Consider the following 57,671-nt stretch of genomic DNA (forward strand, 5'->3'; position numbering starts at 1 on the left):
GCTTGCGGTGCGGATGACCTTCTCCAAGGAAGGCCGCAAGGCGGGCCATACTTTCCATCGCATCATGATGAAGAGTGCTGCCAAGCTGTCCTACCAACAGGCGCAGGCTGCGATCGACGGTAAGCCCGACGACAAGACCGGGACGCTGCTGGAGCCGATCCTGAAGCCATTGTGGCACGCATACGAAGTAATGAAGCGTGGCCGCGACCGCCGCCAGCCGCTGGAACTTGACATGCCCGAGCGCAAGATTCAGCTCAGGCCCGACGGCACGGTGGACAAGGTTGTCATTCCCGAACGTCTCGATGCGCACAAGCTGATCGAGGAAATGATGATCCAGGCGAATGTCGCCGCCGCCGAGACGCTGGAAAAGAAAAAGCAGCCGCTGGTCTATCGCGTACACGACGCACCGACGCTCTCCAAGCAGGAGGTGCTGCGCGAATTCCTCGGCACCATCGGCATTTCCATGGCCAAGGGCGTGGCCATGCGCGCCAATTCCTTCAATGGCATTCTGGCGCGCGCCCTCGATACGCCGCATCAGATCATGGTCAATGAAATGGTGCTGCGAAGCCAGAGCCAGGCGATCTACAGCCCCGAGAATATCGGCCATTTCGGCCTCAACCTGATGAAATACGCGCATTTCACCTCGCCGATCCGCCGTTATGCCGACCTGATCGTCCATCGGGCGCTGGTGGGGTCGCTGGGGCTCGGCGAAGGCGGCATCACCCCACAGGAAGAGGCGACGCTCGACGATATCGCCGCCGAAATCTCGACCTTCGAGCGGCGTGCCATGGCGGCCGAGCGCGACACCATCAACCGGCTGATCGCACATCATTTGTCCGAACGGGTGGGTGAAGAATTCGACGGCCGCGTCTCCGGTGTCACCAAGGCGGGACTATTTGTCGCGCTGCCGCAGTTTGGCGCTGATGGCTTTGTTCCTATATCTACACTCGGAACAGACTATTTCCTCTATGATGAAGCCCATCAGGCTCTGACGGGGGAAAAGACCGGTCTCGGTTACCAACTTGGCGACACGGTTCAGGTACGGCTTGCGGAAGCAGTGCCTCTGGCGGGCGCGCTGCGTTTCGAAATGCTGAGCCCCGGGCGCAAGATGCCGGTCGGCTCGCGGTCGTTCCACAAGGCGGGCCGGCGGACATCGCGTCCCGGCACCAGGCCGGGAACGAGGCCGCCCAGAGGACGACGTTAACAACACCGCGGCAGGCGGTTGAAAGAACGGAAGAAGGACTTAAGGATGAGTGCACATCAGGGCTCGGAAACGGTCACCTTCGGAGACAATAGCGCGGAGCGGCCGCTTGGCCGTTCGATCATGCGCGGCATGGCGAACCGCTGCCCGGCCTGCGGCGGTGGCCGCCTGTTTCGTGCCTTTCTGAAGCCGGTGGACAATTGCGCCGCCTGCGGCGCGGAAATGCACCACCATCGGTCCGACGACCTGCCGCCTTATATTTCCATCGTCATTATCGGCCATATCGCCGTTGGCGGCTTCATGATGACGGATATGGTGTTCCCTGTTCCCATGTGGGTGCATTTCGCCATCTGGGTGCCGATTACCATTCTGGCTGCGCTCCTGACGCTGCAACCGATCAAGGGCGGCGTCATCGGCCTGCAATGGGCTCTGCGCATGCATGGCTTTGACGGAAAGCAGCCGACAGTGCAGATAGACGGCTCCTCCCACTGACGACAGGCGGCAACGTGCGCGTGACCGAACCCCGCAAGAGTGCCGAGGTTGCGAGCCCGCCCCTGCGGCCGCGGGATGCCGCCTCCATCATTCTGCTCGACCGTTCCGGCCCGGCAATCCGCGTATTGATGGGCCAGCGCAGCCATGCCCATGTCTTCATGCCCGGCGCTTACGTATTTCCCGGCGGCAAACGTGATCCACGCGACCACGCGCTTCCCTTTTCCGGCGACCTGCACCCCGCAGTCCTCGACCGCCTCACCGCCTCGGCCTCGCGCCGCCTGAGCGTTGCAGGCGCGAGGGCGCTGGCGCTTGCCGCTGCGCGCGAGCTTGTCGAGGAAACCGGCGTGGATATGGGGCTGGATGCTGATGGTCCGGACCTTTCCTGTTTCCGCTATGTGGCACGCGCCATCACCCCGCCCGGCAATATCAGGCGCTACGACACGCGATTCTTTTGCTGTTATGCCGACGAATTGCGGCTGGATACCCGGCTAATCCGGGATTCCGAAGAATTGCACGATGTGCAATGGCTTGACATGACAGGCCTTTCCGGTCTGAACATGCCGAAAATCACGCGCACGGTTCTCGAAGATGTCACAAAATTCATGATAGGTGATCCGTCATTGCCCTTTGAAAGCCCCGCGCGGCTCTATGTCACGCGCCACGGCCGCTTCATTCGAGAGTTTGTATAAAGGCCGTCATGTCACAAATGAAATGCGAAGCGGACGCCATTCACTGGCCCTCACTGATCGCTGCGATTTCCGCCATCAGTGCGGTCGGTGTCGCCATCGGTCTTGGCCTGCCGCTCCTGTCGATCATCCTTGAGAAGCGTGGCATCTCCTCCACCATGATCGGGGTGAATTCGGCGATGGCCGGCGTCGCGGCGATGATGGCCGCCCCCCTGACCTCCAAGATCGCCCATGATTTCGGCGTGGCGCGAACCATGCTGTTTGCGGTGGTTATTTCAGCGGTGAGCGCGTTCGGCTTTTATTTCGCCGACGCCTTCTGGATGTGGTTTCCACTGCGAATCGTTTTCCACGGCGCCACCACGACGCTGTTCATCCTGTCCGAATACTGGATCAACATGACCGCACCGCCGAAAAAACGCGGCATGGTGCTCGGCATCTACGCCACCGGCCTTGCGGTCGGTTTTGCGGTCGGCCCGTTGCTGTTTTCCGTGGTTGGCAGCGAGGGCATCCTGCCGTTTATCGTCGGAGCGGCGATCATCCTTCTGGCCGCGATCCCGATCTTCATGGCGCGCGGTGAAAGTCCGGAGCTGGACGAGCGGCCCAACCACCATTTCGCCCGTTATGTCTGGCTGGTGCCCATGGCGTCGGCGGCGGCTTTCGTGTTCGGTTCGGTGCAGGCCGGTGGCCTGTCGCTCTTTCCCATCTATGCCACGCGTGAAGGCTTCAACGAATCGCAGGCCGCACTGCTGCTGACCGTGATGGGCATTGGCAACATGGTCTTCCAGATACCGATCGGCCTGTTGTCGGACCGCATGAAGGATCGGCGCACCATGCTGGCGCTGATGGCCTTTGCGGGCGTTTGCGGCACGCTGGCGCTGCCCCTGCTGGTGGACAGCTGGATCCTCGTGGCGGCCCTCCTGCTGTTCTGGGGGGGCCTCGTCTCCGGCATGTATACCGTCGGCCTCACTCACCTTGGATCACGGCTAAAGGGCGCGGATCTGGTCTCCGCCAATGCCGCCTTTATCTTCTGTTACGCCATGGGTACGATTGCGGGACCGCAGGCCGTCGGCATTTCCATGGATGTCGCGGGCACTGACGGTTTCGCCTGGGCGCTTGCCGTATTTTTCGGGCTTTACGTGGTGCTTTATGGGTTCCGTTTTGTTTTCCGGGCAAAACAGACTTGACTTTTCAGGCGCGATACGTAGTTTCGCGCCAGATTTAGCCGAGGTGAGAAGCGCCTGCGGCTTCTCTTTTGTTTAAAGGCAGGACGACCATGGCGAAAGCTACAACAATCAAGATCAAGCTGCTGTCGACAGCCGACACCGGTACCTTCTACGTCACCACCAAGAACAGCCGTACGTTCACGGACAAGATGACGAAGACGAAGTACGACCCGGTTGTACGCAAGCACGTTGAATTCAAGGAAACCAAGATCAAGTAATTTTCTTGATCGGGTTCTCCGGCAAAAGCGCGCCCAATGGGCGCGTTTTTTGTTTGTATGGACGGGTCTTTGTTCGTGTGGACGACAAAGACATTCCCCGCGAAATGCGTGACGCTTTGGCGTCGGGAAAATGCGTAATTTGGGAATATGGAAGGCAGCCGGGAGGCTCCTCAAATCCGGCAAAGCTTCTTGCGCCGCGATCCTGCGCTTCACCCCTCCTCCGCCATAGATGCGTGGCCGTTAACGGCGTGGAGCCACAACACAGGGCCGCTGGGTAAACCTGTTTCTCAGTCAGACAAGCTTTTCGGGATAAGGCGGTCGGCCAACGATGTGATTACGGCACGAGGAACCGATTCGGACATCGTCAGCCGACCGACCCCACGATTCAGGAGATGCGGCGGACCTGAGCATCATGGGGCATTCGAAATACGCAATACCAGCCCCTGACGAGCGAAACCGCAGCGGCATGAGCCGCCATCATTCCATCATCACAAGACGGAAAAACCGCCGGAAGAACTGTTATTCTCGATAATGAGTGTGCGCAGAAGTAAAATAAAAATCAACAAATTCTTAAGCCAGCGATACATAACCCGGAAAACATGGTTAAATATACAACGCTGGCACACTATAGTTTCCTGCGAGATTGAATTCAATATATTTTTCAACTTGAACTGTATTAAAGCCGCAGAATTTCGCCTATTCATTGCAATAAGATAAAATACAGGCGAGGTCAGGGGCTTGAGCCTCCCGAGGTGGCTTTTCAGCTCCTCGAACGACGATAAACCCGAAAAGACGACATGGTTTTCAGCGTCAGACGCATGCGGACCGCTTTCAGGCGGCGGCAGCCACCACCCGGTTGCGCCCGGCGTGTTTCGCCTCATAGAGCGCCCGGTCGGCCTGTTTCAACAGCTCATCCGGCATCCCGAAAGCGCCGCTGCTGGTGGCGATGCCAAGCGAGGCGGTGATGCTCAGTTCACGGTCGATGGAGCGGACGTAGAAAGGCTTGTCTTCGACGATCGCCCGCAGACGCTCGGCGACGCTCGTGGCAAGCTCCATCGGCGTATCGGGCATGACCACGACGAATTCTTCGCCACCGTAACGGCAGGCAAGATCAGCGCCGCGCACCGTGCTGCGGATGCGCGCTGCAAATTCGCGCAGCACTTCATCGCCCACATCGTGGCCATAGGTATCATTGACCAGCTTGAACCGGTCTATGTCGGTCATGCAGATGGAAATCGGACGGCCCCGCACGGCGGCACGGTCAAAGAGTATCTTGAGATGATTGTCGAGATAACGGCGATTGTTGAGGCCGGTCAGCGCGTCGACAATGGCAAGTTCCATCGTGTGCTGCAGGTTGAGCCGCAGGTGTTCGTTGTAACGCTTGCGCCTTATCTGTGTCAGTGAGCGGGCCACAAGTTCGTTGGGATCGATCGGGCGCAGAATATAGTCATTGACGCCGAGATCGAGCGCACGCGCCACCATATCGTCCGCCCCCTGCTCCGCCACCAGAAGCAGCGGCAGGAAACGGGTGCGCTCCAGCGAGCGAAGCTGTGAACACAATCGCAGCGGATCGTAATCCTCGAAATTGGAATTGACGATGACAAGCTCGAAAGAGCTGCTCGCCGCTTTCAGCAGCGCCGCCTGCGGATCGGTGACGGCATCGACCTCGGCGATCGGCTTCAGCGCCCTGACGATCCGTTCCTGCGAACTGGCGCGGCCATCCGCGACCAGCACGCGGCCGGGCGTCTGCATCAGGCCGTCGGCACGCAGCATCTCTTCGATGCCGATCTGCCTTGCGGTTTCAGCGCGCAGCCGCAATTCGTCACTGACAGCCTTCAGACGCACGAGGCTTTTGACACGGGCAATCAGCTGAAGGTCGTTGACCGGCTTGGTCAGAAAATCATCGGCGCCGGCCTTCAGGCCGCGCACCCGGTCGGAAGGCTGATCGAGCGCAGTGACCATGACGACGGGAATATGCGCCGTCTTCGGGTTGGCCTTCAGCCTTTCGCAGACCTCGAAACCATCCATGCCCGGCATCATGATGTCGAGCAGGATAATATCGACCTGCTCCTCGTCGCAGATCGCCAGCGCCTTAAAACCATCCTCGGCGGTGACGACATCGAAATATTCCGCCACAAGCCGCGCTTCGAGAAGCTTCACATTGGCAGGAATGTCGTCAACAACCAGAACTCTCGCCGTCATAACCGTTCCCCAGCCGCCTTAGGCGTCGCCCAGATAAGTCTTGATGATTTCGATGAATTTCGGGACGGAAATCGGCTTTGATACGTAGGCTTCACATCCGCCCTGACGAATCCGTTCCTCATCGCCCTTCATGGCAAAGGCCGTGACGGCGATGACCGGGATGACGTGCAGCTCGTCATCTTCCTTCAGCCATTTCGTCACCTCCAGCCCCGACACTTCCGGCAGCTGAATATCCATGAGGATGAGGTCCGGCCGGTGCTTGCGGGCAAGGTCCAGCGCTTCCATGCCGTTGCGCGTCTGGATCGTCGTATAACCAGACGCCTCGATCAGGTCGCGAAAGAGCTTCATGTTCAGCTCGTTGTCTTCGACTATCATGACCTGTTTGGGCATGGTGGGCAGTCCCCGTTTCGCTTTGAAACCTTCATCCAGACATATAAGTTGCCAGAGAACCGATTCCATCGTCCATTTGTTGCGCAAGGCTAGAGGGATTTGGTTTCAAAATAGGTAACTTCGGGGAAGAAATGCTGCGCGATACGAAAAACAAAGGCAATGCCGGCAAAGATCCGCAAGAAACGGCGGCCGCCATACTTGGCTGGCTGGCAAACGAACCGGACATGCTGGCGCGTTTCCTGGCGCTGAGCGGCTTGCAGGCCAATATGCTGCGCCAAGCCGTCAACGATCCCGGCTTTCTGGCGGGCCTCACCGATTTTCTGATGAGCCACGAGCCGGACCTCATGGCGTTTTGTGCGGCAACCGACACCTCACCCGAAACGGTGGCCGCCGCCTGGCATCATTTTTCCGGCCCGGGGCTGGATTCGGGGGAGTATTGACGGTCACCCCTTGAGCCGCGGCCACCGCCGGAGTAAGGTCGGCGACGTTCTGGTTTTGTTTTCGCCCCATGTCCACGTCGCACCGCTATGATCCCGGTTTCTGCCGCGACTGCCTGGCTGGCCAGCCAGCGGGTTTGAGGCGTTGCCGCGCCTGCGGCAGCCCGCGTCTCGTCTATCATGACGAGCTTTACGATCTCAGCATCGCCCATATCGATTGTGACGCCTTCTATGCATCCGTTGAAAAGCGCGACAATCCGGAGCTTGCCGACAAGCCGGTCATCGTCGGCGGTGGCAAGCGGGGCGTGGTTTCGACCGCCTGCTATATTGCCCGCATTCAGGGCGTGCGTTCCGCCATGCCGATGTTCAAGGCGCTGGAAGCCTGCCCGGATGCGGTGGTCATCAAGCCCGACATGGAGAAATATGCCCGTGTCGGGCGCGAAATCCGCGCGATGATGCAGGAATTGACGCCGCTTGTGCAGCCGCTTTCCATTGATGAAGCTTTTCTTGATCTCGCCGGCACAGAGAGGCTGCATCATGACCCGCCAGCGCGCGTGCTGGCGAAATTTGCAAAGCGCGTGGAAAAGGAAGTCGGCGTAACCGTCTCGGCCGGGCTTTCCTACTGCAAGTTTCTGGCCAAGGTTGCATCCGACCTCAACAAGCCGCGCGGTTTTTCGGTGATTGGCGAGGCAGAAGCGCTTGCCTTTCTGGCCACGCGGCCCGTAACCACAATCTGGGGCGTCGGCAGAGCCTTTGCTGCGACGCTGGAGGCGGACGGCATCCGCATGATCGCACAGCTGCAGGAAATGGAAGAAGGCGATCTGATGCGCCGTTACGGCGTGATGGGGCAACGGCTCTTCAGGCTTTCGCGCGGCATTGACGAGCGGCATGTGCACAACAACGATCCGGTCAAAAGCGTGTCTTCCGAGACGACCTTCTTCAACGACATTTCCCGCCATGAGGATCTGGTGCCGATCCTGCGCTCGCTTTCCGAAAAGGTCGCATGGCGGTTGAAGAAGAACGGCATTGCCGGCCAGACTGTGGTGCTGAAGATGAAGACGGCCGACTTTAAAATCCGTACCCGCAACCGCAAGCTTGATGACCCCACCCAGCTTGCCGACCGGATTTTCCGCACCGGTCTCTCGATGTTGGAGAAGGAAACCGACGGCACGAAATTCCGCCTGCTCGGCATTGGCGTCAGCGATCTGCGCGATGCGGACCTTGCCGATCCTCCCGATCTCGTCGACAGGCAGGCCGGGCGGCGGGCGGCGGCGGAAGCGGCGATGGACAAGCTGCGCGACAAGTTCGGCAAAGGCAGCGTCGAGACCGGCTACACGTTTGGCACACGCAAATAGCGGTTTGATCGTGGGCCTTGGGAACCGCGCATCGGCCGTTCCACCACTTGATGCCAATGTATTTTAGATTTTACACAAATTAGTGATGTTGCAGCCGCACCGTCCTTAAGCTTCATTAAACTTCGCGTGGTTGAGTGGAGCCAGTTTTGTGCATGTGGTGTATTGCGTCATGTCCCTCCGCCTCCGTCTTCTGACCGGCATGCTGTCGGCCAGCATTCTTGCCTTCCCGGCGCTTGCCGCCGATAGCAGGTCGCTGCAGATCCTCGTTTCGAAAAGCGACCAGTCGCTTTCGCTTTACGAAAACGGCGAAATCATAGCCACCTCGAAAGTCTCCACCGGCAAGGCCGGGCACGAGACGCCGAGCGGCATATTCTCCATTCTGGAAAAACGTAAATACCACGAGTCGAATATCTATTCGGCCGCACCCATGCCCTTCATGCAGCGGCTGACTTGGTCCGGCATTGCTCTGCACGAAGGCAAGGTTCCGAACTATGCGGCTTCGCATGGCTGCGTGCGCCTGCCTTCGAAATTCGCCAAGTCACTTTTTGGCGACACCCAGGCCGGCGTGCATGTCATCATCACCGACCGCCCGGTTTCACTGCGTTTCGTGCAGCATCCGGCGTTGTTTGAACCACGCGACGATGCTGATGACGGCAAGCTGCTTTTATCGGATGTGGAACTGCGCCCCGCGACCTTCGATGCGGCTTTGGGCACCGTCGAAGTTGCCATCAATGAAAAGACGCAGGCGCTTAAACCGGCGGTGAAGGCCAAGGCCGCCTCGCCCCTGCGCATACTCATCACCCGGCGTGGCGAGCGGGAAAGGGTGATGGATATTCAGGCCGTCTTGACCCGTCTTGGCTTCGACGCCGGCTCAGCGGATGGTTATGCCGGGGAGATGACGGTAAGCGCCGTGAACGGTTTCAAGCGCTGGAAGGGGTTAAAAACCACCGGGCCGCTTCTGACCGACGCCTTCGTGACGGCGCTTTACGAATCCGCCGGTGAAAACCACCCACCGAATGGCCAGATCATGGTGCGGCAGGATTTCAAACCGCTATTTGAGGCGCCCATCGACATCAGGGATCCCGAAGTTGCGCTCGGAACCCATTTCTTCGAGGCTGTTACCGTGGATCGCGCAGCCGGAACCGCCGAGTGGAACGGCGTGACGCTCGAAAACCATCTGCCCAACGCAGCCCGAAAGCGACTTGGCATTACCATTGCCGAAGCGCCGGGCGGCTTCGATCAATTGAGTGCCGTGCTTGGCCGTCTCGACATACCGACAGACATTCGCTCCCGCATTGAACAGGAGCTTTCAACCGGCAGCTCGATCACCGTTTCCGACCTCAGTCACCAGATGGAGACAGGAGCCGGAACGGATTTCATTACCGTGACGAAAGAAGGGCCGGTTTGAGGAACGCGTGAGCGTCTGAACTCTTAAACCAGTTCCACATCGACGACGCCGGGAGCGGCACGCAGGGCTGCGGCGATTTCCGGGGAAATGCGGTATTTCTCCGTCAGTTCCACCTCAATCTCGCGGCTGCCTTCATCTTTGATGACGATGAAATAGACCGACCCGTCACCCTTGGTGTTGAGGTGGCGGGCGACGGTTTTTAGTGGGCCGGAATCGCGCACATAGACGCGCAGAGCCTTCTGCATCTGCACCGACTTCTCCTCCAGCGACTGAGCCGTCTGGATGCGCAGACCGATGCCTTCCGGGCGTTCTTCCGCCTGCACGGTGATGACAAGCGATTTGCCGACCTCGAGCAGATCACGGAACTGAGCGAGCCCTTCGGAAAACAGCACCGCCTCATATTGCCCTGACGCATCCGAGAAGGTGACGATACCCATCTTGTTGCCGGTGCGGGTCTTGCGCTCCTGCTTGCCGGTGACGGTGCCAGCCAGACGCCCGGCGGTCGCACCCTGCTTCACCGCCGCCGAAAAATCCGCGAAATTCTGCACGCGCAACTTTTCCAGCACGGGGCGATAGGTATCGAGCGGATGGGCTGTGAGGTAGAACCCGAGCACCTGATATTCACGCAACAGCTTTTCCGAGGCGAGCCAGGGCTGGAAAGCCGGCAGCACCAGTTTTTCCGGGCCGTTTCCACCACCGGAACCGAACATGTCCGACTGGCCGATGGTGCGGTTGTTCTGCGCCATCTGCGCATAACCGATGATGCGGTCGAGCCCGCCAATCAGTTCGGCGCGATCGCGGCCGAAACAGTCGAAGCCGCCGGCATTGATAAGACTTTCCAGAACACGCCGGTTGATCTGTTTGGGATCGATACGCAGGCAGAAATCCTCAAGGCTCGTGAACGGCTTGTCGCCGCGCACTTCGACGATATGTTCGACCGCGCCCTCGCCGACGCCCTTGATGGCGGCCAGCGAATAATAGATGCGGTTTTCACCGGTCTCGAACTGGCGGAAAGACGTCTGTACCGAAGGCGCGACGACCTCGATGCCGAGGCGGCCGGCATCCTGCCGAAAATCGTTGAGCTTTTCCGTGTTCGCCATATCGAGCGTCATGGACGCCGCCAGGAACTCCACCGGATAATGCGCCTTCATATAGGCGGTCTGGTAGGACACGATGGCGTAGGCGGCGGCGTGGCTCTTGTTGAAGCCGTAATTGGCGAACTTCGCCAGAAGGTCGAAGATGGTGTTGGCCTGCGGTTTCGACACGCCGTTCCTGATGGCGCCATCGACAAAACGCTCGCGCTGCTGGTCCATCTCCTCCTTGATCTTCTTGCCCATGGCGCGGCGCAGAAGATCGGCTTCGCCAAGCGAATAACCTGACAGGACCTGGGCGATCTGCATCACCTGTTCCTGATAGACGATAACACCCTGCGTTTCCTTCAGCAGATGGTCGATGGTCGGATGGATGGACTCCAGCTCCTCCTCGCCATGTTTGCGGGCATTATAGACCGGGATGTTTTCCATCGGGCCCGGACGATAAAGCGCCACCAGCGCGATGATATCCTCGATGCAGTCCGGGCGCATGCCGATCAGCGCCTTGCGCATGCCCGCACTTTCCACCTGGAACACGCCGATGGTCTCGCCGCGCGACAACATCTCGTAGGTTTTCGTGTCCTCCAGCGGAATGGCGGCAAGATCGACCTTGATGCCGCGCTTGGCGACGAAATCCACGGCGACCTTCAATACCGTCAGCGTCTTCAGGCCGAGGAAGTCGAATTTGACGAGACCGGCGCTTTCCACCCATTTCATGTTGAACTGGGTAACCGGCATATCGGACCGCGGATCGCGATACATCGGCACCAGCTTCGACAGCGGCCGGTCGCCGATGACGATACCAGCGGCGTGGGTGGAAGCATGGCGATAAAGCCCCTCGATCTTCTGGGCGATATCCAGGAGGCGAGCGACGACGGGTTCCTTGTCTGCCTCTTCCTGCAGGCGCGGCTCTTCCTCGATGGCCTTTGACAGCGGTGTCGGATTGGCCGGGTTGTTGGGCACCAGCTTGCAGATCTTGTCCACCTGCCCATAGGGCATTTCCAGCACGCGGCCGACATCGCGCAACGCCGCGCGCGCCTGCAGCGAACCGAAGGTGATGATCTGCGCCACCTGTTCGCGGCCATATTTGCGCTGCACGTAGCGGATCACCTCTTCGCGCCGGTCCTGGCAGAAGTCGATATCGAAGTCAGGCATCGATACACGTTCGGGATTGAGGAATCGCTCGAACAGCAATGAGAAACGCAACGGATCGACATCGGTAATGGTCAGTGCATAAGCCACAAGCGAGCCGGCGCCCGAACCACGGCCAGGGCCGACCGGAATATCCTGCTGCTTGGCCCATTTGATGAAGTCGGCAACGATCAGGAAGTAACCGGGGAACTTCATGCGCGAGATGACGCCGAGTTCGAAATCCAGTCTCTCGCGATAATCCTGTTCCGTATAGCCGGGCGACATGCCGAGCGCGGCAAGCCGCTGATCCAGCCCCTCCACCGCCTGGCGGCGAAGCTCCTCGGTTTCGGCATGTTCCGCCGCTTCCGGGTCTTCGCTGGCGCCGGTGAAACGCGGCAGGATGGGTCCGCGCTTCTTCAGCACATAAGAGCAGCGGAGCGCAATCTCGATAGTGTTTTCCAGCGCCTCGGGAATGTCGGCAAACAGCGCCGTCATCTCCTGCCGGCTTTTCAGATAATGATCGGGCGTCAGGCGGAAGCGGCTGTCATCGGAAACGATGGCATTATGCGCCACCGCCATCAGTGCGTCATGCGCCTCATAATCGGCCTTGGAAGGGAAAAAAGCCTCGTTGGTAGCGACCAGCGGAATATCATTGTCATAAGCAAGGCCGATCATGCGTCGCTCATGGGAACGGTCATAACCGGACTGACGCTGCAATTCGACATAGAGCCTGTCACCGAAGAGCGACTTCAGCGCCAGCAGGCGCTCTTTGGCCTGCGCGGCATGGCCTTCCTTCAGCGCCATATCGACAGGACCGCCAGTAGCGCCCGTCAGCGCGATGAGCCCGGCATTGGAGGCTTCTTCCAGCCACGCGCGGGTAATATGCACGGAATGTCCGCCGCTACCCTCGCCTTCCAGATAGGCGCGGCTGATCAGATCCACCAGCCGCTCGTAACCTTCGGCATTGGCGGCCAGAAGCACGATGGCGGGGAGTTTTGCAAGATGACTATTATGATTGCGGCGGTCCTCCGCCGCATCCTGCATGTCGATCGACACCTGACAACCGATGATCGGCTGCAAACCTTCGTCGCGCGCTTTTTCGGAAAACTCCAGCGCAACGAAAAGATTGTTGGTATCGGTGATGGCAATTGCCGGCTGGCCGTCCGCGACGGCCTTGGACATGATTTTCTTGAGGGGTAACGCCCCCTCAAGCAGGGAGTAAGCGGAATGAACCCGCAGATGGACGAAACCAGGCGTTTTCAGCGTTTCGTCAGAGTTTTCTCCACGCACAACCGTATCGCCCATATCGTCGTCCTGTCATTCTGAATCGAGGGGGCGATTTTCCGATTTCCGGCGCTTAAAGTCTACAGCCTTGCGGCCTCCATACAGGCTTCTGCGCCGGCGTTTCCTTCACAGGGCAGTGAGGATCACCGAAAAGCTGGCAACAAAGACAGCGATGGAGGCGAAAGCGGCAACGTCACGGATGAAATCAGTCATTGGTCTCTCCTTACTCGTTATGTTCCAACTTTGTTCTCATTTTGTTCGATTGTCAACAGGGTTTTGCTGGTATTCCTCTTGTTAACGCCGCAGAATCAGCTGCGGTTCCGCTCGCATGATCGGCAAGCCCCTGACTCCAAAGCAAAAAAAACCGAAGGCAAAAACACCTCCGGGTTCTCAAAAATTCAATTGTGGAAGGACGAGCGGGTCTTCCCGAAGACGCAAGGGCGAAGAGACTCACCGCTTCGGAGCAGATCGCATAAGGCTTCGCGACGGTCGCCTTATGCCGTCACGATCAGAAGTCGACGATCTTGCCGTCTGCAAGCGTTACCCGTCGGTCCATGCGGGCAGCGAGGTCGTGGTTATGGGTGGCGATCATCGCCGCAAGGCCGGACTGGCGCACCAGGGCCTCCAGCGCATCGAAAACATAATGCGCGGTCTCGGGATCGAGGTTGCCGGTCGGCTCATCCGCAAGCAGCAGAAGCGGCGCATTGGCAACCGCGCGCGCAATCGCCACGCGCTGCTGCTCGCCGCCGGAAAGTTCGGCCGGGCGATGTTCGCCGCGATGGCCGACGCGCATGTAATCCAGCAGGGCGCTCGCGCGCTTGCGCGCCTCAGCCTGCGTCAGACCGGCGATGAGCTGCGGCATCATTACATTTTCCACCGCCGAAAACTCCGGCAGGAGGTGATGGAACTGATAGACGAAGCCGATATCGCTGCGACGGATCGCCGTGCGGGTTTCATCCGGAAGCCCGTTGCATGGCGCGCCGTTGATGAAAACCTCACCCGCGTCAGGATGTTCCAGAAGCCCCGCCAGATGAAGCAGTGTGGATTTTCCGGTACCGGAGGGGGCGACGAGCGCCACCATCTCACCGCTTCTCAATTCAAAATCGGCCTTGCGCAGAATGGAAAGCGACGTTTCACCCTGACCATAGGTCCGTTCCACGCCGGTAAGCCGCAGCACTGTTTTTTTTGCCATATTGCGAAGCGGTCCTTATTCGTAACGCAGGGCCTGCACCGGATCGAGCTTGGAGGCCCGCCATGCTGGGAAGATCGTTGCCAGGAAAGAAAGCGTCAGCGCCATGATGACGACGGTGATGGTCTCGCTCAAATCCATTTCGGCCGGCAACTGGCTGAGGAAATAAAGCTGCGGGTCAAACAGAACCGTGCCGGATATCCAGGAAAAGAACTGCCGGATGGATTCCACATTGAGGCAGACGATGACGCCCAGCGCCACCCCGGCAAAGGTGCCGACCGTGCCGATGGCCGCCCCGGTCATGAAGAAGATTCGCATGACCGCGCCGGAACTGGCCCCCATGGTGCGCAGAATGGCGATATCGCTGCCCTTGTCCTTCACCAGCATGATGAGGCCGGAAATGATGTTCAGCGCCGCCACCAGAACGATGAGCGTCAGGATCATGAACATCACGTTTCGTTCCACCTGCAGGGCGGAAAAGAAGGTCTGGTTCCGCTGTCGCCAGTCGGTGATATAAATCTGCCGTTCTGCCGCCTGCTCCACCAGCGGCCGGATGCCGTCAACGTCATCAGGGCGGCTGACATAAAGCTCGATGGATTGCACGATGCCGTCGGCATTGAAATAAAGCTGGGCTTCGGACAGCGGCATATAGATCATCGACGCATCATATTCCGACATGCCGATCTCGAAGACGCCTGAGATCTTGTAGGACTTGACGCGCGGATTGACGCCCATCGGCGTCACGTCGCCTTCCGGCGAAATGAGGGTGATGTCATCTCCCGCCGTCACGCCAAGCTGCGCGGCAAGCCTGGAGCCGACCAGAACGCCATCGCCTGCCATGAAGCCGACGAGATCGCCGGTCTTGATGTTGCTGGCGACTTCCTTGATCTTGTCGATATCCTCCTGGCGCACACCGCGCACCAGCGCGCCGGAGCCTGCGCCGCCACGGCCGGAGGCCAATGTCTGGCCTTCCACCAGCGGCAGGGCCATGGTGACGCCCGGCACGGCGGAAAACCTCTTCGCCAGCTCATCATAATTATTGAAGGGCTGATCGATCGGCTGGACGATCATATGGCCATTAATGCCGAGAATGCGCGAAATCAGCTCGGTACGGAAACCATTCATGACAGCCATGACGATGATGAGCGTTGCAACGCCCAGCATGATGCCGACAAAAGAAAAACCGGCGATGACGGAAATGAACGCTTCCTTGCGCCGCGACCGCAGATAGCGCCATGCCACCATGCGTTCAAAAGCGGAAAAAGGCCGGGCGGTCTTTTCCCGGGCGGAAGGAGCCGCACCCTTGTCAGCATCGGCTTTTGCCATGTCGTCTCCCTGATCTCAATTTGCAAGATCGGTCTTTTCCAAAGATCGGTCCCAATCGTAGCGGCGCCTGCGCCATAAAACCGGAGCGGTCTTCGCATGAAGGCCGCTCCCATCTTTCCGTTCGCGCTTAGCCAAGCGCCTTGTTCATTGCCGCCTCGATTGTGACGGTTTCACGTTCGCCGGTCTTGCGGTCCTTCACTTCGACTTCGCCGTTCGCAACAGAACGCGGGCCGACGATGATCTGCATCGGCACACCGATCAGATCGGCGGTGGCGAATTTCTGGCCCGCGCGGTCGTCGGTATCGTCGTAAAGAACATCCTTGCCGGCGTTGGAGAGCTGATAATACAGCTTTTCGCAAGCCGCATCACAGGCCGCATCGCCAGCCTTCATGTTGATAATGACAACATCAAAAGGCGCGACCGAGGCCGGCCAGATGATTCCGTTCTCATCATGCGATGCTTCAATGATGGCGGGAACAAGGCGTGTCGGGCCAATGCCATAGGAACCCATGTGGACAGGGTGTTCCTTGCCGTCCTTGCCCTGCACTTTCGCGCCCATCGGCTCGGAATATTTGGTGCCGAAATAGAAGATGTGACCAACTTCGATACCGCGTGCCGAAAGACGCTCACCATCGGGAATGGCATCATAGGCTGCTTCGTCATGCATTTCGGAGGTGGCGGCATAATCGGCAGTCCACTCGTCGAATACACCCTGAAGGGCTGCGACATCGTCGAAGTCGGTATTTTCAGCCGGGATGGCACGGTCGAGGAAGCTCTTGTGGCAGAAGACCTCGGATTCACCGGTATCGGCCAGAATGATAAATTCGTGGCTGTGGTTGCCGCCGATGGGGCCGGTATCGGCACGCATGGGAATGGCGCGCAGGCCAAGGCGCTCGAAAGTGCGCAGGTAAGCCACGAACATCTTGTTGTAGGAGTGGATCGCGTCTTCCTTGGTCAGGTCGAAGGAATAGGCGTCCTTCATCAGGAACTCACGTGAACGCATGGTGCCGAAACGCGGACGCACCTCGTCGCGGAACTTCAGCTGGATATGATAAAGGTTCAGCGGCAGGTTCTTGTAGGACTTCACATAGGAACGGAAGATGTCGGTGATCATCTCCTCATTGGTGGGGCCATACAGCATCTGGCGGTCCTGGCGGTCCTTGATGCGCAGCATTTCCTTGCCGTAATCGTCATAACGGCCGCTTTCCTGCCAGAGTTCGGCGGTCTGCAGGGTCGGCATTAAAAGCTCGATGGCGCCGGAACGGTCCTGCTCCTGGCGGATGATCCTGTTGACCTTGTCCAGCACGCGCTTGCCGAGCGGCAGCCAGGAATAAATGCCAGCCGATTGCTGCCGGATCATGCCCGCACGCAACATCAGGCGGTGGGAGACGATCTCCGCTTCCTTGGGATTTTCCTTCAGGATGGGCATGAAATAACGGCTGAGACGCATGACGGATTCCATTGATGTGGACGACAGCGCGCAAAGGCGCGGGAATCGCCCCGAATAAAGGGATATTGGCGCCGGATATAGCCGTTTCCCGCCAAGAAGAAAACCCGCCATGAAAAGAGGGTTGAAGGCGATTTCGTGGCATTTTCGAGATAGCTAATTCGCGTCAAAACGCTTTGACCGGAATATTATTCTTGATCCGGTGCGACAAATTGCACCACAGAGAATTTTTTGCCGACTGTAACAAATATGCAAAAAATGAGATGACAAGCATGGGTGATTGAGCTAGCTTTAGCTTACAAAAGAGGCAAGAAGTTTAAATTCTTGTCATTTTCGCGGTCAGTCTTGGGAGGATCAGATCTTAGGCGCGCTAGTCGCTGCCCCGGCAACGGTTACAGATCACGCGAAACCTGAAAAACAAGGCTGAAAGGCCTTGTTTTTTTTTGATCTCAGCACACGACAATGCCCCGGCGGGCTATTCCGGTAAAATTGTGACGGTGAATCAGCCGCCCAATACGCTTATGCTGTGTGCACGACAGAGATGACATCCATATGACACCCTCAGATACGCCTTGCGGCGACACGGACAGAGCTGCCGTATTTTCAGTCATCCCGGTTTTGAGGTGGAATGCACTCGATACGTTGTAAACGTAACGGAGTGACGTTTTCCAGGTCACGAACTCAGTGGAATGAAGCTTCGAGACTTCAGTCGTAAACGGGGACAATTCTCGGGAGATCGTCGAGGCTGAAGCCGAACCACCAGGATCCGCCGTACCACACACCACAGATCAGGGCAGATATCAGTGTTGTCCACAGAACGATGCGGCCGCCTCGGAAGCGGGATGGCGCGCTGGCGATGGTGCCAAGCGCCACGTCGCCGTCTTCCGCCTGGGTGCGAAGTCCAATCGGCAACACAACAAAAAGCACCGTCCACCAGACGATGAAATAAACGGCGAAGACCGAAAGAAGCGGCATGTGATCCTCCTGCACAATTGGCTTCTTGTAACGCATTCATCCGTAAAGCGGAATCACTTCTCCGCAAAAAGCCTTGGAAGGAAGAACAGAACCGTACTTTGAGCAGGCGCTTTCAGATCGCGGACCAAGGCGCACGACCTCTCCTCCGTCATGCCGGAGTTGATCCGGCATCCAGCCAAGCCGCGTCTGCGCCATGAGACGAGTCTTCAAGCGATCGAGGGCTCCCGTTGGACCCCGGATCTAGTCCGGGATTACAGGGTGCGGATGATACGGTCACCCGAAAGCTCTTGCCTCCCCGCTCAAACCTTTGTGACGAAAACCGTTACGATCGGCTTCTTGCCCCAGGTCTGGTTGGCGGCGGCGCGAACGGCGCGGCGCACCGCTTCGCGCAGCAGTTCCAGATCCTTGCGGCGGGCGCGGGGAATGCTCTCCACAGCGCCGAGAACGGCGTCATAAAGCGTGTCCTCCATGTCCTCGCCCTCGTCATCGAATTCCGGCAGGCCGAAAGGCACGACATCGGGATCACCGAGGAAGTCGTAACGGCTATCCAGCACGACATTGACGGAGACGTGACCGGCGAAGGAGAGTTTGCGGCGATTGCTGATGCCCATCTCGTCCATGTCGCCAATGAGATTGCCGTCCTTGAAGACGCGGCCATGCGGCGCATCATCGATGACTTCCGCAGGACCGGGGGCCAGACGCAGAACATTGCCGTTGCGCACCTTCGGCACCTGCGAAATGCCGGCCTGTTCGGCAAGTTCCTTCTGCGCCACCAGATGCGCCGCCTCGCCATGGACGGGCACAACGATCTGCGGCTTCGTCCATTCATACATCTTCAGAAGTTCGTTGCGGCGCGGATGGCCGGAAACATGGACCAGCGCTTCGTTGTCGGTGATGATATGGACACCCTGCTCGATCAGGCCGTTCTTGATGTCGATGATGGCCTTTTCATTGCCGGGAATGGCGCGGGACGAAAACACCACCGTGTCACCGGAAGCGAGCGCCACATTGCGCATCTCGTCACGCGAGAGTTTGGCAAGGGCGGCACGCGGTTCACCCTGCGAACCGGTCAGGATCAGCACCACCTTGTCGCGCGGAATATAGCCATATTCATCTTCGGCGAGGAATGGCTTGATGCCTTCCATGATGCCGAGGTCCTGCGAGACGTTGACGACGCGCTTCAGCGACGAGCCAAGCAGCAGCACCTCACGCCCCGCGGCCTCTGCGGCCTGCGCAATCGAGCGGATACGCCCGACATTGGAGGAGAAGGTGGTAACGGCCACTCGGCCTTCAGCATTCTCAATGATCTGCCGCAGGCCTTCGGAAACCTCGTGTTCGGAGGGCGAAACGCCATCGCGGACAGAGTTGGTACTGTCGCACATCAGTGCCAGCACGCCCTCTTCGCCGATGGCGCGGAAGCGGGCTTCATCCGTCAACGGACCGAGCGACGGCGCTTCATCGATTTTCCAGTCGCCGGTATGGATGACGTTGCCGAGCGGTGTGCGGATGACCAGCGACATCGGCTCTGGGATGGAGTGGTTGACGCCGACAGCTTCGATTTCGAACGGACCGACATTGATGCGGTCGCCAGCCTTAAAGGGAGTGATCGGAATTTCGGCGCGGCTGCCCTCATAGGCGCGCTTGGCTTCCAGCATGCCGGCGGTGAAACCCGAGGCATAGACCGGCACGTTGAGGCCCGGCCACAGATCGTTCAGCGCGCCGTAATGGTCCTCATGGGCGTGGGTGATGATGATGCCTTTGAGGTTTTTCTTCTGTTCGGCGATATAGGTGATGTCGGGCAGCACCAGATCAACGCCCGGCAGATCGAGACCGGCAAAGGTCACGCCGCAATCCACCATGATCCATTCACGCTTGCTTGCCGGACCGTAGCCGTAAAGCGCCAGATTCATGCCGATTTCACCGACGCCGCCAAGCGGCAGGAAGACCAGTTCGTCCTGTTTAGCCATTGTTTTTCTTATCCATTCGCGTGCGCGCATGGACGACGGCACTTTGCCGCGCCCCGCGCATGTTTGCAGCATCGGGCCTGTTAAACCATCTGATCGACCGGGCCGATGCGGAGCCGGTCTGCCATCCTGCTTTTTTGAGCTGCAGGAAAACTCCAACCTGTGGGATCCGGTTCGGCGCGGGTCCTTGGTCCGCACCGTTCACCTCGAGCATTTTCGCTTTTCTCCGAAACGCGAAAATGCCTACCTTTTTGTTTTTACGCATTTTCCTGACGTAAAACCGCTACGCACTTTTACTGGAAATGCTCTCATCCGAAAAACACATCGCCGGCGGCAATGGAACGCCTTGCGCCCTCATCCTCATCCAGCAGCAAATAACCATTATCATCAATTCCGACGAAACGCCCGCCGATCGAGCGATCGGGGAAGTTGACGGTGATATGTTCGCCGATGCCGCAGGCCGCCGCCCGCCAGCCGGCCATGACACCGGCCACACCCCTGCCCTCATCCCAGTCTCGCAGCACATCCGCCGTCTCGCGGAACAGATGGGCGAAAAGTTCGTCGGGAGAGCAGGAAGAGCCGTGTTCGGACAGCATGGTGACGGGATAAAGCGGATTGTCCGGCTTATGGGCGATATTGATACCGATGCCGATGACGATTGCCCGCCGCCCATCCGGCAGGAGTTCCGCTTCCATCAAAATGCCGCAAGTCTTCTGACGGCCAATCAGCACGTCGTTCGGCCATTTGATCTCAAGCGGCGCGCCGCCTGTCGGCAGGACCGCCCGGATGGCGCGATAGACAGCCAGCGCAAAGGCAAGCGGCAAAGAGCCGATACGGTCCATCGGCGCAGGATCGATGAGAAGAAGAGACGCATAGAGATTACCGGGTTCGGAAACCCAGGGCCGACCGCGACGCCCGCGCCCACCCGTCTGGCGGATGGCGGTAATCCACAGATTACCGCCATCACCCGCCCTTGCACGGGCGAAACATTCTATGTTGGTCGATGGCGTTTCCACCATCGCCTCGTGCCGGAAGTCATCGATGGACATCCGGCCCGTATGCTGCGGCGTGTCGATCAAAAGAACGTCTTTGCTGCAACCGTGACCGCGTTGCCAAGCGCACCGCCGAAGACGACGAAAGCGACAACAAACAGACCCGAAAGCGCATAAACCACCTTCAGCTCGCCCGCCGGACGCTCGAAGCTGCCCTTGGCTTCATCGAACCACATGACCTTGACGATGCGGATATAATAATAAGCGCCGACAACAGAGCCGATCACGCCGATGACGGCGAGCGGATAGAGCTTGGCTTCGATGGCGGCAAGGAAGACATAATACTTGCCGAAGAAGCCGGCGAGCGGAGGAATGCCGGCAAGCGAGAACATCAGGATCGTCAGAACCACCGCCATGAACGGGTTGGTGGACGAAAGCCCGGCCAGGTCCTCAACATTTTCGACATTGCCGATTTCCTTGCGGCGCATGGAGAGAATGCAGGCGAAGGTGCCGAGCGTCATGACCATGTAGATGGTCATGTAGAGGATGACGCCCGAAATGCCTGCCTGCGTGCCGGCGGCAAGACCGACCAGCGCATAACCCATGTGGCCGATGGAGGAATAGGCCATCAGGCGTTTGATGTTCTTCTGGCCGATCGCGGCAAACGAGCCGAGCAGCATCGAAGCGATGGAGATGAAGACGACGATCTGCTGCCAGTCGGCAAAGACCGGCTGGAAAGCTTCAACGACGATGCGCACGAAGATCGCCATGGCGCCGATCTTGGGTGCCGCCGAAAGAAAGGCGGTGACCGGGGTCGGCGCGCCTTCATAGACATCAGGCGTCCACATGTGGAACGGCACGGCCGAAATCTTGAATGCGAGGCCGGCGAGAACAAAGACCAGACCAAAAACCAGACCGAGCGAACGGGTTTCCGACGCCAGAACCTGGGCGATTTCGGTAAAGCCGGTATTGCCGGTGAACCCATAAACCAGCGACATGCCGTAAAGCAGCATGCCGGAGGAGAGCGCACCGAGAACGAAGTACTTCAGGCCGGCTTCCGTGGAGCGCAGGCTCTCGCGGTTGATGGCGCAGACGACGTAAAGCGCCAGCGACTGCAGTTCCAGCGCCATGTAGAGCGAGATCAGGTTGTTGGCCGAGATCATCAGCAGGATGCCCAGCGTCGCGAGAACCAGCAGCACCGGATATTCGAAACGGCCGATCGGCTCGAAGCGGCCCTGGCCGACAGCGAGGATCATGGCGGTGATGGAACCGATCAGCGCCAGCACCTTCATGAAGTTGCCGAAGGAATCGGCGATGTACACACCGCCGAAGGCAACGCCCGACGCCGGGGCGAAAATGATCCAGAGACCGACGACGAGCAGGAGGGCAACGGCAAGGCCGGTGACCGTCGTTGTCGACTTGTCGCCCGAGAAGACGCCAATCATGAGCAGCGCCAGCGCGCCGACCGCAAGGATCAGCTCGGGCGTCGCGATGTGCAGACTGGCAAAAAGGATTTCAGCGGTCATGTCCAACGGGTCCTGTCGTCAATTCATAGTGAGCGCAACATTTTGCGCCGCCTGCAATGCAGCCGAATAGTTGTTTACCAGAAGATCGACCGATGCGGCTGTCGCATCGAACACCGGTGCCGGATAAACACCGAAGAAGATCGTCAGCGCAACCAGCGGATAAAGGATGACCTTTTCGCGGGTCGACAGATCGAGCATCGCCTTCAGGCTTTCCTTCTCCAGCGCACCGAAGATCACGCGGCGGTAAAGCCACAGCGCATAGGCGGCCGAGAGGATGACGCCGGTTGCCGCAAACAGTGCGACCAGCGTGTTGGCGCGGAAGACGCCGACCAGCGTCAGGAATTCACCAACGAAGCCGGAGGTGCCGGGCAAACCGACATTGGCCATGGTGAAAATCATGAAGGCGACCGCATATTTCGGCATGTTGTTGACGAGACCACCATAGGCGGAAATCTCGCGGGTATGCAGCCGGTCATAGACAACGCCGACGCAGAGGAAGAGTGCGCCAGACACGATACCGTGCGACAGCATCTGGAAGATCGCGCCCTGCACGCCCTGCACGTTGGCGGCGAAGATGCCCATGGTCACGTAACCCATGTGGGCGACCGAGGAATAGGCGATCAGCTTCTTGATGTCGTCCTGCATCATCGCCACCAGCGAGGTGTAGATGATGGCGAGAACCGACAGCGTGAAGACGAAGGGTGCGAAATAATCCGAGGCCAAGGGGAACATCGACAGCGAGAAGCGGATGAAACCGTAACCGCCAAGCTTCAGCATGACGCCGGCAAGAATGACGGAACCAGCGGTCGGCGCCTGAACGTGGGCGTCGGGCAACCAGGTATGCACCGGCCACATCGGCATCTTGACCGAGAAGGCCGCAAAGCAGGCAAGCCAGAGCCAGGTCTGCATGCCGGCCGGGAAGCCGTATTTCAAGAGTTCGGTCATGTCCGTCGTACCGGCCTGCCAGTACATGGCCATGATGGCGAGCATGGTCAGAACCGAACCGAGCAGCGTGTAGAGGAAGAACTTGTAGGAGGCGTAAACGCGATCCTTGCCGCCCCAGACGCCGATGATGATGAACATCGGGATCAGCGTCGCTTCGAAGAAGACGTAGAAAAGAACCGTATCCAGCGCCACGAAGACGCCGATCATGACGACTTCCAGAAGCAGGAAGGCGATCATGTATTCCTTGACGCGCTTCTCGATCGATTCCCAGCTTGCCAGCACGCAAAACGGCATGAGGAAGGTGGTGAGGATGACGAACAGCATGGAGATGCCGTCGACGCCGAGATGGTAAGCGGCGATGTTGCCGAACCAGGCGTGTTTTTCGACCATCTGGAAACCGGGATTCGAATTGTCGAAACCGATCCAGATGAACAGCGACACCAGGAAGGTGAAAACGGTCGTCAGCAGCGAGACATTGAGAATGTTGCGGCGACCATAGGGGCCGTTCTCATTGGTCAAGAGCAGGAGCACCACGCCGACGAGCGGCAGAAAGGTGACCGTTGAAAGAATGGGCCAATCGGTCATCAGAGGGCACTCCCGAGCATCATCCAGGTGACAAGCGCCGCGATGCCGATCAGCATCGCAAAGGCATAATGATAGAGGTAACCGGATTGCAGGCGGACCATGCGGTTGGTCACGTCAACCACACGCGCTGCAATGCCGTTCGGTCCATAGTGGTCGATGACGGCAACGTCGCCCTTCTTCCACAGGAAGCGGCCAAGCGCCTTTGCGGAACGAACGAAGAGGAAGTCGTAGAGCTCGTCGAAGTACCACTTGTTGAGAAGGAACTGGTAGAGGCCACGATGGGTCTCGGCCAGACGCTTCGGCGTCTCGGGCGACTTGATATACATGTACCAGGCGGTCACGAAACCAAGGGCCATGGCGAAGAACGGGCTCCACTTGACCCACAGCGGAACGTGGTGGAATTCCTCGAGGATTTCGTTTTCCGGAAGCGTAAAGAGCGCGCCCTTCCAGAATTCGGCATATTCATGGCCGAAGAAATAACCTTCGAAGGCCACACCGGCAAAGATCGCGCCGATGGTGAGGATGAAGAGCGGGATCAGCATGACCATCGGCGATTCATGCACATGGTGCATGACGTCGGCCGAAGCGCGCGGCTTGCCGAAGAAAGTCATGAAGGCCAGACGCCAGGAATAGAAGCTGGTGAACAGCGCGGCGATGACCAGAAGCGTGAAGGCGAAACCTGATAGCACCGAATGGGACGCGTAAGCGGATTCGATGATGACGTCCTTCGAGAAGAAGCCGGCAAAGCCGATCATCGTGCCCGGAATACCGACGCCGGTCAGCGCAAGCGTGCCGACGGTCATGGTCCAGAAGGTGATGGGGATGTGCTTGCGCAGGCCACCCATGTAACGCATGTCCTGCTCGCCATCGACGGCATGGATGACCGAGCCGGCGCACAAGAACAACAGGGCCTTGAAGAAGGCGTGCGTGAAGAGGTGGAACACGGCAGCGCCATAAGCGCCGACGCCGAGCGCCACGAACATGTAACCGAGCTGCGAGCAGGTCGAATAGGCGATAACGCGCTTGATATCGTTCTGCACAAGACCGACGGTTGCCGCGAAGAAAGCGGTGATCGCGCCGATCAGCGTCACGACGGTCAGCGCATCCGGCGACAATTCAAACAGCGGCGACATGCGGGCGACGAGGAAGACGCCGGCGGTGACCATGGTTGCGGCGTGAATAAGGGCCGACACCGGGGTCGGGCCTTCCATCGCGTCCGGCAGCCAGGTGTGCAGCAGGAACTGCGCCGATTTACCCATGGCGCCCATGAACAGCAGCAGGCAGACGCCGGTGATGGCGTTGGCCTTGTCGAGCTGCATGCCGAAGAGGTTGATCACGGTGTCCGTTGAGGCGGCACCTTCTGCCGGCAGATAGGTGCTGGCGGCGGCGAAGACGGTTTCGAGATTGATCGAGCCGAACAGCACGAAGACGCCTGATATGCCGAGGATGAAGCCGAAGTCACCGACGCGGTTGACGATGAAGGCCTTCATGGCGGCAGCAGAGGCCGACGGTTTCTTGAACCAGAAACCGATCAGCAGATAGGACGCCAGACCCACGCCTTCCCAGCCGAAGAACATCTGCAGCAGGTTATCGGAGGTCACCAGCATCAGCATCGCGAAGGTGAAGAGCGACAGATAGGCGAAGAAACGCGGACGATGCGGATCGTGGTGCATGTATCCGATCGAATAGAGGTGCACCAGCGTCGAGACCGTGTTGACGACGACGAACATGACGGCCGTCAGCGTATCGATGCGGAACGCCCATTCGACGTCGATGCCGCCGGACTGGATCCAGCGCAAGACAGTAACCTTGATCACCTCGCCCGGCTCACCATGGGCAAGCGCGACGGTGAAGAAGACGATCCACGACAGGATGGCGACCACGATCATCAGACCGGTGGTGACATATTCCGACGCCTTGGCGCCGATCGAGCGGCCGAACAGGCCGGCGATCAGGAAGCCGATCAGTGGAAGAAAGACGATAGCCTTGTAGATCATAGCCTTATCAGCCCTTCATCATATTGACGTCTTCAACGGCGATCGATCCGCGGTTGCGGTAGAAGACAACGAGTATTGCAAGACCGATGGCCGCTTCTGCAGCTGCGACGGTCAGAATGAACAAAGCGAAGACCTGGCCGACGATATCGTTCAGGAAGGCCGAGAAGGCCACCATGTTGATGTTGACCGCCAGAAGGATAAGCTCGATCGACATGAGGATGACGATGACGTTCTTCCGATTGAGGAAGATGCCGAAGACGCCAATCGTGAAGAGGATGGCGCTGACCGTCAGGTAGTGGGAAAGACCGATTTCCATATTCTGTTTCCTTGGATCCGTTCGCCTTCAGATGCCCTGGCCCGGCTTGACCTTGACCGTGGTGACGGCGGTCTTCGGGTCGCGGCCGACCTGCGTGGAGATATCCTGCCGCTTGATGTCGGTGCGATGACGCAGGGTCAGCACGATGGCGCCGATCATGGCCACCAGCAGCACGAGACCGGCGAGCTGGAAGAAGTAGACGTAATTGGTATAGAGCACATCGCCGAGTGCAGCCGTATTGGTGCGCTCCGCCGCCGGTGGGATCGGCATGGTGATCGATTTTGCCGCGACCGGGTTCAGCACGCTGCCGCCGACCACGACGATCAGCTCAGCCGCCAGAATGACACCGATGAGCGCGCCGACCGGGGCATATTGCAGCACACCGGAGCGCAGCTCGGCAAAATCCACATCCAGCATCATGACGACGAAGAGGAAGAGCACCGCGACCGCGCCGACATAGACCACCAGCAGGATCATGGCGAGGAATTCGGCCCCCGTCAGCAGGAACAGCGCGGCTGCGTTGAAGAAGGTCAAAATCAGGAAGAGCACCGAATGAACAGGGTTCTTCGATGCGATGACCATGAACGCAGACGCCACGGCGACGAAAGCGAATATATAAAAGAATACAGCGTGCAGACCCATCTTGGTGCCTTCTTGTCCTCATCGGGAGAAGATGGCTTCAAGCCCCCTCACCCGTTTCGTCCCCGCCGGCGAAAACCGCGCAGGCATTTTACTTTTCATCGCTTTCCGGGGTCTCCCCCGGAAAGACGGTTGCACCTTAACGGTAAGGTGCATCCAGTGCGAGGTTACGCGCGATTTCACGCTCCCAGCGGTCGCCATTGTCGAGAAGCCTCTGCTTGTCGAAATAAAGCTCCTCGCGGGTTTCCGTCGCGAATTCGAAGTTCGGACCCTCGACGATGGCGTCAACCGGGCAGGCTTCCTGGCAGAAGCCGCAATAAATGCACTTCACCATGTCGATATCGTAACGCACCGTGCGGCGGGTGCCGTCATTGCGGCGCGGGCCGGCTTCGATGGTGATCGCCTGAGCAGGACAGATCGCTTCACACAGCTTGCAGGCGATGCAGCGTTCTTCACCGTTCGGATAACGGCGCAGAGCGTGCTCACCACGGAAGCGCGGAGAGACCGGACCCTTTTCGAAAGGATAGTTCACCGTCGCCTTCTGCTTGAAGAAGTGGCGCATCGTCAGGAAGATCGCACCGACGAACTCCTTGAGGAACAGTGAATTGACGGCTTGGGAAAGGCTTGCCATCTCAAACTCCAGATTTCTGAGCGAGGAGTACGGACATCAACCGGCCCACCCCGTCAGCTTCAATACGAATGCAACAATAACGACCATGGCGAGCGACAGCGGCAGGAACACTTTCCAGCCGAGACGCATGAGCTGGTCATAACGGTAACGCGGAACGAAGGCCTTGGTGAGCGCGATCATGAAGAAGACCATGCAGCCCTTCAATGCGAACCAGACAATGCCCGGAACCCAGTTGAGGAACCACACATCCACGATCGGCAGCCAGCCGCCCATGAACAGGATCGTCGTCAGGCAGCAGATCAAAACGATCGCAGCATATTCGCCGAGCATGAACATCATGTAAGGCGTGGAGCCATATTCGACCATGTGACCGGCAACCAGTTCCGATTCCGCTTCCGGAAGGTCGAAGGGCGGACGGTTGGTTTCGGCAAGGCCCGAAATGAAGAACACGATGAACATCGGGAACAGCGACAGCCAGTGCCAGTCAAGGAACGAAGCAGGCAGGCCGAGCATGGTGCCGAGGCCGGTCTTCTGGGCAAGCACGATGTCCGTCAGGTTCAGCGAGCCAACGCAAAGCAGAACGGTGACGATGACGAGACCGATCGACACTTCATAGGACACCATCTGTGCCGCGGAGCGAAGCGCGCCGAGGAAGGGATACTTCGAGTTCGAAGCCCAGCCGCCCATGATGATGCCGTACACTTCAAGCGAGGAAATCGCGAAGATATAGAGAATACCGACATTGATATTGGCGACGACCCAGCCATCCGCAAACGGGATGACCGCGTAGGTGGCGAGCGCCAGCGTCACGGCAACCAGCGGTGCCAGAAGGAAGACCGCCTTGTTGGCGCCAGCCGGAATGACCGGTTCCTTGAGGATGAACTTCAAAAGGTCGGCGAAGGACTGGAAGAGACCGAAGGGACCAACGACGTTTGGACCACGGCGCAGCTGCACGGCCGCCCAGACCTTGCGGTCGGCGAGCAGCAGGAAGGCGATGGCCACCAGAAGGCAAACGAGAAGCAGCAGGGACTGGCCGACCATGATCAGCGCGGGCCAGACGTAGCTCCAGAAAAACTGTTCCATAAATCCCCTACCCTTACTCTGCCGCAGCCTGGAAATTGTTGCGGGCCAATGCGGAGCACTCGGCCATGACGGCGGATGCGCGCGCAATCGGGTTCGTCAAATAAAAGTCTTTTACCGGCGAAGCAAACGCCGACTTGTTGAGCGAGCCGGTCTTGCCGGCCAAAGCCTCGATATCCTTACCGTTGCCGGCTGCGATCTCGTCGGTTTCCGCCAGATGCGGATGCGCGACATAAAGCTGACCGCGCAGCGCCGACAGCGAATCGAACGGCAGCTTCTTGCCGAGAACGTCGGAAAGCGCACGCAGGATCGCCCAGTCTTCACGGGCTTCGCCCGGTGCGAAACCGGCGCGGTTGCCCAGCTGCACGCGGCCTTCGGTGTTGACCCAGATACCGGACTTTTCGGTATAGGCCGCACCCGGAAGGATAACGTCGGCGTTCATCGCGCCCAGATCGCCATGGCTGCCGATATAGACGGTGAACTTGGCACCCTTGTTCGAGAGGTCGAGTTCATCGGCGCCGAGCAGGAACAGAACATCCATGGACGCGACCATTTCAGCGGCGGCAACACCGCCCTCGCCCGGCACGAAGCCGATATCGAGACCGCCGACGCGGGCAGCTGCGGTGTGCAGAACCGAGAAACCGTTCCACTCTTCGGTGACAGCACCAACCGACACGGCAAGCTTTGCAGCAGCAGCGAGCACGGCTGCACCATCGGCGCGCGCAAGAGCGCCCTGGCCGATGATGATCAGCGGGTTCTTGGCGGATTTCAGCTTGTCAACGAAGCTGTGCGAGCCATTGGCCAGATCGGAGAGCGTTTCAGCACCCGAGCCGAGATATTCGTAATTGTAGCGCAATTCGCCGGCTTCGCCGATCACGCCGATCGGGAAACCGCCACGACGCCAGCGCTTGCGGATGCGGGCGTTGAGGACAGCCGCTTCGAAACGCGGGTTCGCGCCAACGATCAGCAGTGCGTCCGCCTGCTCAATGCCTTCAATGGTGGAATTGAAGATGTAGCTGGCGCGACCCAAAGACGGATCGAGCGCTGCGCCATCCTGACGGCAATCGACATTGGCCGAACCGAGCGAGGCGAGAAGCGACTTCAGCGCGAACATTTCTTCGACGGAAGCCAAGTCACCGGCGATCGCACCGATCTTGTTGCCCGACGTTGCGGCAACAGCCTGCTTGATCGCGCCGAAGGCTTCGCCCCAGCTTGCCGGCTGCAGACGGCCATCCTTGCGGACGTAAGGCCGGTCGAGGCGCTGCGTCTTCAGGCCGTCCCAGATGAAACGGCTCTTGTCGGAAATCCACTCTTCATTGATCGCTTCGTTGACGCGCGGCATGACGCGCATGACTTCGCGGCCACGGGTATCGACGCGGATGGCCGAACCGAGCGCGTCCATCACGTCGATGGTTTCGGTCTTGTTCAGTTCCCACGGACGGGCGGTGAAGGCGAAAGGCTTGGAGGTGAGCGCGCCGACCGGGCAGAGGTCAACAACGTTGCCCTGAAGCTCCGAGGTCATGGCCTGCTCGAGATAGGTGGTGATTTCGGCATCTTCGCCGCGGCCGATGAGGCCGAGTTCGGCAATGCCGGCAACTTCCGTGGTGAAACGGACGCAGCGCGTGCAGTGGATGCAGCGGTTCATCACCGTCTTGACGAGCGGCCCGATATATTTGTCTTCAACCGCGCGCTTGTTTTCCGCGTAACGCGAACCGGCGATACCGAAGGCCATGGCCTGGTCCTGCAGGTCGCATTCGCCGCCCTGGTCGCAGATCGGGCAATCCAGCGGGTGGTTGATGAGCAGGAATTCCATCACGCCTTCGCGGGCCTTCTTGACCATCGGCGTGTTGGTGAAAACCTCAGGCAATTCGCCGTTCGGGCCGCCGCGAACGTCGCGCACGCCCATGGCGCAGGAGGCGGCAGGCTTGGGCGGTCCGCCCTTTACCTCGATGAGACACATGCGGCAGTTACCCGCGACCGACAAGCGCTCATGAAAACAAAAGCGCGGAACTTCGGCACCAGCCTCCTCGCACGCCTGCAACAGCGTGAAATGATCCGGAACCTCGATCTCTTTACCGTCAACCTTGAGCTTTGCCATGGTTCTACTTACGTCCTGTTGCCTGTTCGTCCCATGTCTCACACGGTCCGCAACAAATCCTTAATCGCGCCCGGCATCCAGAAGGTTTGCCAGACGTTTCATGGTGTTGCGGGGCCGGAAATTTCCGGCTCCGCTCGAAGCCTTTGATCCTTATTCAGCGGCTTCCAGAACAGCGCCATCATCCATGGCCCTGTAGGTATATTGGTCGATGCGCTTTTCGATTTCCGGACGGAAATTGCGGATCAGCGCCTGTACCGGCCATGCGGCGGCGTCGCCGAGCGCACAGATGGTGTGGCCTTCGATCTGCTTCGTCACTTCGAACAGCATGTCGATTTCGCGCTTTTGGGCGTTGCCCTTGACCATGCGTTCCAGCACGCGCCACATCCAGCCGGTGCCTTCACGGCACGGCGTGCACTGGCCGCAGCTTTCATGCTTGAAGAAGGCCGCGATGCGAGCAATCGCCTTGATGACGTCGGTGGACTTGTCCATGACGATCATGCCGCCGGTGCCGAAGGAAGACTTCACTTCGCGCATGCCGTCGAAGTCCATGATGGCGTCCTTCATGTCCTCACCGCGAACGATGGGGCAGGATGCGCCGCCGGGGATGACGCCGAGCAGATTGTCCCAGCCGCCGCGAATGCCGCCGCAATGGGTTTCGATCAGCTCGCGGAAGGACAGGCCCAGCGCGTCTTCGAAGGTGCAGGGACGCTCGACATGGCCGGAGACCATGAACAGCTTGGTGCCGACATTGTTCGGACGGCCGATGGACGAGAACCATGCAGCACCTCGGCGCAGGATGGTCGGCGCAACGGCGATCGATTCAACGTTGTTGACGGTCGTCGGGCAGCCATAGAGGCCCATATTGGCCGGGAACGGGGGCTTGAGGCGCGGCTGGCCCTTCTTGCCTTCAAGGCTTTCAAGCAGAGCCGTCTCTTCGCCGCAGATATAGGCACCCGCGCCGTGATGGACGTAGATGTCGAAATCCCAGCCGTTCTTGTTGTTCTTGCCGAGCAGGCCGGCATCGTAACATTCGTCGATGGCCGCCTGCAGCGCCTCACGCTCGCGCATATATTCGCCGCGAACATAGATATAGGCGGTATGTGCGCCCATGGCGAAACCGGCGATCACGCAGCCTTCGATCAGCGTATGCGGATCGTTGCGCAGGATTTCGCGGTCCTTGCAGGTACCGGGCTCGGATTCGTCGGCGTTGACGACGAGATAATGCGGACGGCCGTCATTTTCCTTCGGCATGAAGGACCACTTGAGACCGGTCGGGAAGCCTGCGCCGCCGCGACCGCGAAGGCCTGATGCCTTCATCTCGTTGATGATCCAGTCACGGCCCTTTTCGATGATCTGCTTGGTGCCGTCCCAATGGCCGCGCGCTCTCACGCCCTTCAGGGATTTATCCTTGAGGCCGTAGAGATTGGTAAAGATGCGATCCTGATCTTTTAACATGCTTCACCTCTTACCGCGGCTTCTTGCCGAAGACCCTGATATACTCGGCTTCGCCACCCTTGGCGAGCGCCTCAGCCTGCTTGATCCACTCGTCGCGTTCGATGCGGCCCTTGAAATTCAGATAACCATCGACCCAGTCGCATTCGGCCTTTTTCCAGCCGGCGACCTGCGCGAAGGTGAAGATGCCGAGCTCGTGCAGCGTGCCTTCGATCTTCGGACCGACGCCGGAAATGAGCTTCAGGTCATCAGGCGTTGCGGGCTTTTCGATGCCGGCCGGGCGATCCTTGGAATCGAGCGACGGCTTCGCAGATCCCGAAGCTTCCTTTTCGGCGGCCTTCACATTGGCTTCAGCAGCCTTCGGCTCATTTGCCGGTGTCTTCAGCTTCGGATCGGTTTCCGGCGCATCGGTCTTCGGCTTTGCGGCGTTGGCCGGCGGAACCGGTGCCGCATCCGCCGCCACTTCGGCCGGCTTGTCGAGATTGGAGCGATCCGGCTTGATCTCTTCCGTCAGCGTCGTCAATCCACCGACCGGAACCGACTCGTGTCGGTCGATCTGCGGACCGGTCTTGACGGTGTCGCCCTTGCCCGCCTCGAACGTGTCGATGATCTCTTCCAGGCGCTCGGGCGTCAGGTCCTCATAGGCATCCTTGAAGATGATGACCATCGGCGCGTTGACGCAGGCGCCCTGACATTCCACTTCTTCCCAGGACAGCGTGCCGCTCTCATTGGTGTGCAGCGGATCGTGATGGATCTTCTTGCGGCAGACATCCATCAGCGCTTCGGAGCCACGCAGCATGCAGGGCGTGGTGCCGCAAACCTGAACATGGGCGCGTGTGCCGACCGGCTTAAGCTGGAACTGCGTATAGAAGGTCGCCACTTCCATGACGCGGATATAGGCCATATCCAGCATGTCGGCGATCTTTTCGATGGCGGCGCGGGTAACCCAGCCGTCCTGCTCCTGCGCACGCATGAGCAGCGGGATAACCGCCGATTGCTGGCGCCCCTCAGGATATTTCAGAATCGTCTTTTCCGCCCATGCGGTATTTTCCGCATTGAAGGCAAACGCCACGGGCTGGAACTGATCTTCGGCTAGTCGACGAACGGACATACTTCCTCACGCCTTTTCAGTTTAACGTCTCACAACGCGATCTCGCCACCGTGACGAATTCGCAGGCGTAAGCCGCCTTGTCTTTTTGCATGAACACAATGAACTTGCTGCCGTTCGGAACCGAGGCCTTGATCTCGTATCCAGACGACAGAAGCTGCTTGATGGTAGAACCGCCGCCGCTTGACAGCGACACGCCACCCTCGCCCGTCGCCGTCTGGGCGAGAACGGGGGCAGACATCGCAGCAAGAAAAGCCAATATGGCCAGCGGCAGACGCATCAGCGGTCGACCTCCCCGAACACGATGTCGAGGGAGCCGAGAACGGCTGTAACGTCAGCAAGCTGATGGCCCTTGCACAGGAAATCCATGGCCTGCAGGTGTGCGTAACCCGGAGCGCGGATCTTGCAGCGGTAGGGCTTGTTGGAACCGTCTGCGACCACATAGACGCCGAACTCGCCCTTCGGCGCTTCGACGGCGGCGTAAACTTCGCCGGCGGGAACGTGGTAACCTTCGGTGTAAAGCTTGAAGTGGTGGATCAGCGCTTCCATCGAGCGCTTCATCTCACCGCGTTTGGGCGGAACCACCTTGCCGTCAAGCGAGGAAACCGGGCCGATGCGATGCTTGCCGGACAGAAGATCGACGCACTGCTTCATGATCTTTACCGATTCGCGCATTTCCTGCATGCGGATCAGGTAACGGTCATAGCAGTCGCCGTTCTTGCCGACGGGGATGTCGAATTCCAGATCGGAATAGCACTCGTAAGGCTGCGAACGACGCAAATCCCAGGCAGCGCCTGAACCGCGCACCATCACGCCCGTAAAGCCCCAGGCAAAGGCATCTTCGAGCGAGACGACGCCAATATCGACGTTACGCTGCTTGTAGATGCGGTTGTCGGTCAGCAGGCCCTCGATATTGTCGAGAACGGTGAGGAACGGATCGCACCATTTGCCGATATCGTCGACCAGCTCCGGCGGCAGGTCCTGATGCACGCCGCCCGGACGAACGTAAGCAGAGTGCATGCGGGCGCCGCAGGCACGCTCATAGAACACCATCAGTTTTTCGCGCTCTTCGAAACCCCAGACCGGCGGCGTCATCGCGCCGACGTCCATGGCCTGCGTCGTAACGTTCATGATGTGCGACAGGATGCGGCCGATTTCCGAATAGAGCACGCGGATCAGCTGGCCGCGCATCGGGATTTCAAGGCCCAGCAGCTTTTCGACGGCGAGCGCGAAAGCATGTTCCTGGTTCATCGGCGCGACATAGTCGAGACGGTCGAAATAGGGAACCGCCTGAAGATAGGTCTTGGTCTCGATCAGCTTTTCGGTGCCGCGATGCAGAAGACCGATATGCGGATCGACGCGCTCGACGATTTCGCCGTCCAGTTCCAGAACCAGACGCAGCACGCCGTGCGCGGACGGATGTTCCGGACCGAAGTTGATCGTGAAATTGCGGACGTTATGCTCAGTCATTCTAGTGCTCCGCCGAGGTGATCATGGCGATGAATTCGGGGCCGGTCATGTTCTGCGTGGTTTGCGCGAACGAGTAGCTCGAAGGCTTTTCATCCGTGAAAATCTGCTGCGCGAAGGTGAAGCTGGAAGGGTTGTCGAAAGCCTGCAGCGAAACGGCAAAATGTTTGCCATCCTTGGAACGCCACATCAACGTGCTGCCGCAGGTCTTGCAGAAGCAGCGCTCGCCCCATTCCGACGAGGAATAGACGCCGAGATTATCTTCGTTTTCGAAGGCGATATCAACGCATTCGACAGCCATGAACGCACCGCCGGACCAGCGGCGGCACATGGAGCAATGGCAAACGCCGAATTCGCGGGCGCCAATGCCGGCATTGAAGCCAACGGCGCCGCAAAGACATTGTCCATGCTCTGTCGCGGGGGCTTGGCTCATTGCTTGGCCTTTTCGTCACCCGGGAGAACATATTCGGTTCCTTCCCAAGGGGAAAGGAAGTCGAAGTTACGGAATTCCTGCTTCAGTTCGACCGGCTCATAAAGAACCCGTTTCAGAACGTCATCGTAACGCACTTCAACAAAGCCGGTAACCGGAAAATCCTTGCGCAGCGGATGGCCTTCGAAACCATAGTCGGTGAGGATGCGACGCAGGTCCTTATGGCCCTCGAAAGGAATGCCATACATATCCCAGGCTTCGCGCTCGAACCATTCCGCGCCCATGTAGACGGAGGTCGATGAAGGAACGCCTTCGTCTTCCGCCACCTGCAGCTTGATGCGCACGCGCAGGTTCTGGCGCGGCGACAGCAGGTGATAGACGACATCGAAACGCTTCTCGCGCTGCGGCCAGTCAACGCCGCAAATATCGATGATGTTGACGAAACCGCACTGCACGTCGTCGCGCAGGAAGGTCAAAAGCGCGATCACGCTTTCAGTGGTCGTGTTCAGCGTCAACTCGCCATAGGCGATATCGGCAGATACCACGAGAGAACCGCGCGCTTCCTTAACGTAAGCAGCAAGATCGTTGAGAGCTTCGCTCATTATCTATCCGTCCTTTGCCCTTAGCGCTCGATCGTACCGGTACGCCGGATCTTCTTCTGCAGCAGAAGGACGCCGTAAAGCAGCGCTTCCGCCGTGGGGGGACAGCCCGGAACGTAAATATCCACCGGCACGACGCGGTCGCAACCGCGCACGACTGCGTAGGAATAGTGGTAATAACCGCCGCCATTGGCGCAGGAGCCCATGGAGATGACGTAACGCGGCTCAGGCATCTGGTCATAGACCTTGCGCAGCGCCGGCGCCATCTTGTTGGTCAGCGTGCCGGCAACGATCATCACGTCAGACTGACGCGGCGAAGCGCGCGGGGCGACACCGAAGCGCTCCATGTCATAACGCGGACCGGAAGCCTGCATCAGGCCTTCGACGGCGCAGCAGGCGAGACCGAACTGCATCCACATCAGCGAGCCGGTACGCGCCCAGGTGATCAGCTCGTCGGTCGAGGTGACGAGAAAGCCCTTGTCGGCCAGTTCGTCATTGATTTCCGTGAAGTAGGCATCGTTGCTGCCAACCGGCTTGCCGGTCGCGGGATCGATGATCCCCTTCGGCTGCGGCGCAACGAGCGTGCTGTTGTTCTGGCTCATGCCCATTCCAGCGCTCCCTTCTTCCACTCATAGATAAAGCCGATGGTGAGGACGCCAAGGAACACCATCATCGACCAGAAACCGAACCAGCCCATATCACCGAAGGACACCGCCCAGGGGAACAGGAAGGCCACTTCCAGATCGAAGATGATAAAGAGGATCGACACCAGGTAAAAGCGGATATCGAACTTCATGCGGGCATCGTCGAAGGCATTGAAACCGCACTCGAAAGCGGAAAGCTTTTCCGGGTCCGGCGCCTTGTAAGCGACAGCAAACGGCGCAATGAGAAGCGCCAGGCAAATGACAAGAGCGATACCGATGAATATTGCGATCGGAATGTAGGAACTGAGGAGTTCAGTCATGGTCTCTTCCTTGCCCGGCCGGGTGCCGGACCTGCCTTTGCGACTGATAAGTCTCAAGGCGCACAAATATGTTGCAACGCCAAAGTGGTTAGCGCAGCCGCGCCCTCTCTGCAAGAGTTTAGGCACCATTTCAAGACACCTGCCGCATTGATTGGCAACAATATTGCCGGAATTGACGCAAATTTGGGCCACAATTCCGACCTAAGCCCCTCAAATACAATAATAATCGATTGAAGGACGCAACCGCAAAAAAGTCACACGAATTTTATGTCAAAAAGGCAACGAAGTGACGATTTTCAGAAATCGAAACTTGACTGAAAAGGGCAGGAAAAATCGTGCTTGCGCGGGCCGGAATCAGGCGGTGAAATCGCCAATGCCAAGGCGCCCGCTGGCGCTTCGGATGGCTTTTTTCAGGAGTCATTTCAGGAAAAGAAATGGCGCGAGTGACGGGGCTCGAACCCGCGACCTCCGGCGTGACAGGCCGGCACTCTAACCGACTGAGCTACACCCGCGCATCGCAGATATTCATCTGCGTTTATTTCCGAGGAACAGGATGGCGCGAGTGACGGGGCTCGAACCCGCGACCTCCGGCGTGACAGGCCGGCACTCTAACCAACTGAGCTACACCCGCATCTCCTGACGGACAGGACCTTGTCCCGCCGTACGAACCAGCCTCGGCTGTTCGTTGAGCGGCTAACTACGGCGTTCGTGCGGGGGTGTCAAGCAGGTTTCACGACAAAAGAATAAGCTTCTGCATTTTGATCGGGAAAAACTGAGAAGCCTTTGACGGGTGCTGGCGCAAATGCCTTGTTCTGCGGGCTTTTCCCAACGAAAACAAAAAACTTGTCCACAGCCATGGGCGCCTCGGGCTGGTTTTCCGCATGTCGCTTGAGGCAGCTGGGGATTCGTTTTTTACCGGAAAGCCCACAGTTCCCGGCTTTTCGCCACCAACCTCCCAAGAAGGAAAAAGCCGTCGGCAAAAAAAACAAAAAAACTTCACAAAAGCCCTTGCGGTTTTTTTCCGATCCGAATACATCACGGCCACCGACGCGGCGGACATGATCCGCAAGACGCGAAGGGCGATTAGCTCAGTTGGTAGAGCGCCTCGTTTACACCGAGGATGTCGGGAGTTCGAGTCTCTCATCGCCCACCATTCTTCAAATCACCAAATCTTCGTGCAGTTTAAGACGGGTGTTTTCCGGATAGCGCTTTTGTGTGCCGTTAATTTCCGGCATCGAGAATCATCCCCCTACCCTCGCCAATGCGATTTAGCGGAACCGGGCTGAGCTTCTGGACAGGCGGAATCGCTTTTTCCTATTTGCGTCCATGCCAAATCGGCACTGCTGCTTCATATTATGACAGCGGCGGCTGGACTGTGTTCCACCCTGCAACATACCGGAAAACAAGCAGATTCAGACTTTTTAAAGGGATTTCAGGCATTGTTTTCAAGCCGTTTCATGATGAGCGGTAGAAATGATGGATGAAACCATGGTCGACGCGTTTGTAACACTCGCGCTCATTGCGCTGCCCGTTTATATTTTTTTCCGCTGGGTCCAGCAGGACTCGGAAAAAGACAATACTCCCAAAAGCAAGAATTCCATGGGGCGATGATCCCTTGCGACCGGTCCCCGGCTTTTGCACCATGTCCCCCGACAAATCACCGATGACCGATACCGAAGCGGCAATGTCAGCTTAACAGCCTGCATTGTGAGATATCGCACCAAACAGGCGGGTTACCTCTGCCGCATAAAAAAGCCGGGCTATGCCCGGCTTTTTCTCATTTGTGGCACCATCTGCGGCGATCAGTTGATCGCCTTCAGATTGACGGTGAAAAACAGCGTTTCGCCGGACGAATCGTCGACGCCGTCATTGTCGGTCACGGCATAGGCCGTTCCTGCCTTGTCGAAGGTGAAGCCTTCCAGCTTGTCAACGACATAACCGTTGGTCTGGGCCTTGAGGTCGGGCAGGAAGTCATGCGCTTCCTGCTTGGCGACCAGCGGCAGTTCGCCACCGATCTTGCCCGGCTTCAGGTCTGCGATCGCGACGCGGTAGAGCTTCTTGATATTGGCCTTGTCGCCGATCTGGTTGTCACGCTCGACGATATAAACATATTCGCCCTGTGCGGTGATTTCAGAAAGGCCGACCCAGCCCGCCTCGGTCTTGTCGAGCGGGTAACGCACGGCGCCCCATTCCTTGGACTTCGGGTTGTAGGAAACGAGCTTGACGAAGCCCTTCTCATCCGTGCCCCATTCGCGCTGCACGGCCATCCACAGCGTCGCGTCGTCGCCCTTGCCGATCATGGTCACGCCTTCGAAACCGAAGCGGGTGTCGCCGGCAAGCAGTTCCTTCGGCAGCGCGATCTCAGCCTTGATTTCACCCTTGGCGTTGACGTTGTAGAGCGCATGCGGAACGAGCTTGGCGCTGTCGCCTTCAGAAGCCAGCCAGAAGCCGCCCTTACCGTCCAGCGTGATGCCTTCGATATCGAGTTTCTGGGCGGCGATACCGTCACGATTGACGCGCAGGACACTGGTGATGGTGGCGGGCTTCTTCGTTGCGTCGATAGTGTAGATCGACGGCTGGTTGCCATAAACCGAGTCGGAAACGGCATAGAGAATGCCAGGCTTCTCGGCATCGCCGACCAGGCCGGAAAGAGCGCCCCAGCCGATCGGTGCGCCGTCGACGGTGGCGGAAACCAGCTGCGGATAGGCTGCTTCGCCTTCAGCGCGCTCATAAAGCATGACGTGCGAGCGAACGCCGCCGTCTTCGACCAGATCCACCTCGTTCGCCGTGACAAGAAGATTACGCGACGGGATGGCGACTGCGCCTTCCGGCGAAACGCCCGAAGGCAGGAGCTGGGTCAGTTCCGGCTCCTTGCCGGTGTCCTTGTAGACAGCGACGACAGAGGCGCGCTCGGCAAGCACGAAGAAATATTTCTGGTCGCCGAATGTCGCCGCTTCCAGACCTTCCGGCTCAATGCCCTTGGCCTTGGAGCGCTTTTCCGGATAGTGGCCGATGGCCGCAACCGCATGCTCAAGCGAAGAGCCAGCTTCATAGAGAAGCTTGCCGGTCTTGTCGAAGATGGTGAAGCCGCGCGCACCGCCCTGCCAGTCGCCTTCGTTGGCGATGACGATACGGTCATTGTCCAGCCACTTCACGGCGTCCGGCTCGCGCTTGCGGCCTTCCTGCTTGTCGGTAAACTTCAGCTGGCCGTCGCTCTTGGTGTCGATACCTTCAAGATCGACCTTGCCGGCGGAGAAATGCGTCTTCACCGTGCCGGTCTTGCCGTCGATGATAACGATATGGTTGTTTTCCTGCAGCGTGAGCGCGATCTCGCCATTGGCGTTGATCGAAACGAATTCCGGCTCCGGATCTTCCGGGGCGATTTCGGCAAGACCGGTCACGTCGATCTTCTTCAGTGTCGCGCAGTCTGCAACGCCGTTCTTCAGAGCGACCGTCACCAGATAACCCGCCGGCATCTGCGGCAGGGCGCCTTCGTTCACCTCTTCGTCGCGCTCGTTCTCGATCGCGATGGCGGCGAAGGTCTTGTCCGGAGAGACGGCAACCGAATCGGGCTGGCCACCGAGATCGCAGCTTGCTTCGATCTTCTTGGTGGCGATATCGACCGTTACCAGCTTGCCTGATGGCTTGACGAAGCTTTCAGAGGTGTTGACGCCGGCGAGAACCTTGACGCCGGCAACGGCGACCGAGGTCGGCTCGCCTTCGAGCAGCAAAGCACCGCCGGCCTTGGGGGCCTTGGCGTCGGTGATGTCGATGAAGCCAATGCCGCCAAGCGGGCTGTCCGAATAGATCAGCGTCATGCCGTCTTCGCTGGCGGTGACGATTTCAGCCGACGTGACGGACTTGGCATCCTTGTCCGCGGGCAGGTTTTTCGCCACTGGGAAAGATGCGATACGGTTGAAAACCGGCTCGGCAGCGGCCGGGAAGGCTGCGGATGTCAGCAGCGCGGCAGTTAAAGCCACATGAGAAAATCGGAACGCCATTATAATCCCCCTTGGGTCCAGAAATACCCCATGGCTTCTGCGTCAAAGACATGACAGTGGCATGACATTTCCTGTCGGGTGAATCAAAAAGCCCGGCCATGAAGGCCGGGCTTTCGTGTTTATGCGCATTCCGCGTATCGAAACGCCGTGTGTCCGGATGGAAGCTACACAGCCACGTATCGACACTTTCAATCCACTCCATACTGGCTGAGAAACTGGCCTGCCCGAAAGAGACTTTCGAAAGACTGGCCTCTTCATGCCTGCTGATGGTGTGAGCGCGTCAAAACATGCTTCCTCGTGAACCTGAAAAACCGTATGCCCGCCGCCGGGCATCACGGCCTTCCGGAAACCTTACGAGTTAACAGCGTCCTTCAGGCCCTTGCCTGCGGAAAACTTCGGTACGTTGCGAGCCGGGATATCGACTTCAGCACCCGTGGAGGGGTTACGACCCTTGGAGGCTTCACGGCGGCTAACGGAGAAGCTGCCGAAGCCAGCGAGGCGGATGTCGCCACCGCTCTTCAGTTCGTTCTGTACGGTTTCGAATACGGCATCAACAGCGGAAGCAGCATCTGCCTTCGTGAGACCAGCCTTTTCGGCAACAGCAGAGACGAGCTCGTTCTTGTTCATGTTTCCACCCCTTTCAATGGTTTGAAACGACTAAATTAAGCCGGCGCAGAATACATTCGCATCCGCGCGCAGCAACTCAAAAGCGCTGGAATCGCCTGAAAAACAAGGGGTCTACGGGTTTTTTCACAAAAAAGGCCGACATTTCTGCCGGCCTTCCACATATTCGTGCCAATTTGGCATCACTTGCACGGGCCGAAGCACCGCAGGTGTCTTCCGATACCTAACACATTGATTCTATGCGCCGCTCTTTACGAAAACCGATTCCGGCTTCCGCACCGATGCATGTATCAATGCGCGATCGTCTGACCAGCGTCGTCGACGCCTTCGACCGTGGCGATCACCGGCGTCTCGATGCTGCCGTCCCACTCGATGGGCTCCGGCTTGCGAAGCAGCGCGTGTTGGATCACCTCGCCCATGCGCGAAACCGGGATGATTTCCATCTCGTTCTTCACATTGTCCGGAATCTCCGCCAGATCCTTGGCGTTTTCTTCCGGGATCAGCACCTTCTTGATGCCACCGCGAAGTGCTGCAAGCAGCTTTTCCTTAAGGCCGCCGATTGGCAATACGCGACCACGAAGCGTGATCTCGCCCGTCATCGCCACGTCCTTCGAAACCGGAATACCGGTCATGATGGAGACGATGGCGGTGGCCATGGCGACACCGGCGGACGGTCCGTCCTTCGGGGTCGCACCTTCCGGAACGTGGACGTGGATGTCGCTCTTGTCGAAGCGCGGCGGTTCGATGCCGAAATCCACGGCGCGCGAGCGGACATAAGATGCCGCTGCCGAAATGGATTCCTTCATCACTTCCTTGAGGTTGCCGGTGACCGTCATGCGGCCCTTGCCCGGCATCATCACGCCTTCGATGGTGAGCAGCTCACCGCCGACTTCCGTCCAGGCAAGACCGGTGACGACACCGACCTGATCCTCACGCTCGGCCTCGCCGTGGCGGAACCGCGGAACGCCCAGATAGTCAGGAACGTTGGCAGCGGTAACCTCGACGGACTTGACCTTGCCCTTGATGATCTCGGTGACAGCCTTGCGCGCCAGCTTCATCAGCTCGCGTTCGAAGCTGCGCACGCCCGCTTCGCGGGTGTATTGCTGGATGACGATCATCAGAGCGTCATCGGTAACCGAGAACTCTTCCGGACGCAGGGCATGTTCCTTGATCGCCTTCGGCAGCAGGTGACGCTTGGCGATTTCGCGCTTTTCGTCTTCCGTGTAACCGGCGATGCGGATCACTTCCATACGGTCCATCAGCGGGCCTGGAATGTTCAGCGTGTTGGCCGTGGTTACGAACATCACGTCGGACAGGTCGTATTCCACTTCAAGGTAATGGTCCATGAAAGTGGAGTTCTGTTCCGGATCGAGAACCTCCAGCAGTGCGGATGACGGATCGCCACGGAAATCCATGCCCATCTTGTCGATTTCATCGAGCAGGAAGAGCGGGTTCGCCTTCTTGGCCTTCTTCATCGACTGAACGATCTTGCCCGGCATGGAGCCGATATAGGTGCGGCGATGACCGCGGATTTCCGCCTCGTCACGCACGCCGCCCAGCGCCATGCGCACATATTCGCGGCCGGTCGCCTTGGCGATCGACTTGGCGAGCGAGGTTTTGCCAACGCCGGGAGGGCCGACGAGGCACAGGATGGGTCCGCGAATCTTGGTAGCACGTGCCTGTACGGCCAGATATTCGACGATGCGTTCCTTGACCTTGTCCAGACCGAAATGATCCTGATCGAGGATCGTCTCCGCGCTGTTGAGGTCGGTCTTCACCTTCGACTTCTTGCCCCAGGGCAGGCTCAGCAGCCAATCCAGATAGTTGCGCACGACGGTCGCTTCCGCGGACATCGGGCTCATCTGGCGAAGCTTCTTCATTTCCGCCTCGGCCTTTTCCTTGGCTTCCTTGGAAAGCTTGGTCTTGGCGATGCGCTCTTCCAGCTCGGCCATCTCGTCACGGCCATCCTCGCCGTCACCGAGTTCCTTCTGGATCGCCTTCATCTGTTCATTCAGATAATATTCGCGCTGGGTCTTCTCCATCTGGCGCTTGACGCGCGAGCGGATGCGCTTTTCGACCTGAAGCACGGAAATCTCGCCTTCCATGAAGCCGAGGGCCTTTTCAAGCCGCTGCTTCACGCTGACGGTTTCCAGCATTTCCTGCTTTTCGGTGATCTTGATCGACAGGTGCGAAGCAACCGTATCGGCAAGCTTCGAATAATCGTCGATCTGACCGGCAGCGCCGACAACCTCAGGCGAAATCTTCTTGTTGAGCTTTACATAGCTCTCGAATTCCGAAACGACGGAGCGCGACAGCGCCTCGATCTCGACCGGGTCTTCCGCAGGCTCCTGCAACGGCGTCGCGGAGGCTTCGTAGAAATCCTCGCGGCCGGTGTATTCGTCGATCTGGGCGCGGCCCTTGCCTTCCACCAGCACCTTCACGGTACCGTCCGGCAGCTTCAGAAGCTGGAGAACGTTGGCGACGGTGCCCACCTTGTGGATGGCATCCGGGGTCGGATCGTCATCGCTGGCATTGATCTGGGTGACGAGCATGATCTGCTTGTCCGAACCCATGACCTCTTCGAGCGCACGAATGGATTTTTCCCGCCCGACGAACAGGGGAACGATCATATGCGGGAAAACGACAATGTCGCGCAGGGGAAGTACCGGATAGGTACCGCCAGATGCCGCAGACGTGATGTTCGTCATATCATTTCCTTTCCATGGTCCCTTTCGGGACACTTTGCCGGACGTCTTGGGGCGTCCGGCATATTCATTTCTCGAGACTGAAAGTGGAGTTTCGAAACACCGATTTCAAGTCGCCGGAAGAGACGGCCCCGCGCACCGGCAGAACCGTGAAATTCAACAAAACCCAGCGCCGGCTATTACTCCCGACATTTCCGGTTATCCCAAGGGATCAGGAACCGGGTCGCCGACGGCAATTCACATTTCCGTCACATCGCGCTGCAAATCAGTTGTAAGACTTTATCAGCAAAGCGCAATCCGCTCCAAACGCAAAATGGCAGACGAAGCTTTCCTCCACCTGATTGTCGGGATGCAACGCAGGGATGCCTCAAGCGGTGAGGAGCGTTATGGCGTATCCGCGGCCATGGGTCCGCGAACGCCGATACAGTTGCCCCAGGGGTCACGGAACTGGCACATCCAGAGTTCCTGATCGATTTTCATCGGGCCGCGATAAAGAACAGCGCCCGCGTCCCGCAGATGCGCGAGGGACCGGCCGAAATCCTCCGTCCACCAATAGACGACAGACCCTGCCGCCCCGCTTGAAACCTTCTCATCAGCGGGAACGATTTCCAGCTGGATATATCGCCGATCCGCAGGAACTCAAAACCGGAAGGAAGGCTGACCGATGCAACCGCCTCCGGAAATGCTTTCCCGTACCAAAGCAATCCTTCGGCGGGATCGGACACGTGAATGAGGATTGCGGTTACTGGATTCATCAGGATACCCAATATTTCAGGGGCATGTCCGCTTCTCCACGAAAAGCGAAAACGCGCCGCCTCCTAGTTTCTACGTATTATTCAGGCACAAGGCGCTTACGTCGTCCCCGGAAATTCCTCGAATGCCGGGCAGGCATCGCACAAAGAAAAGCCCCCCGCAGCCGTTGCTGCGAGGGGCTTTATTCTTCTGGAACCGATCAGGCCGAAACGTTGGTCTTTTCTTCCTGGCGATCCGCATAGATGTAGAGCGGACGGGCGACACCGCTGACAACGTCATTGGAGATCACCACTTCGCGCACGCCTTCCAGCGTCGGCAGTTCGAACATGGTATCCAGCAGGATCTTTTCCATGATCGAGCGCAGACCACGGGCGCCGGTCTTGCGGGTAATCGCCTTGCGGGCGATTTCGCGAAGTGCGTCCTCGTGGAAGGTCAGTTCCACATCTTCCATCTCGAACAGGCGCTGATACTGCTTGACCAGCGCGTTCTTCGGCTCGGACAGGATCTGGATCAGCGCATCTTCATCCAGGTCTTCCAGCGTCGCCAGAACCGGCAGACGGCCGATGAATTCCGGAATGAGGCCGAACTTCACCAGATCTTCCGGCTCCAGTTCGCGCAGCACCTCGCCCACACGGCGATCGTCTTCCGCCTTGACGGTCGCACCGAAGCCGATCGAGGTCTTTTCACCACGGGCCGAGATGATCTTGTCGAGGCCGGCAAAGGCGCCGCCGCAGATGAACAGGATGTTGGTCGTATCCACCTGCAGGAATTCCTGCTGCGGATGCTTGCGGCCACCCTGCGGCGGAACGGAAGCGACCGTGCCTTCCATGATCTTCAGAAGCGCCTGCTGGACGCCCTCGCCCGACACGTCACGCGTGATGGACGGGTTGTCCGACTTGCGGGAAATCTTGTCGACCTCGTCGATATAGACGATACCGCGCTGGGCGCGCTCGACGTTGTAATCCGCAGCCTGCAACAGCTTCAGGATGATGTTTTCCACGTCCTCGCCGACATAACCGGCTTCGGTCAGCGTCGTTGCGTCCGCCATGGTGAAGGGAACGTCGATGATGCGGGCGAGCGTCTGGGCAAGATAGGTCTTGCCGCAACCCGTCGGACCGACGAGCATGATGTTCGACTTCGCCAGCTCGACATCGCCGTTCTTGGAGGCGTGCGCGAGGCGCTTGTAATGGTTGTGAACGGCCACCGACAGGATTTTCTTCGCCTGCTTCTGACCGATGACATATTCGTCGAGAATCTTGATGATATCCTGCGGGGTGGGAACACCCTCGCGCGACTTCACCATAGATGTCTTGTTCTCCTCGCGGATGATGTCCATGCACAATTCGACGCATTCATCGCAGATGAATACCGTCGGCCCGGCAATGAGTTTCCGGACTTCGTGCTGGCTCTTGCCGCAGAATGAACAATAGAGTGTATTCTTAGAGTCGCCGCCGTTGCTGCCGCTGACTTTGCTCATATCTCTTTCCTTCCAGCACGCCGCAGGTCCGCCAAACGGATCGCGGTCAACTTACCGCCCGCAGATACGGCTCGCCTTGGGGTGCATTGCCGTATCCGCCTCGTTTCCCGGGGTACTAGCCGTGTCAGATACAGGAGCTGACAACCGGCTGCAACGAATTCCCCATCAAACCAAAGGCCACGTCATAAAAATTCAACACAGCCTTAATATATACTAATATCGCTTTCTGTTGCGGTTGAAAGCCCCGAAATTACTTTTGCGGGATCAAACAAACGTCAAAAAGCGGCGCGCCTCAATTCGCGGCGGCGCCTTCCATTTCCTGGCGCGAGGTGAGGATCTTGTCGATCACACCCCAATTCTGCGCTTCGTCCGCATCCATGAAATGGTCGCGATCAAGGGTTTTTTCAACCTCTTCGAGCGTGCGGCCGGTATGCTTCACGTAGACTTCGTTCAGGCGACGCTTCATCTTGATGATGTCACGGGCGTGACGCTCGATATCCGATGCCTGCCCCTGGAAACCGCCGGAAGGCTGGTGCACCATGATGCGGGCGTTCGGGGTTGCAAAGCGCATTCCCTTTTCACCGGCAGCCAGAAGCAGCGAACCCATCGATGCGGCCTGACCAACGCAGAGCGTTGAGACAGCCGGGCGAATGAACTGCATCGTATCGTAGATCGCCATGCCGGCGGTCACGACGCCACCTGGCGAATTGATGTAAAGCGCGATTTCCTTCTTCGGGTTCTCAGCCTCGAGGAAAAGCAGCTGTGCGCAGACGAGCGAAGCCATCTGGTCCTCCACCGGACCGGTGAGGAAAATGATGCGTTCCTTGAGAAGACGGGAAAATATGTCATAGGAGCGTTCGCCGCGATTGGTCTGCTCTACGACCATCGGCACCAGAGCCATGGCGGTATCAACTGGATTTTTCATGTCCGTCCTTTGTCAACTCTGCCCTTCGCGGAAAACCGCTCCGGAATCACTTCTAACCTTCATACTCCCTACATAGAGTGTCCCTGCCCCGTACTTCAAGACACGAAGCCGCATATCCTTAACGGCTCAACAGCGATTGCAGGCGTTTGAAGCCTCTGCCGGCAATGGCTTCAGACCGTTGGCCGCATCTCGAACCACATGCCCTTGCCGGCGTTATTTTTCATCGAAGTGACCCGCAAATGCAAAAACCCGTGACCATGCACAGATATAACTTCTCACCGGCAAGAACTCGTTAGGGATTTACTGCTGATACTGCGCGGCGAATTTCCGGTTTCCGTCAGGAAGCGGCGGCCCATTCGGGTGAAATGGCATCTCAACAATTCCGGCGGGTATTGCGCACATGGTGCCGCAGGGCCCGCTTTCACGGCATGATAGCGCAGATAGGATCTTGCAATGCTGGATGCAAAAACGGGCATGCTGCTTTGGGCGTCGGAGACGTTCACCCTTGCCGTCCTTTTGGGAACCCTGTGGCTGCACCGCCCTGCCCGCCAGCACAATCTCTATTTCGCCGCCGGTTTCCTTTCGACCGGGATCGGCGCCATTCTTGTCGCCCTGCGCGGCGACATTCCCAATTACCTGTCGATCGAAGTCGGCAACACGCTGGCGCTTTCAGCTTTCGGTTTCTGGCTGGCCGGCCTTCTCTCCTTCGAACAGCGCAAGCTCGCAGGCTGGATCGCTATTCCCGCGCTCTTGTGGGTGGCTGGCATGCTCATCCCGCCGGTGCGGGAAAGCATGGTTTCGCGTATCCTGCTTTACCATGCCTGTGCCGCGGTCGCTTACTTCATGCTGGCCGGCGTCGTTCTGGCGAACAGGAGCCGGGCATCGCTGAGCCGCAAGGTTCTTGCCGCTATTTTCATTTTGCAGGCCTTTTTCGGCGCCATCATCGCATCCGTCGTCATTCCCGGCGACGTCACGTCTCCCGGTGCCGTCGCGCTGACGTCGCCGCTCGCCTTTTCAGGCATTCTCGGCTTCACCGTCATCATCATGATCAGCGCCAAGATCATCATGGAAGATTCGGAAGCCCGCCTGCACCGGCTTGCGATGACCGACCACCTTACCGGCGTTCTCAACCGGCGCGGTCTTCTGGAGGAGTTCGAGCGCATCAAGAAGCGGTCGCCGGCTTCCGACCGCTATGTGGCGCTGGTGCTGTTCGACATCGACCATTTCAAGAAGATAAACGACAAATACGGTCATCAGTCCGGCGATGCGGTGCTCGTGCATTTTTGCGACATGGCGCGGCGTGTCATTGGCGATCGCGGCCTGTTCGTCAGAATGGGCGGCGAGGAATTCGCGCTTGTCGCCGAAGTCGAAAGCCCATCCAGCACGGTAACGCTGGCGGAAGCAATCCGCAGCAATCTGCGTCTTTCCAAGATCAGTTCGCGCGGCGAAGGTATCGAAGTCACCACCAGCGTCGGCATATCCGAGGCCATGATCAAGGATGCCGACCTCAGCGTGATGATGACGGAAGCCGATCGTGCGCTCTATGCGGCGAAAAAGGCCGGCCGCAACAGGACCGTCATCCACGTGAATTCAGCCAATGTCGTTGTCCCTTCCCCGGACCGGGACGAAAATCCGATGGACAATAATGCCGACCGCCAGGTTGCGGCGCTGAACCGCATATCGGCCATCGCCAGCCGGTGACATGACGACCATGCGACGACAGGCGGAAAAACAGGGGGCGATTTTTCCCCACCCTTTCCAAAGCACAAGACGCGGAATAAACCTTGAGCATGACAGCGACATTTCCCTTCCTCACCATCGACCCCGCCACGCGCCGCGTTTCACTTGATGCCCGCGACCCGGCTTTCTACAACGATCCGAACCCGGTCTATGCGGCGCTTCACGCGCAATGTCCCACCTTTTACTGGGAAGAGCAGCGGCAGTGGTTCTTCACCGAATACGACCATGTCAGCGCGCTGCTGCGCGATCGCCGTTTCGGGAGACAGATCCTGCATGTGGCCAGCCGTGAGGAAATCGGCCTTGCGCAGCCGCTGGAGCATGTGAAGCACTTCGATGCTGCCGAGCAACATTCGCTGCTGGAACTGGAGCCGCCGGAACATACGCGGCTGCGCACGCTCATCAACCGCGCTTTTGTGTCCCGGCATGTCGATAAAATGAAGCCGGAAATCGAAGAGCTTGCCAACCGCCTGATCGACGCCTTCGAAGCCGATGGCAAGACGGAACTGCTCTCCACCTATGCCGATATCATTCCGGTGACGATGATTGCCCGCATGATCGGCATTCCCGAGGAAATGGGGCCGCAGCTTCTGAAATGGTCGCATGCCTATGTCGGCATGTACATGTTCAAACGCACTGCCGAGGACGAGCTTCTTGCCGACAAGGCAGCGAAGGAATTTTCGGACTATGTGCGCAGCGTGATCGCGGAACGGCGAGCGGAGCCGCAAGACGATCTCTTGAGCCACATGATCCACACGGAGCACAAGGGCCAGTATCTGACCGATGACGAGCTGATTTCCACCACCATCGTGCTTCTGAATGCCGGGCACGAGGCGACCGTGCACCAGATCGGCAATTCCGTCCGCATCATTCTGGAAAGCGGCATCTCGCCTGACACCTTGTTCAGCGACGAGACGACCACGGAGCGCACGATTGAAGAGACGCTGCGTATCTGCGCGCCGGTCCATATTTTCCAGCGCTGGGTTCTGGAACCCGTCGAGATAGACGGCGTGACGTTCAAACGCGGCGACAAGGTCAGCCTCATTCTGGCCGCGGCCAATCTCGACCCCGCAAAATTCTCCGACCCGCTGGCCTTCAAGCCGGACCGGAACGAGGGAGTCAATGTCTCCTTCGGCGCCGGCATCCATTTCTGCATCGGCGCACCGCTGGCAAGGCTTGAGCTTAATCTTGCCCTGCCGCTGCTGTTCAGACGCCTGCCAGGTCTCAGGATCGCCGAGTCGCCGAAGGTCAAGGACGTCTACCATTTCCATGGTCTGGAACGGCTTGATCTGGCGTGGTGAATAGGAGGGCGAGGTCGCCCTTAGATTTGAGCCAAACCACCATCAACGGAAAGTTCCACGCCGGTGATATAGCTGGCCTTGGCTGACGCCAAAAACAGTACTGCTTCGGCAATTTCGTCAGGGTCGGCCATACGGCCGATCGGCGCTGCGTCCTTCAGATAGGCTTCGAAACCGGCGATCTTTTCATCGTCCATCTTAAGACCATTTTCCATGATCGGCGTGCGGGTGACACCCGGGCTGACCGTATTGACACGGATTCCCCGCGCCTTCAGGTCATTGGCAAAGCTGCGCGCGAACGAGCGAACCGCCGCCTTTGAAGCATTGTAAGCGCTCAGTTTTTCCATACCCTTGTTACCGACGATCGAGCCCGTCAGCACAATCGAACCGCCGTCCCGTAGCACCGGCAACAACGTCTGCACCGTATAGAACACGCCCTTTACGTTAATGTCGAAAATCCGGTCATAGAGCGCTTCGTGAGTTGCGCCAAGATCGTTGTTTTCCGCAATGCCGGCATTGGCGACCAGAACATCCACTGTCCGCCCGTCAGCTTCGATACGGCTTTTGAGCTGTTCGAGTTCCGACAGCTTCGCAACATCGGAAACGACGCCGATTGCGCGCGCTCCAAGTCTGGCGACTGCGGCATCGAGATTGGCCGAACTACGGCCAGTTACATAAACAGCAGCTGCGCCACCTTCCAAAATCAGCTTCGCAACTGAAAAACCAATCCCCGTCGATCCGCCTGTGATGACGACGACCTGCCCGTTGAATATTCCAGACATTGCAATCTCCTGAAAATATCTAAATTTCCGAATTACCATAATTCGGTATTTCGGTTTTATTGAAATATTGAAGCCTGTCAAGCCTTATGCTAGAGCCGTTATATGGTTCAGTTTTTTCATCCCGCCCGCGAGGACATATCGCTCACCGCCATGCTGGCCGCACTCGGCGACCCCGCCCGCATGGGTATCGTTCGGAAATTATGGGAAGTGGAAGCCGGGCAGAATTGCGCTTGTGCAGCACCCTGCCCGGATATGCCACGGTCCACGCTTTCCAACCACCTGCGTATCCTGCGCGAAGCAGGAATAATACGCACACACAAACAGGGCGTCGAGAATATCAACGTCATGCGCCACGATGATCTGGAAGCACGTTTTCCGGGGCTTATGCGGTCGATTATATCCTTCGACCGGCTGTAAAGCGCGGCGGTAGCCCACTATCAAAGCCGGATGACGTAATCCTTCCTTGTCGTTTCCACGACCTCCCAGGTGCCTGTAAAGCCGGGCTGCAGGACGAGCCGGTCGCCCGGCTTCAGGTGGCGCGGCGCGCCACCATCTTCCGTCAGGATGGAATGGCCTTCAAGAATGTTGAAATATTCCCATTCATCATAGACCACCCGCCATTTGCCGGGCGTGCATTGCCAGATGCCCGCATAGATGCCGCCCGGCGCTTCCTCCAGATTCCAGGTGGTAAATCTGGGGTCACCGAAAATCAGCCGTTCCGGCGCAGGCGCGCCATGCTCCGCTTCGACCGAAACATCAAATGTCAGCAAGTTCGTCATGGCGGGCCGCCCTCTCAGATTTTCGCAAGCGATTGTTCGAGATCGGCGATGATGTCTTTGACATCCTCGATACCGATGGACAGGCGCACCACATCCGGCCCGGCGCCGGCCGCCGTCTGCTGTTCCGGCGTCAGCTGCGCATGGGTGGTGGAGGCCGGATGGATGACGAGCGAGCGCGTATCGCCGATATTGGCGAGATGCGAGAAAAGCTGCAGCCCTTCCACCAGCGCTTTGCCAGCGGCATAACCGCCCTTGACGCCGAAGGTGAAGACCGAACCCGCCCCCTTTGGCGAATAATGCTGCTGGATGGCGTAGTTGTCACTCTCCTCCAGCCCGGCATAATGCACCCAGCCAACTTTCGGATGCGCCTTCAGCCATTTGGCGACGGCGAGCGCATTGTCGGAATGGCGCTGAACGCGCAGTGGCAGGGTTTCTATGCCGGTGAGAATGAGGAAGGCGTTGAAGGGCGAGATGGCCGGGCCAAGGTCACGCAGACCAAGCACACGGCAGGCAATGGCAAAAGCGAAATTGCCGAAGGTCTGGTGCAGCACGACGCCCGAATATTCCGGCCGGGGCTGCGACAGCGCCGGATATCTGTCCGTCGCCGACCAGTCGAACGTGCCGCCATCGACGATGATGCCGCCCATGGAATTGCCGTGGCCGCCGAGGAATTTCGTCAGTGAATGCAGCACGATATCCGCGCCATGTTCCAGCGGCCGTAGCAGATAGGGGCTTGCCATGGTGTTGTCGACGATGAGCGGCAGGCCGTGGCGGTGGGCAATCTCGGCAATTGCAGCGATATCCACGAAGGTGCCGCCGGGGTTGGCGAGGCTTTCGATGAAGACGGCGCGGGTGCGCTCGTCGATCTGCCGCTCGAAACTGGCCGGATCAGTGGCATCGGCCCAGCGCACCTGCCAGTCGAACCCCTTGAAGGCGTGGCCGAACTGGTTGATGGAGCCGCCATAAAGCTGGCGGGCGGCGACGAAATTGTCGCCGTGCTGCAGCAGCGTGTGGAAGACCAGCAATTGCGCGGCGTGGCCGGATGCGACCGCGAGCGCCGCCGTGCCGCCTTCGAGCGCTGCGACACGCTCCTCCAGAACCGCCTGGGTGGGGTTCATGATGCGGGTATAGATATTGCCGAATTCCTTCAGCCCGAACAGCGCGGCAGCATGATCGGCATCACGGAAAGCATAAGCGGTCGTCTGGTAGATGGGCGTCGCGCGTGCGCCGGTGGTCGGATCTGGCTGTGCCCCCGCATGGACGGCCAGCGTTGAAAAACCGGGATTGCTGCTCGACATGATATTTCCTCCAATGGAATTTTGGAGGGATCATAATGCCTTGCTGCAAAATGATAAGTCCGATCTGTACCAACTATCGCACAATATTGAGACGCGGATACTCAATTGCGGGGCAACGGTCCATCACTACGGACATGCCATAGGCCTCCGCCTTGGCGGCGGCATTGTCATCGCGCACGGATAACTGGCCCCAGATCACTTTCGGGCGCTGCGGCAGCAATATCGCCTCCTCGACGATCACTGAGAGATATTCGGGTGCCCTGAAGACATCGACCATGTCCACGGGTTCGGGAATATCGGCAAGCCGGGCATAGACCTTCTGCCCCAGTATCTCCTTGCCCGCCTGACCGGGATTGACCGGAAACACACGGTAGCCCTTCGACAGCAAAAAGCGCATGACGCCATGGCTCGGCCGCTCCGGATTGGGTGAGGCGCCGAGCAGGGCGATGGTCCTGACATCGGTCAGGATTTTTCTGAGATAGTCCGGTTCATAAGTATCATGCTGCATGTCAACTTGTCCCTTTGGCGCATCTCGCAGTTTGAGAGATGCTGGCAGGCACCCCTTCTGAGAGATCAGCGCGAGTATCGCGTTTCCTGCATAAATCCACAGCTACATCTGCACACCACCGGTGCTTGCTTTTGTCCCTTGCTTTTATAGTCATTTAGGACGCATCATCGCTTTCTTGAACCCCTGCCGGCTCTAAAACCCGTGAAAGTGGCCCTTTCTTTGCTCGATATGGGCCATTTCATTCACGCAAAATGATTTCACGAAAGCACCCTGCATAAGCTGGTATTGAGTATTTTCATCCAGTTTTCAAAAGGGCTCTTACGCGAAGGAATGCCGGTCAAAACACCATTAACGTGCATTTTATGCGCCATTCGTCTCCTGTTTGTTTTCATTCCGTTCACCGATGAATTAGAGTTGACTAATTTTCAGAAAGTTATTCTGTAAATCAATCTATCTGCAAATCTACAACGTTACAGCTTGCTATTTTACACGGATATGAAATTTATTTTCAGAATAATGAAAGAAACCGGTGCTGAAATTGATAGCCTCATCCACGCCGCCAGAAATGCGAATGAAACCCAAATATCCGCTTAAATAGCCCTGATTTTTTAGAAACCACGCAAGCTCCGGCGTGACCAAAGCCTTGCATCCGGAGCCGGCATGCCCGTCCCGCGGATGAAATCATGAGCAAAGCGACGTTGCCCCCGAAGCAGGAGGTACCGCGACATGCACAAACCCGAAATTTGACGCGCGTCATTATCGGCGGAAGGGCCGCATATTTGCACGGATGATCAGACGAAACCCGCAATCGTTTTCAAATGATCACAAAGCGCCCACAACGCCTCGCGGCCTCCATCGAAAATGGATTTCGGTCGTCAAACCCCATGCTATAGGTTTCGCAAAGTAGCCCGCGAGCGAGTCTCTATTGTGACAATCGACATTCTTCTTCTGGTTCTCCTGGGTGCGATCCTGCATGCCGGATGGAATGCGCTGGTCAAATCCGGCTCAGACAAGTCACTTGACGCCTCGCTGATTGCGGCCGGTGCTGCCGCTTGCTCCCTGCCCTTTCTGCCCTTCCTGCCGTTTCCGGCTCCTGTCGCCATTCCATTCCTCTTCGCTTCGGCCATTCTGCAATTTGCCTATTTCCGCCTTGTCGCTGCCGCCTATACGATCGGCGATATCGGCCTCGTTTATCCCGTCATGCGCGGTGTGGCGCCCTTGATCGTCGCGGCGACGAGCAGCCTTTTCCTGAGCGAGGTCCTGAGCCCGCTGGCGCTTGCCGGGATAGCCATCATTTCCGCCGGCATCCTGACGCTCGCCTTCGAGGCGCGGCGTGGCGGCGGAAAAGCGATCATCCTTGCGCTCATCAATGCCTTCGTCATCGCCTCCTACACCTTCGTCGACGGTGTCGGCGCAAGGCTTTCGGGCAATGCGATTTCCTATACGCTGTGGATGTCGCTGCTACCGCCCGTGCTGCTTTTCGGTTTCGCCTTTTACCAACGCGGGGCAAGCGCCGTCGCGGCGCATGTGCGGCGCAACTGGTGGCGCGGCCTGATCGGCGGTGGCGGCTCCATCCTCTCCTACGGATTGGCGCTTTATGCCATGACCAAGGCCCCCGTTGCGGTCGTCGCAGCACTTCGGGAAACCTCCATCCTGTTTGCGCTTGTTATCTCCGTCGTGATCCTGAAAGAACGCGCCAGCATCTGGCGTTATCTCGCCGGCGGCATCATAGCAGCAGGCGTTCTAGTCATGAGACTGGGCTAAAACGGGCCAATTTTATGGGGTAAAATATTACCACATAAATAAGGCATTGTTTTTACTTGATTATTTTTGAGGCCTTCAAAAATCGTCATATTGACGCTTTCCCCGGCGCACCGTATAAGCGCGCCAGATCGGATTCCAGCAGGAATAGGGTCATTTGCGGTTACCCACAGGGCAACCAAACCAAGCAACAAGAAACGCCCGTATCTCTTTCATGAAGAGGATGACGGGTCCACGTTAGAAAGTGAAATCCATGTCTACTTTCGTTCAGAAGCCTGCTGAGGTGGAGAAGAAGTGGGTCATCATCGACGCCGAAGGCCTCGTTGTTGGTCGCCTCGCCACCATCGTTGCAACCCGCCTGCGCGGCAAGCACAAGGCCACCTACACCCCCCACGTCGATGATGGCGACAATGTCATCGTCATCAACGCGGAAAAGATTGCCTTCACCGGCAACAAGTACTCCGACAAGAAGTACTACTGGCACACCGGTCATCCGGGTGGCATCAAGGAGCGCACCGCTCGCCAGATCATCGAAGGCCGCTTCCCGGAGCGCGTCGTTGAAAAGGCTATCGAGCGCATGATCCCGCGCGGCCCGCTCGGCCGTCGCCAGATGAAGAACCTGCGCGTTTACGCCGGCTCGAACCATCCGCACGAAGCACAGCAGCCCACCGTTCTCGATGTGGCCGCGCTTAACAAGAAGAACGTAAGGAGCGCCTGATAATGGCCGATCTTTCCTCTCTGAAAGACCTCGCCCCGGCATCGGAAGCTTCGGCTCCCGTGCACGTCCGCAAGGTTGATACCCTCGGCCGCTCCTACGCGACCGGCAAGCGCAAGAACGCCGTAGCCCGCGTATGGGTGAAGGCCGGTTCTGGCAAGATCATCATCAACGGCCGCGATTTCACCGCGTATTTCGCACGTCCGGTTCTGCAGATGATCCTTCAGCAGCCGATCGTCGCCGCTGCCCGCGCAGGTCAGTTCGACATCATCGCCACCGTTGCCGGTGGTGGTCTGTCCGGTCAGGCCGGTGCCGTTCGTCACGGTCTGTCCAAGGCCCTCACCTACTTCGAACCGGGCCTGCGCTCCGTTCTGAAGAAGGGTGGCTTCCTGACCCGCGACAGCCGCGTCGTCGAGCGTAAGAAGTACGGTAAGGCCAAGGCCCGCCGTTCGTTCCAGTTCTCGAAGCGTTAATCGCTTACTGGTACAATACCTTCGAAAGGCGGGGCTTCGGCTCCGCCTTTTTTTATTGCCCTTTGCCTTGTTTTTTCACCAAGAAGACAGCACCCTCAGCGCAAACGGCAACAGGGGTGATCAATGCCATCCAAAACCATCGACCATGCCTTTACCGCAACCACGCTGACATCGGCTGCGACTGATCCGACCCATGCGGGTGTCCTCTCCTTCATGCGGCGCAAATATACCAAGACCCTCAAGGGCGTATCGACAGCCATCTGGGGCATTCCCTTCGATGCGGCGACATCCAACCGGCCGGGTGCACGCTTCGGGCCGCAGGCCATCCGCCGGGCCTCGGCGATTTTCGATAACGATCCGCAATATCCCTTCGCGCGCGATCTCTTCGCCCATATGCCGACCGTCGATTATGGCGACTGCCTGCTCGACTACGGCAACCACTGGAAGACGCCTGATACGATCGAAAAAGAAGCACGCAGGATTATCTCAAAGACGGATTATCTGCTGACGCTCGGAGGCGACCACTTCATTACCTGGCCGCTTTTGAAGGCGCATGTGGCCAAGCATGGGCCGTTAGCTTTGGTGCAGTTCGATGCACATCAGGATACCTGGTTCGACGATGGCAAACGCATCGACCACGGCTCCTTCGTGGCCCGCGCCGTGCGTGACGGCCTGATCGATGCGGACCGGTCGATACAGATCGGCATTCGCACCCATGCCCCTGACGATTTCGGTATCCGCATTCTCCACGGTTACGAGGTGGAGGAGATGCGGGCGAGCGACATCGCCTCGCTGATCGTCAAGCATACGGCCGGCATGCCTGCCTATCTGACCTTTGACATCGATTGCCTCGACCCGGCCTTCGCGCCCGGAACAGGCACGCCAGTGGCCGGCGGGCCGACCAGCGCCAAGATCCTCTCCGTTCTGCGCGGGCTTGGCCAGCTTGATATTCGCGGCTCCGACGTGGTGGAGGTGGCGCCCGCTTAC

53 protein-coding genes and 3 tRNA genes (2 of these 56 cut by a window edge) are annotated in these 57,671 nt (G+C 58.5%); 17 read left to right on the forward strand and 39 right to left on the reverse strand.

The features are described from left to right. The 5 genes from rnr to rpmG form a co-directional block, all read left to right on the forward strand. Window positions 1-1,204: the 3' portion of a ribonuclease R gene (gene rnr, locus AKG12_RS08710; protein ID WP_046800294.1), read on the forward strand. 1,151 nt of this gene lie to the left of the window's left edge; only the last 1,204 of its 2,355 coding nucleotides appear in the window; its start codon lies off the left edge, out of view; it ends in the stop codon at window positions 1,202-1,204. 45 nt (window positions 1,205-1,249) lie between these two features. Then, window positions 1,250-1,693 carry a DUF983 domain-containing protein gene (locus AKG12_RS08715; protein WP_052818528.1) on the forward strand — a complete coding sequence of 148 codons (444 nt, stop codon included), beginning with the start codon at window positions 1,250-1,252 and terminating at the stop codon, window positions 1,691-1,693. A gap of 20 nt (window positions 1,694-1,713) precedes the next feature. Further along, the gene (locus AKG12_RS08720; RefSeq protein WP_052818529.1) at window positions 1,714-2,382 is read left to right on the forward strand and encodes an NUDIX hydrolase; all 669 of its coding nucleotides are present in this window, start codon (window positions 1,714-1,716) and stop codon (window positions 2,380-2,382) included. Window positions 2,383-2,399: 17 nt separating this feature from the next. Continuing rightward, on the forward strand, window positions 2,400-3,563 hold the full coding sequence (locus tag AKG12_RS08725) for an MFS transporter (RefSeq protein ID WP_162249009.1): 1,164 nt from the start codon (window positions 2,400-2,402) through the stop codon (window positions 3,561-3,563). An 89-nt stretch (window positions 3,564-3,652) separates the two neighbouring features. Continuing rightward, the gene (gene rpmG, locus AKG12_RS08730; protein WP_003496403.1) at window positions 3,653-3,820 is read left to right on the forward strand and encodes a 50S ribosomal protein L33; all 168 of its coding nucleotides are present in this window, start codon (window positions 3,653-3,655) and stop codon (window positions 3,818-3,820) included. An 831-nt stretch (window positions 3,821-4,651) separates the two neighbouring features. Here rpmG and AKG12_RS08735 read toward each other — a convergent pair. Then, on the reverse strand, window positions 4,652-6,022 hold the full coding sequence (locus AKG12_RS08735; protein WP_046800297.1) for a PleD family two-component system response regulator: 1,371 nt from the start codon (window positions 6,020-6,022) through the stop codon (window positions 4,652-4,654). 18 nt (window positions 6,023-6,040) lie between these two features. After that, window positions 6,041-6,412 carry a response regulator gene (locus tag AKG12_RS08740; RefSeq protein ID WP_003496409.1) on the reverse strand — a complete coding sequence of 124 codons (372 nt, stop codon included), beginning with the start codon at window positions 6,410-6,412 and terminating at the stop codon, window positions 6,041-6,043. A gap of 131 nt (window positions 6,413-6,543) precedes the next feature. On the opposite strand from AKG12_RS08740, the gene AKG12_RS08745 reads away from it, so the two are divergent. The 3 genes from AKG12_RS08745 to AKG12_RS08755 all read left to right on the forward strand — a co-directional run bounded on the left by AKG12_RS08745 (window position 6,544) and on the right by AKG12_RS08755 (window position 9,612). Beyond that, window positions 6,544-6,852, forward strand: a complete 309-nt coding sequence (locus AKG12_RS08745) for a DUF3572 domain-containing protein (RefSeq protein ID WP_046800298.1) — start codon at window positions 6,544-6,546, stop codon at window positions 6,850-6,852. A 68-nt stretch (window positions 6,853-6,920) separates the two neighbouring features. Then, complete coding sequence (locus tag AKG12_RS08750) at window positions 6,921-8,204, forward strand: DNA polymerase IV (RefSeq protein WP_052818530.1); 1,284 nt, start codon at window positions 6,921-6,923, stop codon at window positions 8,202-8,204. Between the two features lie 169 nt (window positions 8,205-8,373). Beyond that, window positions 8,374-9,612, forward strand: a complete 1,239-nt coding sequence (locus tag AKG12_RS08755) for a L,D-transpeptidase family protein (protein WP_052818531.1) — start codon at window positions 8,374-8,376, stop codon at window positions 9,610-9,612. 23 nt (window positions 9,613-9,635) lie between these two features. Here the strand turns inward: AKG12_RS08755 and dnaE are convergent, their stop codons facing one another. The 27 genes from dnaE to AKG12_RS30210 all read right to left on the reverse strand — a co-directional run bounded on the left by dnaE (window position 9,636) and on the right by AKG12_RS30210 (window position 37,705). Next, on the reverse strand, window positions 9,636-13,139 hold the full coding sequence (dnaE, locus tag AKG12_RS08760) for a DNA polymerase III subunit alpha (RefSeq protein ID WP_052818532.1): 3,504 nt from the start codon (window positions 13,137-13,139) through the stop codon (window positions 9,636-9,638). Between the two features lie 487 nt (window positions 13,140-13,626). Next, window positions 13,627-14,310: an ABC transporter ATP-binding protein gene (locus AKG12_RS08765; RefSeq protein WP_052818533.1), complete on the reverse strand. Its 684-nt coding sequence runs from the start codon at window positions 14,308-14,310 to the stop codon at window positions 13,627-13,629. A gap of 15 nt (window positions 14,311-14,325) precedes the next feature. Beyond that, the gene (locus AKG12_RS08770) at window positions 14,326-15,633 is read right to left on the reverse strand and encodes a lipoprotein-releasing ABC transporter permease subunit (RefSeq protein WP_052818534.1); all 1,308 of its coding nucleotides are present in this window, start codon (window positions 15,631-15,633) and stop codon (window positions 14,326-14,328) included. A gap of 127 nt (window positions 15,634-15,760) precedes the next feature. Next, the gene (proS, locus tag AKG12_RS08775; protein ID WP_046800376.1) at window positions 15,761-17,083 is read right to left on the reverse strand and encodes a proline--tRNA ligase; all 1,323 of its coding nucleotides are present in this window, start codon (window positions 17,081-17,083) and stop codon (window positions 15,761-15,763) included. Between the two features lie 702 nt (window positions 17,084-17,785). Next, entirely contained in the window at window positions 17,786-18,091 is a 306-nt protein-coding gene (locus AKG12_RS08780) for a DUF1467 family protein (RefSeq protein ID WP_052818535.1), read from the reverse strand. A gap of 263 nt (window positions 18,092-18,354) precedes the next feature. Beyond that, window positions 18,355-20,022 (reverse strand): ribonuclease J, encoded by a 1,668-nt coding sequence (locus AKG12_RS08785; protein ID WP_046800305.1) that lies wholly within the window; start codon window positions 20,020-20,022, stop codon window positions 18,355-18,357. Next, on the reverse strand, window positions 20,015-20,284 hold the full coding sequence (locus tag AKG12_RS08790) for a hypothetical protein (RefSeq protein WP_156316038.1): 270 nt from the start codon (window positions 20,282-20,284) through the stop codon (window positions 20,015-20,017). Before AKG12_RS08790 ends, AKG12_RS08785 begins: the two co-directional genes overlap by 8 nt. Window positions 20,285-20,327: 43 nt before the next feature. Further along, entirely contained in the window at window positions 20,328-21,068 is a 741-nt protein-coding gene (locus AKG12_RS08795; RefSeq protein ID WP_052818608.1) for a biotin--[acetyl-CoA-carboxylase] ligase, read from the reverse strand. A 26-nt stretch (window positions 21,069-21,094) separates the two neighbouring features. Beyond that, window positions 21,095-22,537 carry an NADH-quinone oxidoreductase subunit NuoN gene (gene nuoN, locus AKG12_RS08800; protein WP_052818609.1) on the reverse strand — a complete coding sequence of 481 codons (1,443 nt, stop codon included), beginning with the start codon at window positions 22,535-22,537 and terminating at the stop codon, window positions 21,095-21,097. Between the two features lie 18 nt (window positions 22,538-22,555). Next, on the reverse strand, window positions 22,556-24,067 hold the full coding sequence (locus tag AKG12_RS08805; protein WP_046800306.1) for an NADH-quinone oxidoreductase subunit M: 1,512 nt from the start codon (window positions 24,065-24,067) through the stop codon (window positions 22,556-22,558). Then, window positions 24,067-26,064: an NADH-quinone oxidoreductase subunit L gene (nuoL, locus tag AKG12_RS08810; protein ID WP_052818537.1), complete on the reverse strand. Its 1,998-nt coding sequence runs from the start codon at window positions 26,062-26,064 to the stop codon at window positions 24,067-24,069. The genes AKG12_RS08805 and nuoL overlap by 1 nt, the downstream gene beginning before the upstream one ends. A 7-nt stretch (window positions 26,065-26,071) precedes the next feature. After that, entirely contained in the window at window positions 26,072-26,380 is a 309-nt protein-coding gene (gene nuoK, locus AKG12_RS08815; RefSeq protein WP_003521516.1) for an NADH-quinone oxidoreductase subunit NuoK, read from the reverse strand. Between the two features lie 27 nt (window positions 26,381-26,407). Next, on the reverse strand, window positions 26,408-27,022 hold the full coding sequence (locus AKG12_RS08820; protein WP_052818538.1) for an NADH-quinone oxidoreductase subunit J: 615 nt from the start codon (window positions 27,020-27,022) through the stop codon (window positions 26,408-26,410). Between the two features lie 136 nt (window positions 27,023-27,158). Next, the gene (gene nuoI, locus AKG12_RS08825) at window positions 27,159-27,650 is read right to left on the reverse strand and encodes an NADH-quinone oxidoreductase subunit NuoI (protein WP_003512679.1); all 492 of its coding nucleotides are present in this window, start codon (window positions 27,648-27,650) and stop codon (window positions 27,159-27,161) included. 36 nt (window positions 27,651-27,686) lie between these two features. Further along, the gene (gene nuoH / locus AKG12_RS08830) at window positions 27,687-28,733 is read right to left on the reverse strand and encodes an NADH-quinone oxidoreductase subunit NuoH (RefSeq protein WP_046800309.1); all 1,047 of its coding nucleotides are present in this window, start codon (window positions 28,731-28,733) and stop codon (window positions 27,687-27,689) included. Between the two features lie 13 nt (window positions 28,734-28,746). Then, entirely contained in the window at window positions 28,747-30,828 is a 2,082-nt protein-coding gene (gene nuoG / locus AKG12_RS08835) for an NADH-quinone oxidoreductase subunit NuoG (protein WP_052818539.1), read from the reverse strand. 150 nt (window positions 30,829-30,978) lie between these two features. Further along, window positions 30,979-32,283 carry an NADH-quinone oxidoreductase subunit NuoF gene (gene nuoF / locus AKG12_RS08840; protein ID WP_046800311.1) on the reverse strand — a complete coding sequence of 435 codons (1,305 nt, stop codon included), beginning with the start codon at window positions 32,281-32,283 and terminating at the stop codon, window positions 30,979-30,981. A gap of 10 nt (window positions 32,284-32,293) precedes the next feature. Next, the gene (locus tag AKG12_RS08845; protein ID WP_052818540.1) at window positions 32,294-33,391 is read right to left on the reverse strand and encodes an NADH-quinone oxidoreductase subunit E; all 1,098 of its coding nucleotides are present in this window, start codon (window positions 33,389-33,391) and stop codon (window positions 32,294-32,296) included. A 16-nt stretch (window positions 33,392-33,407) separates the two neighbouring features. Next, entirely contained in the window at window positions 33,408-33,668 is a 261-nt protein-coding gene (locus AKG12_RS08850) for a hypothetical protein (protein ID WP_046800312.1), read from the reverse strand. Continuing rightward, window positions 33,668-34,858 carry an NADH-quinone oxidoreductase subunit D gene (locus AKG12_RS08855; RefSeq protein ID WP_020012326.1) on the reverse strand — a complete coding sequence of 397 codons (1,191 nt, stop codon included), beginning with the start codon at window positions 34,856-34,858 and terminating at the stop codon, window positions 33,668-33,670. The genes AKG12_RS08850 and AKG12_RS08855 overlap by 1 nt, the downstream gene beginning before the upstream one ends. Window position 34,859: 1 nt before the next feature. Beyond that, window positions 34,860-35,288 (reverse strand): GFA family protein, encoded by a 429-nt coding sequence (locus AKG12_RS08860; protein ID WP_052818541.1) that lies wholly within the window; start codon window positions 35,286-35,288, stop codon window positions 34,860-34,862. Further along, window positions 35,285-35,887 carry an NADH-quinone oxidoreductase subunit C gene (locus AKG12_RS08865; RefSeq protein ID WP_046800314.1) on the reverse strand — a complete coding sequence of 201 codons (603 nt, stop codon included), beginning with the start codon at window positions 35,885-35,887 and terminating at the stop codon, window positions 35,285-35,287. Before AKG12_RS08865 ends, AKG12_RS08860 begins: the two co-directional genes overlap by 4 nt. A 20-nt stretch (window positions 35,888-35,907) precedes the next feature. Next, complete coding sequence (locus tag AKG12_RS08870) at window positions 35,908-36,492, reverse strand: NuoB/complex I 20 kDa subunit family protein (protein WP_003512655.1); 585 nt, start codon at window positions 36,490-36,492, stop codon at window positions 35,908-35,910. Beyond that, the gene (locus AKG12_RS08875; protein WP_052818542.1) at window positions 36,483-36,848 is read right to left on the reverse strand and encodes an NADH-quinone oxidoreductase subunit A; all 366 of its coding nucleotides are present in this window, start codon (window positions 36,846-36,848) and stop codon (window positions 36,483-36,485) included. The genes AKG12_RS08870 and AKG12_RS08875 overlap by 10 nt, the downstream gene beginning before the upstream one ends. 435 nt (window positions 36,849-37,283) lie before the next feature. Further along, window positions 37,284-37,360 (reverse strand) — tRNA-Asp (locus AKG12_RS08880). 42 nt (window positions 37,361-37,402) lie between these two features. Then, window positions 37,403-37,479: transfer RNA gene (locus tag AKG12_RS08885), tRNA-Asp, on the reverse strand. 88 nt (window positions 37,480-37,567) lie between these two features. Continuing rightward, entirely contained in the window at window positions 37,568-37,705 is a 138-nt protein-coding gene (locus tag AKG12_RS30210) for a hypothetical protein (RefSeq protein ID WP_156316040.1), read from the reverse strand. A gap of 220 nt (window positions 37,706-37,925) precedes the next feature. On the opposite strand from AKG12_RS30210, the gene AKG12_RS08890 reads away from it, so the two are divergent. Continuing rightward, window positions 37,926-38,001 (forward strand) — tRNA-Val (locus AKG12_RS08890). Window positions 38,002-38,321: 320 nt separating this feature from the next. Further along, on the forward strand, window positions 38,322-38,459 hold the full coding sequence (locus tag AKG12_RS30695) for a hypothetical protein (RefSeq protein WP_156393987.1): 138 nt from the start codon (window positions 38,322-38,324) through the stop codon (window positions 38,457-38,459). A 191-nt stretch (window positions 38,460-38,650) separates the two neighbouring features. Here the strand turns inward: AKG12_RS30695 and AKG12_RS08895 are convergent, their stop codons facing one another. The 6 genes from AKG12_RS08895 to clpP all read right to left on the reverse strand — a co-directional run bounded on the left by AKG12_RS08895 (window position 38,651) and on the right by clpP (window position 47,333). Further along, on the reverse strand, window positions 38,651-40,849 hold the full coding sequence (locus tag AKG12_RS08895; RefSeq protein WP_052818543.1) for an esterase-like activity of phytase family protein: 2,199 nt from the start codon (window positions 40,847-40,849) through the stop codon (window positions 38,651-38,653). Between the two features lie 351 nt (window positions 40,850-41,200). Then, the gene (gene hupB / locus AKG12_RS08900) at window positions 41,201-41,476 is read right to left on the reverse strand and encodes a DNA-binding protein HupB (protein WP_003496481.1); all 276 of its coding nucleotides are present in this window, start codon (window positions 41,474-41,476) and stop codon (window positions 41,201-41,203) included. A 287-nt stretch (window positions 41,477-41,763) separates the two neighbouring features. Continuing rightward, a complete protein-coding gene (gene lon, locus AKG12_RS08905) occupies window positions 41,764-44,181 on the reverse strand; it encodes an endopeptidase La (RefSeq protein WP_046800318.1) in 2,418 nt (805 codons plus the stop codon). Window positions 44,182-44,654: 473 nt separating this feature from the next. Next, window positions 44,655-44,945, reverse strand: a complete 291-nt coding sequence (locus AKG12_RS08910) for a hypothetical protein (protein ID WP_197283309.1) — start codon at window positions 44,943-44,945, stop codon at window positions 44,655-44,657. 185 nt (window positions 44,946-45,130) lie between these two features. Then, the gene (clpX, locus tag AKG12_RS08915) at window positions 45,131-46,408 is read right to left on the reverse strand and encodes an ATP-dependent Clp protease ATP-binding subunit ClpX (protein ID WP_003521528.1); all 1,278 of its coding nucleotides are present in this window, start codon (window positions 46,406-46,408) and stop codon (window positions 45,131-45,133) included. A 292-nt stretch (window positions 46,409-46,700) separates the two neighbouring features. Beyond that, a complete protein-coding gene (gene clpP, locus AKG12_RS08920) occupies window positions 46,701-47,333 on the reverse strand; it encodes an ATP-dependent Clp endopeptidase proteolytic subunit ClpP (protein WP_046800320.1) in 633 nt (210 codons plus the stop codon). A 453-nt stretch (window positions 47,334-47,786) separates the two neighbouring features. Here clpP and AKG12_RS08925 point away from each other — a divergent pair, with 453 nt between their 5' ends. Continuing rightward, window positions 47,787-49,034, forward strand: coding sequence for a GGDEF domain-containing protein (locus tag AKG12_RS08925; RefSeq protein WP_052818544.1), 1,248 nt, complete (start codon window positions 47,787-47,789; stop codon window positions 49,032-49,034). An 89-nt stretch (window positions 49,035-49,123) separates the two neighbouring features. Continuing rightward, window positions 49,124-50,371, forward strand: coding sequence for a cytochrome P450 (locus AKG12_RS08930; protein WP_052818545.1), 1,248 nt, complete (start codon window positions 49,124-49,126; stop codon window positions 50,369-50,371). Window positions 50,372-50,391: 20 nt separating this feature from the next. Here AKG12_RS08930 and AKG12_RS08935 read toward each other — a convergent pair whose 3' ends face one another. Next, on the reverse strand, window positions 50,392-51,150 hold the full coding sequence (locus AKG12_RS08935) for an SDR family NAD(P)-dependent oxidoreductase (RefSeq protein WP_052818546.1): 759 nt from the start codon (window positions 51,148-51,150) through the stop codon (window positions 50,392-50,394). A gap of 102 nt (window positions 51,151-51,252) precedes the next feature. Between AKG12_RS08935 and AKG12_RS08940 the strand changes: the two genes are divergently transcribed. Further along, complete coding sequence (locus AKG12_RS08940; RefSeq protein WP_046800324.1) at window positions 51,253-51,567, forward strand: ArsR/SmtB family transcription factor; 315 nt, start codon at window positions 51,253-51,255, stop codon at window positions 51,565-51,567. 20 nt (window positions 51,568-51,587) lie between these two features. On the opposite strand, the gene AKG12_RS08945 is transcribed toward AKG12_RS08940, so the two are convergent. From AKG12_RS08945 to AKG12_RS08955, 3 genes are all read right to left on the reverse strand, one after another. Continuing rightward, window positions 51,588-51,929, reverse strand: coding sequence for a cupin domain-containing protein (locus tag AKG12_RS08945; protein WP_052818547.1), 342 nt, complete (start codon window positions 51,927-51,929; stop codon window positions 51,588-51,590). A 14-nt stretch (window positions 51,930-51,943) separates the two neighbouring features. Then, a complete protein-coding gene (locus tag AKG12_RS08950) occupies window positions 51,944-53,227 on the reverse strand; it encodes an O-acetylhomoserine aminocarboxypropyltransferase (RefSeq protein WP_046800326.1) in 1,284 nt (427 codons plus the stop codon). A 73-nt stretch (window positions 53,228-53,300) separates the two neighbouring features. Beyond that, window positions 53,301-53,735 carry a CoA-binding protein gene (locus AKG12_RS08955; protein ID WP_046800327.1) on the reverse strand — a complete coding sequence of 145 codons (435 nt, stop codon included), beginning with the start codon at window positions 53,733-53,735 and terminating at the stop codon, window positions 53,301-53,303. A 927-nt stretch (window positions 53,736-54,662) separates the two neighbouring features. On the opposite strand from AKG12_RS08955, the gene AKG12_RS08960 reads away from it, so the two are divergent. From AKG12_RS08960 to speB, 4 genes are all read left to right on the forward strand, one after another. Then, window positions 54,663-55,499, forward strand: a complete 837-nt coding sequence (locus tag AKG12_RS08960) for an EamA family transporter (RefSeq protein ID WP_046800328.1) — start codon at window positions 54,663-54,665, stop codon at window positions 55,497-55,499. A gap of 250 nt (window positions 55,500-55,749) precedes the next feature. Beyond that, window positions 55,750-56,214 (forward strand): 50S ribosomal protein L13, encoded by a 465-nt coding sequence (gene rplM, locus AKG12_RS08965; protein ID WP_035242586.1) that lies wholly within the window; start codon window positions 55,750-55,752, stop codon window positions 56,212-56,214. A 2-nt stretch (window positions 56,215-56,216) separates the two neighbouring features. Then, window positions 56,217-56,684 (forward strand): 30S ribosomal protein S9, encoded by a 468-nt coding sequence (gene rpsI, locus AKG12_RS08970; RefSeq protein WP_046800329.1) that lies wholly within the window; start codon window positions 56,217-56,219, stop codon window positions 56,682-56,684. Between the two features lie 123 nt (window positions 56,685-56,807). Next, on the forward strand, window positions 56,808-57,671 hold the 5' portion of the coding sequence (gene speB, locus AKG12_RS08975) for an agmatinase (protein ID WP_046800332.1). The gene runs 90 nt beyond the window's last position; the window shows 864 of its 954 coding nt (coding positions 1-864); its start codon is at window positions 56,808-56,810; the stop codon falls past the right edge of the window.

Source organism: Agrobacterium sp. SUL3, from assembly GCF_001263295.1.
Taxonomy (GTDB): Bacteria; Pseudomonadota; Alphaproteobacteria; order Rhizobiales; family Rhizobiaceae; genus Agrobacterium; species Agrobacterium tomkonis.

Coding starts and splice junctions, on each gene's coding strand:
- AKG12_RS08715 (WP_052818528.1), top strand. CDS start 1,250: ATGAGTGCACATCAGGGCTCGGAAACGGTCACCTTCGGAGACAATAGC.
- AKG12_RS08725 (WP_162249009.1), top strand. CDS start 2,400: ATGAAATGCGAAGCGGACGCCATTCACTGGCCCTCACTGATCGCTGCG.
- rpmG (WP_003496403.1), top strand. CDS start 3,653: ATGGCGAAAGCTACAACAATCAAGATCAAGCTGCTGTCGACAGCCGAC.
- AKG12_RS08735 (WP_046800297.1), bottom strand. CDS start 6,022: ATGACGGCGAGAGTTCTGGTTGTTGACGACATTCCTGCCAATGTGAAG.
- AKG12_RS08740 (WP_003496409.1), bottom strand. CDS start 6,412: ATGCCCAAACAGGTCATGATAGTCGAAGACAACGAGCTGAACATGAAG.
- AKG12_RS08745 (WP_046800298.1), top strand. CDS start 6,544: ATGCTGCGCGATACGAAAAACAAAGGCAATGCCGGCAAAGATCCGCAA.
- AKG12_RS08750 (WP_052818530.1), top strand. CDS start 6,921: ATGTCCACGTCGCACCGCTATGATCCCGGTTTCTGCCGCGACTGCCTG.
- AKG12_RS08755 (WP_052818531.1), top strand. CDS start 8,374: ATGTCCCTCCGCCTCCGTCTTCTGACCGGCATGCTGTCGGCCAGCATT.
- dnaE (WP_052818532.1), bottom strand. CDS start 13,139: ATGGGCGATACGGTTGTGCGTGGAGAAAACTCTGACGAAACGCTGAAA.
- AKG12_RS08765 (WP_052818533.1), bottom strand. CDS start 14,310: ATGGCAAAAAAAACAGTGCTGCGGCTTACCGGCGTGGAACGGACCTAT.
- AKG12_RS08770 (WP_052818534.1), bottom strand. CDS start 15,633: ATGGCAAAAGCCGATGCTGACAAGGGTGCGGCTCCTTCCGCCCGGGAA.
- proS (WP_046800376.1), bottom strand. CDS start 17,083: ATGCGTCTCAGCCGTTATTTCATGCCCATCCTGAAGGAAAATCCCAAG.
- AKG12_RS08780 (WP_052818535.1), bottom strand. CDS start 18,091: ATGCGTTACAAGAAGCCAATTGTGCAGGAGGATCACATGCCGCTTCTT.
- AKG12_RS08785 (WP_046800305.1), bottom strand. CDS start 20,022: ATGGCTAAACAGGACGAACTGGTCTTCCTGCCGCTTGGCGGCGTCGGT.
- AKG12_RS08790 (WP_156316038.1), bottom strand. CDS start 20,284: ATGCGTAAAAACAAAAAGGTAGGCATTTTCGCGTTTCGGAGAAAAGCG.
- AKG12_RS08795 (WP_052818608.1), bottom strand. CDS start 21,068: ATGTCCATCGATGACTTCCGGCACGAGGCGATGGTGGAAACGCCATCG.
- nuoN (WP_052818609.1), bottom strand. CDS start 22,537: ATGACCGCTGAAATCCTTTTTGCCAGTCTGCACATCGCGACGCCCGAG.
- AKG12_RS08805 (WP_046800306.1), bottom strand. CDS start 24,067: ATGACCGATTGGCCCATTCTTTCAACGGTCACCTTTCTGCCGCTCGTC.
- nuoL (WP_052818537.1), bottom strand. CDS start 26,064: ATGATCTACAAGGCTATCGTCTTTCTTCCACTGATCGGCTTCCTGATC.
- nuoK (WP_003521516.1), bottom strand. CDS start 26,380: ATGGAAATCGGTCTTTCCCACTACCTGACGGTCAGCGCCATCCTCTTC.
- AKG12_RS08820 (WP_052818538.1), bottom strand. CDS start 27,022: ATGGGTCTGCACGCTGTATTCTTTTATATATTCGCTTTCGTCGCCGTG.
- nuoI (WP_003512679.1), bottom strand. CDS start 27,650: ATGGCAAGCCTTTCCCAAGCCGTCAATTCACTGTTCCTCAAGGAGTTC.
- nuoH (WP_046800309.1), bottom strand. CDS start 28,733: ATGGAACAGTTTTTCTGGAGCTACGTCTGGCCCGCGCTGATCATGGTC.
- nuoG (WP_052818539.1), bottom strand. CDS start 30,828: ATGGCAAAGCTCAAGGTTGACGGTAAAGAGATCGAGGTTCCGGATCAT.
- nuoF (WP_046800311.1), bottom strand. CDS start 32,283: ATGTTAAAAGATCAGGATCGCATCTTTACCAATCTCTACGGCCTCAAG.
- AKG12_RS08845 (WP_052818540.1), bottom strand. CDS start 33,391: ATGTCCGTTCGTCGACTAGCCGAAGATCAGTTCCAGCCCGTGGCGTTT.
- AKG12_RS08850 (WP_046800312.1), bottom strand. CDS start 33,668: ATGCGTCTGCCGCTGGCCATATTGGCTTTTCTTGCTGCGATGTCTGCC.
- AKG12_RS08855 (WP_020012326.1), bottom strand. CDS start 34,858: ATGACTGAGCATAACGTCCGCAATTTCACGATCAACTTCGGTCCGGAA.
- AKG12_RS08860 (WP_052818541.1), bottom strand. CDS start 35,288: ATGAGCCAAGCCCCCGCGACAGAGCATGGACAATGTCTTTGCGGCGCC.
- AKG12_RS08865 (WP_046800314.1), bottom strand. CDS start 35,887: ATGAGCGAAGCTCTCAACGATCTTGCTGCTTACGTTAAGGAAGCGCGC.
- AKG12_RS08870 (WP_003512655.1), bottom strand. CDS start 36,492: ATGGGCATGAGCCAGAACAACAGCACGCTCGTTGCGCCGCAGCCGAAG.
- AKG12_RS08875 (WP_052818542.1), bottom strand. CDS start 36,848: ATGACTGAACTCCTCAGTTCCTACATTCCGATCGCAATATTCATCGGT.
- AKG12_RS30210 (WP_156316040.1), bottom strand. CDS start 37,705: ATGGCTGTGGACAAGTTTTTTGTTTTCGTTGGGAAAAGCCCGCAGAAC.
- AKG12_RS30695 (WP_156393987.1), top strand. CDS start 38,322: ATGATGGATGAAACCATGGTCGACGCGTTTGTAACACTCGCGCTCATT.
- AKG12_RS08895 (WP_052818543.1), bottom strand. CDS start 40,849: ATGGCGTTCCGATTTTCTCATGTGGCTTTAACTGCCGCGCTGCTGACA.
- hupB (WP_003496481.1), bottom strand. CDS start 41,476: ATGAACAAGAACGAGCTCGTCTCTGCTGTTGCCGAAAAGGCTGGTCTC.
- lon (WP_046800318.1), bottom strand. CDS start 44,181: ATGACGAACATCACGTCTGCGGCATCTGGCGGTACCTATCCGGTACTT.
- clpX (WP_003521528.1), bottom strand. CDS start 46,408: ATGAGCAAAGTCAGCGGCAGCAACGGCGGCGACTCTAAGAATACACTC.
- clpP (WP_046800320.1), bottom strand. CDS start 47,333: ATGAAAAATCCAGTTGATACCGCCATGGCTCTGGTGCCGATGGTCGTA.
- AKG12_RS08925 (WP_052818544.1), top strand. CDS start 47,787: ATGCTGGATGCAAAAACGGGCATGCTGCTTTGGGCGTCGGAGACGTTC.
- AKG12_RS08930 (WP_052818545.1), top strand. CDS start 49,124: ATGACAGCGACATTTCCCTTCCTCACCATCGACCCCGCCACGCGCCGC.
- AKG12_RS08935 (WP_052818546.1), bottom strand. CDS start 51,150: ATGTCTGGAATATTCAACGGGCAGGTCGTCGTCATCACAGGCGGATCG.
- AKG12_RS08940 (WP_046800324.1), top strand. CDS start 51,253: ATGGTTCAGTTTTTTCATCCCGCCCGCGAGGACATATCGCTCACCGCC.
- AKG12_RS08945 (WP_052818547.1), bottom strand. CDS start 51,929: ATGACGAACTTGCTGACATTTGATGTTTCGGTCGAAGCGGAGCATGGC.
- AKG12_RS08950 (WP_046800326.1), bottom strand. CDS start 53,227: ATGTCGAGCAGCAATCCCGGTTTTTCAACGCTGGCCGTCCATGCGGGG.
- AKG12_RS08955 (WP_046800327.1), bottom strand. CDS start 53,735: ATGCAGCATGATACTTATGAACCGGACTATCTCAGAAAAATCCTGACC.
- rplM (WP_035242586.1), top strand. CDS start 55,750: ATGTCTACTTTCGTTCAGAAGCCTGCTGAGGTGGAGAAGAAGTGGGTC.
- rpsI (WP_046800329.1), top strand. CDS start 56,217: ATGGCCGATCTTTCCTCTCTGAAAGACCTCGCCCCGGCATCGGAAGCT.